Annotated in this window: 57 protein-coding genes and 1 pseudogene (1 of these 58 running past the window's edge); 37 read left to right on the forward strand and 21 right to left on the reverse strand. The window is 55.6% G+C overall.

Translation table 11 applies throughout. The features are described from left to right. The 4 genes from ACXAC3_RS18890 to ACXAC3_RS18905 all read left to right on the forward strand — a co-directional run. On the forward strand, window positions 1-860 hold an 860-nt coding region (locus tag ACXAC3_RS18890; protein ID WP_475163700.1), incomplete at its 5' end, for an ATP-binding cassette domain-containing protein. Then, on the forward strand, window positions 860-1732 hold the full coding sequence (locus ACXAC3_RS18895) for an NAD(P)-dependent oxidoreductase (protein WP_475163702.1): 873 nt from the start codon (window positions 860-862) through the stop codon (window positions 1730-1732). The genes ACXAC3_RS18890 and ACXAC3_RS18895, both read left to right, overlap by 1 nt. Beyond that, window positions 1729-2436 (forward strand): ThuA domain-containing protein, encoded by a 708-nt coding sequence (locus ACXAC3_RS18900; RefSeq protein ID WP_475163704.1) that lies wholly within the window; start codon window positions 1729-1731, stop codon window positions 2434-2436. Before ACXAC3_RS18895 ends, ACXAC3_RS18900 begins: the two co-directional genes overlap by 4 nt. 34 nt (window positions 2437-2470) lie before the next feature. Next, a complete protein-coding gene (locus tag ACXAC3_RS18905) occupies window positions 2471-2791 on the forward strand; it encodes a RidA family protein (RefSeq protein WP_475163965.1) in 321 nt (106 codons plus the stop codon). Window positions 2792-2797: 6 nt separating this feature from the next. Here ACXAC3_RS18905 and ACXAC3_RS18910 read toward each other — a convergent pair whose 3' ends face one another. Both ACXAC3_RS18910 and ACXAC3_RS18915 read right to left on the reverse strand, forming a co-directional pair. Continuing rightward, a complete protein-coding gene (locus ACXAC3_RS18910) occupies window positions 2798-4090 on the reverse strand; it encodes a hydantoinase/carbamoylase family amidase (RefSeq protein ID WP_475163706.1) in 1293 nt (430 codons plus the stop codon). Continuing rightward, the gene (locus ACXAC3_RS18915) at window positions 4008-4673 is read right to left on the reverse strand and encodes a DUF1028 domain-containing protein (protein ID WP_475163709.1); all 666 of its coding nucleotides are present in this window, start codon (window positions 4671-4673) and stop codon (window positions 4008-4010) included. The genes ACXAC3_RS18910 and ACXAC3_RS18915 overlap by 83 nt, the downstream gene beginning before the upstream one ends. A 101-nt stretch (window positions 4674-4774) precedes the next feature. On the opposite strand from ACXAC3_RS18915, the gene ACXAC3_RS18920 reads away from it, so the two are divergent. The 5 genes from ACXAC3_RS18920 to ACXAC3_RS18940 are packed head-to-tail and all read left to right on the forward strand — an operon-like array spanning window position 4775 to window position 10911. Further along, window positions 4775-6355, forward strand: coding sequence for an ABC transporter substrate-binding protein (locus ACXAC3_RS18920; protein ID WP_475163711.1), 1581 nt, complete (start codon window positions 4775-4777; stop codon window positions 6353-6355). Window positions 6356-6412: 57 nt separating this feature from the next. Further along, window positions 6413-7360 (forward strand): ABC transporter permease, encoded by a 948-nt coding sequence (locus ACXAC3_RS18925; protein ID WP_475163713.1) that lies wholly within the window; start codon window positions 6413-6415, stop codon window positions 7358-7360. Next, window positions 7357-9222, forward strand: a complete 1866-nt coding sequence (locus ACXAC3_RS18930) for a dipeptide/oligopeptide/nickel ABC transporter permease/ATP-binding protein (RefSeq protein ID WP_475163716.1) — start codon at window positions 7357-7359, stop codon at window positions 9220-9222. Before ACXAC3_RS18925 ends, ACXAC3_RS18930 begins: the two co-directional genes overlap by 4 nt. Next, window positions 9219-10178 (forward strand): ABC transporter ATP-binding protein, encoded by a 960-nt coding sequence (locus tag ACXAC3_RS18935; RefSeq protein ID WP_475163966.1) that lies wholly within the window; start codon window positions 9219-9221, stop codon window positions 10176-10178. Before ACXAC3_RS18930 ends, ACXAC3_RS18935 begins: the two co-directional genes overlap by 4 nt. Next, entirely contained in the window at window positions 10162-10911 is a 750-nt protein-coding gene (locus ACXAC3_RS18940; RefSeq protein WP_475163968.1) for a FadR/GntR family transcriptional regulator, read from the forward strand. The genes ACXAC3_RS18935 and ACXAC3_RS18940 overlap by 17 nt, the downstream gene beginning before the upstream one ends. A gap of 221 nt (window positions 10912-11132) precedes the next feature. Here the strand turns inward: ACXAC3_RS18940 and ACXAC3_RS18945 are convergent, their stop codons facing one another. The 3 genes from ACXAC3_RS18945 to ACXAC3_RS18955 form a co-directional block, all read right to left on the reverse strand. Then, a complete protein-coding gene (locus tag ACXAC3_RS18945) occupies window positions 11133-12086 on the reverse strand; it encodes an autoinducer binding domain-containing protein (RefSeq protein ID WP_475163720.1) in 954 nt (317 codons plus the stop codon). A 207-nt stretch (window positions 12087-12293) separates the two neighbouring features. Further along, window positions 12294-13562, reverse strand: coding sequence for a helix-turn-helix domain-containing protein (locus ACXAC3_RS18950; protein ID WP_475163722.1), 1269 nt, complete (start codon window positions 13560-13562; stop codon window positions 12294-12296). 369 nt (window positions 13563-13931) lie between these two features. Beyond that, window positions 13932-14390 (reverse strand): hypothetical protein, encoded by a 459-nt coding sequence (locus tag ACXAC3_RS18955; RefSeq protein ID WP_475163727.1) that lies wholly within the window; start codon window positions 14388-14390, stop codon window positions 13932-13934. Window positions 14391-14809: 419 nt separating this feature from the next. On the opposite strand from ACXAC3_RS18955, the gene ACXAC3_RS18960 reads away from it, so the two are divergent. The 21 genes from ACXAC3_RS18960 (at window position 14810) to ACXAC3_RS19060 (ending at window position 32626) form a co-directional block, all read left to right on the forward strand. Continuing rightward, on the forward strand, window positions 14810-15166 hold the full coding sequence (locus ACXAC3_RS18960) for a hypothetical protein (RefSeq protein ID WP_475163730.1): 357 nt from the start codon (window positions 14810-14812) through the stop codon (window positions 15164-15166). A gap of 48 nt (window positions 15167-15214) precedes the next feature. Continuing rightward, entirely contained in the window at window positions 15215-15628 is a 414-nt protein-coding gene (locus ACXAC3_RS18965; RefSeq protein WP_475163735.1) for a thermonuclease family protein, read from the forward strand. A gap of 465 nt (window positions 15629-16093) precedes the next feature. Next, the gene (locus ACXAC3_RS18970; protein WP_475163738.1) at window positions 16094-16765 is read left to right on the forward strand and encodes a lytic transglycosylase domain-containing protein; all 672 of its coding nucleotides are present in this window, start codon (window positions 16094-16096) and stop codon (window positions 16763-16765) included. After that, window positions 16762-17043: a hypothetical protein gene (locus tag ACXAC3_RS18975; protein WP_475163741.1), complete on the forward strand. Its 282-nt coding sequence runs from the start codon at window positions 16762-16764 to the stop codon at window positions 17041-17043. The genes ACXAC3_RS18970 and ACXAC3_RS18975 overlap by 4 nt, the downstream gene beginning before the upstream one ends. Before the next feature lie 3 nt (window positions 17044-17046). After that, window positions 17047-17325, forward strand: a complete 279-nt coding sequence (locus ACXAC3_RS18980) for a VirB3 family type IV secretion system protein (RefSeq protein WP_475163743.1) — start codon at window positions 17047-17049, stop codon at window positions 17323-17325. 16 nt (window positions 17326-17341) lie between these two features. After that, entirely contained in the window at window positions 17342-19684 is a 2343-nt protein-coding gene (locus tag ACXAC3_RS18985; RefSeq protein ID WP_475163744.1) for a VirB4 family type IV secretion/conjugal transfer ATPase, read from the forward strand. Then, window positions 19681-19818, forward strand: coding sequence for a hypothetical protein (locus ACXAC3_RS18990; protein WP_475163747.1), 138 nt, complete (start codon window positions 19681-19683; stop codon window positions 19816-19818). Before ACXAC3_RS18985 ends, ACXAC3_RS18990 begins: the two co-directional genes overlap by 4 nt. Next, window positions 19818-20564, forward strand: a complete 747-nt coding sequence (locus tag ACXAC3_RS18995; protein ID WP_475163750.1) for a type IV secretion system protein — start codon at window positions 19818-19820, stop codon at window positions 20562-20564. The genes ACXAC3_RS18990 and ACXAC3_RS18995 overlap by 1 nt, the downstream gene beginning before the upstream one ends. Then, window positions 20561-21061: a hypothetical protein gene (locus ACXAC3_RS19000; RefSeq protein ID WP_475163754.1), complete on the forward strand. Its 501-nt coding sequence runs from the start codon at window positions 20561-20563 to the stop codon at window positions 21059-21061. The genes ACXAC3_RS18995 and ACXAC3_RS19000 overlap by 4 nt, the downstream gene beginning before the upstream one ends. Beyond that, the gene (locus ACXAC3_RS19005) at window positions 21058-22113 is read left to right on the forward strand and encodes a TrbL/VirB6 family protein (protein ID WP_475163755.1); all 1056 of its coding nucleotides are present in this window, start codon (window positions 21058-21060) and stop codon (window positions 22111-22113) included. Before ACXAC3_RS19000 ends, ACXAC3_RS19005 begins: the two co-directional genes overlap by 4 nt. Before the next feature lie 17 nt (window positions 22114-22130). Further along, window positions 22131-22775 carry a VirB8 family type IV secretion system protein gene (locus ACXAC3_RS19010; protein WP_475163757.1) on the forward strand — a complete coding sequence of 215 codons (645 nt, stop codon included), beginning with the start codon at window positions 22131-22133 and terminating at the stop codon, window positions 22773-22775. Beyond that, a complete protein-coding gene (locus ACXAC3_RS19015; RefSeq protein ID WP_475163758.1) occupies window positions 22775-23590 on the forward strand; it encodes a TrbG/VirB9 family P-type conjugative transfer protein in 816 nt (271 codons plus the stop codon). The genes ACXAC3_RS19010 and ACXAC3_RS19015 overlap by 1 nt, the downstream gene beginning before the upstream one ends. Next, window positions 23590-24273, forward strand: coding sequence for a hypothetical protein (locus ACXAC3_RS19020; protein WP_475163761.1), 684 nt, complete (start codon window positions 23590-23592; stop codon window positions 24271-24273). Before ACXAC3_RS19015 ends, ACXAC3_RS19020 begins: the two co-directional genes overlap by 1 nt. Window positions 24274-24284: 11 nt before the next feature. Next, window positions 24285-25118, forward strand: a complete 834-nt coding sequence (locus ACXAC3_RS19025; protein WP_475163765.1) for a TraB/TrbI/VirB10 family type IV secretion system protein — start codon at window positions 24285-24287, stop codon at window positions 25116-25118. Continuing rightward, window positions 25118-26131 carry an ATPase, T2SS/T4P/T4SS family gene (locus ACXAC3_RS19030; RefSeq protein ID WP_475163769.1) on the forward strand — a complete coding sequence of 338 codons (1014 nt, stop codon included), beginning with the start codon at window positions 25118-25120 and terminating at the stop codon, window positions 26129-26131. Before ACXAC3_RS19025 ends, ACXAC3_RS19030 begins: the two co-directional genes overlap by 1 nt. Window positions 26132-26143: 12 nt before the next feature. Continuing rightward, complete coding sequence (locus ACXAC3_RS19035; RefSeq protein WP_475163772.1) at window positions 26144-26485, forward strand: hypothetical protein; 342 nt, start codon at window positions 26144-26146, stop codon at window positions 26483-26485. Then, window positions 26479-28035: a type IV secretory system conjugative DNA transfer family protein gene (locus ACXAC3_RS19040; protein ID WP_475163773.1), complete on the forward strand. Its 1557-nt coding sequence runs from the start codon at window positions 26479-26481 to the stop codon at window positions 28033-28035. Before ACXAC3_RS19035 ends, ACXAC3_RS19040 begins: the two co-directional genes overlap by 7 nt. 80 nt (window positions 28036-28115) lie before the next feature. After that, a complete protein-coding gene (locus tag ACXAC3_RS19045; protein ID WP_475163775.1) occupies window positions 28116-28316 on the forward strand; it encodes a YqaE/Pmp3 family membrane protein in 201 nt (66 codons plus the stop codon). Window positions 28317-28743: 427 nt separating this feature from the next. Next, window positions 28744-30375, forward strand: coding sequence for a sigma-54-dependent Fis family transcriptional regulator (locus ACXAC3_RS19050; protein ID WP_475163777.1), 1632 nt, complete (start codon window positions 28744-28746; stop codon window positions 30373-30375). 148 nt (window positions 30376-30523) lie between these two features. Then, window positions 30524-32323: an NAD(P)-binding domain-containing protein gene (locus ACXAC3_RS19055; protein ID WP_475163779.1), complete on the forward strand. Its 1800-nt coding sequence runs from the start codon at window positions 30524-30526 to the stop codon at window positions 32321-32323. A 3-nt stretch (window positions 32324-32326) separates the two neighbouring features. After that, window positions 32327-32626, forward strand: a complete 300-nt coding sequence (locus tag ACXAC3_RS19060) for a hypothetical protein (RefSeq protein ID WP_475163782.1) — start codon at window positions 32327-32329, stop codon at window positions 32624-32626. Window positions 32627-32685: 59 nt separating this feature from the next. On the opposite strand, the gene ACXAC3_RS19065 is transcribed toward ACXAC3_RS19060, so the two are convergent. Continuing rightward, the gene (locus ACXAC3_RS19065; RefSeq protein ID WP_475163784.1) at window positions 32686-33180 is read right to left on the reverse strand and encodes a hypothetical protein; all 495 of its coding nucleotides are present in this window, start codon (window positions 33178-33180) and stop codon (window positions 32686-32688) included. A gap of 254 nt (window positions 33181-33434) precedes the next feature. On the opposite strand from ACXAC3_RS19065, the pseudogene ACXAC3_RS19070 reads away from it, so the two are divergent. Further along, a pseudogene (locus ACXAC3_RS19070) lies at window positions 33435-34065 on the forward strand (tyrosine-type recombinase/integrase). Window positions 34066-34265: 200 nt separating this feature from the next. Next, window positions 34266-35654 carry an adenylate/guanylate cyclase domain-containing protein gene (locus ACXAC3_RS19075; RefSeq protein ID WP_475163786.1) on the forward strand — a complete coding sequence of 463 codons (1389 nt, stop codon included), beginning with the start codon at window positions 34266-34268 and terminating at the stop codon, window positions 35652-35654. Between the two features lie 199 nt (window positions 35655-35853). Here the strand turns inward: ACXAC3_RS19075 and ACXAC3_RS19080 are convergent, their stop codons facing one another. The 3 genes from ACXAC3_RS19080 to ACXAC3_RS19090 form a co-directional block, all read right to left on the reverse strand. Next, window positions 35854-36261 (reverse strand): universal stress protein, encoded by a 408-nt coding sequence (locus tag ACXAC3_RS19080; RefSeq protein ID WP_475163788.1) that lies wholly within the window; start codon window positions 36259-36261, stop codon window positions 35854-35856. A gap of 60 nt (window positions 36262-36321) precedes the next feature. Further along, window positions 36322-36771, reverse strand: a complete 450-nt coding sequence (locus ACXAC3_RS19085; protein ID WP_475163790.1) for a phasin family protein — start codon at window positions 36769-36771, stop codon at window positions 36322-36324. 133 nt (window positions 36772-36904) lie between these two features. Next, a complete protein-coding gene (locus ACXAC3_RS19090; protein WP_475163791.1) occupies window positions 36905-37168 on the reverse strand; it encodes a hypothetical protein in 264 nt (87 codons plus the stop codon). Window positions 37169-37637: 469 nt separating this feature from the next. Between ACXAC3_RS19090 and ACXAC3_RS19095 the strand changes: the two genes are divergently transcribed. Next, window positions 37638-38858, forward strand: a complete 1221-nt coding sequence (locus tag ACXAC3_RS19095; protein WP_475163793.1) for an APC family permease — start codon at window positions 37638-37640, stop codon at window positions 38856-38858. A 48-nt stretch (window positions 38859-38906) separates the two neighbouring features. Next, entirely contained in the window at window positions 38907-40523 is a 1617-nt protein-coding gene (locus tag ACXAC3_RS19100; RefSeq protein WP_475163795.1) for an MFS transporter, read from the forward strand. Between the two features lie 9 nt (window positions 40524-40532). On the opposite strand, the gene ACXAC3_RS19105 is transcribed toward ACXAC3_RS19100, so the two are convergent. The 9 genes from ACXAC3_RS19105 to ACXAC3_RS19145 all read right to left on the reverse strand — a co-directional run bounded on the left by ACXAC3_RS19105 (window position 40533) and on the right by ACXAC3_RS19145 (window position 50524). Continuing rightward, a complete protein-coding gene (locus ACXAC3_RS19105; protein ID WP_475163796.1) occupies window positions 40533-42107 on the reverse strand; it encodes a trypsin-like peptidase domain-containing protein in 1575 nt (524 codons plus the stop codon). 151 nt (window positions 42108-42258) lie between these two features. After that, complete coding sequence (locus ACXAC3_RS19110; RefSeq protein WP_475163797.1) at window positions 42259-42762, reverse strand: Hsp20/alpha crystallin family protein; 504 nt, start codon at window positions 42760-42762, stop codon at window positions 42259-42261. 194 nt (window positions 42763-42956) lie between these two features. Next, the gene (locus ACXAC3_RS19115) at window positions 42957-44075 is read right to left on the reverse strand and encodes an ABC transporter permease (protein ID WP_475163800.1); all 1119 of its coding nucleotides are present in this window, start codon (window positions 44073-44075) and stop codon (window positions 42957-42959) included. Next, entirely contained in the window at window positions 44076-46772 is a 2697-nt protein-coding gene (gene rbbA / locus ACXAC3_RS19120) for a ribosome-associated ATPase/putative transporter RbbA (protein ID WP_475163801.1), read from the reverse strand. It abuts the gene before it with no gap. Beyond that, a complete protein-coding gene (locus ACXAC3_RS19125) occupies window positions 46769-47764 on the reverse strand; it encodes an HlyD family secretion protein (RefSeq protein ID WP_475163802.1) in 996 nt (331 codons plus the stop codon). The genes rbbA and ACXAC3_RS19125 overlap by 4 nt, the downstream gene beginning before the upstream one ends. 347 nt (window positions 47765-48111) lie before the next feature. Then, the gene (locus ACXAC3_RS19130; RefSeq protein ID WP_475163804.1) at window positions 48112-48489 is read right to left on the reverse strand and encodes a SnoaL-like domain-containing protein; all 378 of its coding nucleotides are present in this window, start codon (window positions 48487-48489) and stop codon (window positions 48112-48114) included. 28 nt (window positions 48490-48517) lie between these two features. After that, entirely contained in the window at window positions 48518-48658 is a 141-nt protein-coding gene (locus ACXAC3_RS19135; protein ID WP_475163805.1) for a hypothetical protein, read from the reverse strand. Between the two features lie 288 nt (window positions 48659-48946). Then, window positions 48947-49732: a formate/nitrite transporter family protein gene (locus ACXAC3_RS19140; RefSeq protein ID WP_475163808.1), complete on the reverse strand. Its 786-nt coding sequence runs from the start codon at window positions 49730-49732 to the stop codon at window positions 48947-48949. Between the two features lie 345 nt (window positions 49733-50077). After that, window positions 50078-50524: a universal stress protein gene (locus ACXAC3_RS19145; RefSeq protein ID WP_475163809.1), complete on the reverse strand. Its 447-nt coding sequence runs from the start codon at window positions 50522-50524 to the stop codon at window positions 50078-50080. A 271-nt stretch (window positions 50525-50795) separates the two neighbouring features. Here ACXAC3_RS19145 and ACXAC3_RS19150 point away from each other — a divergent pair, with 271 nt between their 5' ends. After that, complete coding sequence (locus tag ACXAC3_RS19150) at window positions 50796-51281, forward strand: hypothetical protein (protein WP_475163812.1); 486 nt, start codon at window positions 50796-50798, stop codon at window positions 51279-51281. Between the two features lie 134 nt (window positions 51282-51415). Further along, window positions 51416-51940, forward strand: coding sequence for a flavodoxin domain-containing protein (locus tag ACXAC3_RS19155; protein WP_475163814.1), 525 nt, complete (start codon window positions 51416-51418; stop codon window positions 51938-51940). A 115-nt stretch (window positions 51941-52055) separates the two neighbouring features. On the opposite strand, the gene ACXAC3_RS19160 is transcribed toward ACXAC3_RS19155, so the two are convergent. Further along, window positions 52056-52361, reverse strand: coding sequence for an ArsR/SmtB family transcription factor (locus ACXAC3_RS19160; RefSeq protein WP_306372990.1), 306 nt, complete (start codon window positions 52359-52361; stop codon window positions 52056-52058). Window positions 52362-53114: 753 nt separating this feature from the next. On the opposite strand from ACXAC3_RS19160, the gene ACXAC3_RS19165 reads away from it, so the two are divergent. After that, entirely contained in the window at window positions 53115-54356 is a 1242-nt protein-coding gene (locus ACXAC3_RS19165; RefSeq protein ID WP_475163816.1) for a cytochrome P450, read from the forward strand. A 159-nt stretch (window positions 54357-54515) separates the two neighbouring features. On the opposite strand, the gene ACXAC3_RS19170 is transcribed toward ACXAC3_RS19165, so the two are convergent. Next, on the reverse strand, window positions 54516-55553 hold the full coding sequence (locus tag ACXAC3_RS19170; RefSeq protein WP_475163819.1) for a hypothetical protein: 1038 nt from the start codon (window positions 55551-55553) through the stop codon (window positions 54516-54518). Between the two features lie 87 nt (window positions 55554-55640). Next, window positions 55641-57020, reverse strand: the 3' portion of a protein-coding gene (locus tag ACXAC3_RS19175; RefSeq protein ID WP_475163821.1) for a relaxase/mobilization nuclease domain-containing protein. 450 nt of this gene lie beyond the right edge of the window; only the last 1380 of its 1830 coding nucleotides appear in the window; its start codon lies off the right edge, out of view; the stop codon is at window positions 55641-55643.

The raw sequence follows: 57020 nt of genomic DNA on the forward strand, positions 1-57020 counted from the left end.
AGCATACCGGCACCGCGATCACAGCCGAAACGGATGAAGACTCTGTCACCCAGATGATGATCGGGCGCAAGTTGGACCTGTCCCGCAACGTCTCGCATCACGAATTGGGGGAGGTGGCCTTGGAGGTGCGCAACCTGAGTTGTGGCGATCTGTACCAAAACGTCAGCTTCAAGATCAGACGCGGTGAAGTGGTCGGGTTCTATGGGCTGGTCGGCGCGGGGCGTACCGAGATCGCCGAAACCCTGTTTGGGTTGCGCGATCCATCTGCCGGACACATCCTGCTTGATGGGCAAGAGATACGCATCCACTCACCCTCAGAAGCGATTGAGCGGGGTATCTCGCTGGTGCCGGAAGACCGCAAAGGTCAGGGGCTGGTCTTGGGCATGAACTGCAGGGACAACATGACCCTGCCTCAGGTTGATGATCTCAAGGCTGGTCCGTTTGTGGCCGAAGGGGCCGAGGTTTCTATCTTTGATCAATACCGCGACCGGCTGGAAATCCGAACGCCCGGTTGGCGGCAACTTGTCGGAAACTTGTCCGGTGGCAACCAGCAAAAGATCGTCATCGGCAAATGGCTGTCCATGCACCCGAACGTGCTGATTGTTGATGAACCGACACGCGGGATCGATGTCGGTAGCAAAGCCGAGATTCACAACCTGATCCGGGATCTTGCCGCGCAGGGATATGCGGTGATCGTCATCAGTTCGGAGATGCCTGAAGTGTTGCACGTCGCGGACCGGATCTACGCTATGTTTCAAGGGCAGATCACACAGGAATTCACGTCTGAAGATGTGACCGAGGATAACCTTGTTCGCGCAATCTCGGGCCTGTCCGACAACGGCTCGACGCAGGTCGCGTGATGCGGGTTGGTTTTGCTGGATTGGGTCGCATGGGGCGTCGGATGGCGGCCAACTGCGCCCGGGCAGGGCATGAGGTCACGGTCTGGAACCGCAGCACCGGTCCTGCGCAGGATTTTGCGCAGAGTGTTGGTGGCGGAATTGCCAACACTCCTGCAGAATTGTCCCGTGTTACTGAAGTTTCGGTGTCGATGCTCGCAGATGATGCAGCCGCACGGGCAGTTTACTTCGGAGATGCAGGTCTGATCTCGGCGCCGGGCGCGCAAACGTTGATTGAGATGGGCACGATGAGCCCCGCATTGGTCGCGGAGATTGCGGAGGCCGCCGAGACAGCCGGAAAACGCTTTGTCGATGCACCGGTTTCCGGGGCAACCAACGCCGCCGAAGATGCCACGCTTCTGATTATGGCAGGCGCCGATGCTTCGCTTGCTCCGACGCTGTCACCCCTTTTTGACACGATGGGGCGCAAGACCATCTGGTTGGGGCAGGCCGGTGCCGGTGCGGCCATGAAGCTTGCGGTGAATTTGCTGATCCACGGGCTGAACCAGACGGTCTCTGAGGCGCTCTGCCTTGCCGAGAGCGCTGGCATAGCCACTGATCTCGCATTTGATGTGATCGAAAACTCTGCGGCTGCGGCGCCGATGTTAAAGTTCCGCCGCCCTATTTATTTGAACGAAGCAAGCCAGGCTGTGACGTTCACAGTTGCGCTGGCACGCAAGGATGTCGCGCTCGCTCTGGATTTGGCGCAGGATGTCGGTGTGCCGATGCCGCAGGCTGAGACCACTTTTCAGGTGCTGAAAAACGCCGAAGCACAGGGCTTTGATGCCCGCGACATGGCGTCCATCTTCAACTACATGCGAGGACAATCGGGATGAAAGCCGCACTTTTTGTTGGGGGCTGGAAAGGCCATGCCCCCACGCAATTCAGCGATTGGTACGAGGCGCTCCTGAAGGAAAACGGGTTTGAAGTGGCTGTTTACGACACGTTGGAGCCCCTGGAAGATCCGGATGAACTGGCCGATCTGGATCTGATCACACCGATCTGGTCATCCGCCAGATCGGGCCATAAAGACAAATACGGGAATATGACAAAATCGCAGGAAGACGGGTTATTGAAGCTGATCGGGGACGGGTGCGGGTTGGCGGGCTGGCACGGCCATATGGGCGACGCGTTCCGCGATCGGCCCACCTATCACTTTCTGATCGGAGGTCAGTTTGTTGCGCATCCGCCGGGTTGGCCTGATAACCTTCAACCTCGCGAGGATTACATCGATTATGATGTGACCATCTGCAAACCCGATGACCCAATCGTTAAAGGGATCAGAAGCTTTCGTCTGACAACCGAGCAGTATTACATGCTGGTTGATCCCTCTAATGACGTACTAGCGACCACAACCTTTTCCGGGGATCATCTGTGGTGGATCGAGGGGACAGTCATCCCGGTGGTTTGGAAGCGCCGATGGGATAAGGGTCGCGTTTTCTATTGCTCAATCGGGCATGAGTTGGACGATTTGAAACAGCCTCAGGTCGCTGAGATCATTCGCCGTGGTGCAATTTGGGCCGCTGACGGAAAACCATAGCGCCGCAATATTTTTTTGTGAATTCAAGAAGCAGCTGTTCGTCCTGATCCAACGGTTAACCGTACCCGATACGATATATCTCGCAGGTCAGGTTGGCACCGAAGGTGCGCCGGTCGCGCGGCAGACGCAGGATTGCCTCGACAAAGTCGATGCGCTGCTTGCCGAGGTTGGCAGCGACAAGACACGCATACTTCAAACGACCATCTGGTTGGCCGATATGAAGGATTTCGCCGAAATGAATGCTGTCTGGGACGCGTGGGTGCCAGAGGGGCACGCACGGGCCCGTGCTTGCGGCGAGGCTAAGCTGGCAACCCCCGAGTATCTGGTGGAGTCTATAGTGGTCGCAGCGCGCTAACTGTAGTTAGTGAACAGACCTGAGAAACTCGGCAAGAACGTCGATTGCGACACCCAGATCTTCTGAGGGTGCAAACTCCTCGGGCCTGTGGCTCACACCATCACGACAGCGGACGAACAGCATCGCGACCGGGCACAGATCGGCCATTGCCGAAGCATCGTGCGTTGCGCCTGAGGGCAATGACAACCCTTTGACTCCCTTGGATCTGACTGCATTTGTCAAGACACATGACAATCTGGCATCGCAGGGCTGGGCTTCCTGGGAATATGTTACCGAGCACTCGATGGCCAAACCCATACTCACAGCTATGGATTGAGCGAATTGATGCAAGTCCTGACCTGCTTGCAGGCGGTTTCCGTCCAGCGGAGAGCGAATTTCGACCGTCAGCCGTACAATCCGCGGTATCGCATTGACGACATTTGGTTCCACCGTGAGTGAACCGACAGTGGCGCGCAGATCAGCCGTTTCGCGCCCCATTCTGTTCACCTCTGAAACGATCTCTGCTGCGCCGACAAGGGCATCCTTCCGTCCCTGCATTGGCAGGGTACCCGCGTGTCCGGTTTCTCCGGTCAGGATGATCTGATGCCGTTCGATGCCGCAAATAGCTGTGACGACACCAACAGCCTCATCTTCGCGTTCCAGAACCGGGCCCTGTTCAATGTGCGTTTCGAGAAATCCAATGATGTCTTCTGGATCTCGGGCGAGTGCTTTGATCTTCTCGGGGTTCAATTCAAACGAACGCATTGCCTGCATCAGTGTCGTGCCTTGCAGGTCGCGCATTTCCAGAGTTGACGGGTCAAAGGTTCCGGACAGCGCGCGTGATCCGATGAGGGCGGTCGGAAACCGCACCCCTTCTTCATCTGCAAAGGCAAGAACCTCTACGCCAAATGACAGTTCGGTGCATTCGCTTTGAAGTTTTTGTAGGGCGAGGATTGGCAGGACAACGCCCATGATCCCATCATATGCGCCACCTTCACGAACTGAATCCTGATGAGATCCCAGCAACAATGTCTTGCAGCCAGGTGGCCCGTCTTGCCGTCCCACCAGTGTTCCCGCGTCGTCGAGGCGTACAGTCAAACCGGTCTTGAACATTTCGGCCTTCAGTAACTCGAGAGCCGCATCATGCTCGGCGGTAAAAGGCAGGCGGGTCACCCCGGGGCCAGGTTCCGAACAAGCCGCAAGTTCGTTCAGCAAAGCTTCGGCGCGTGCACCCCAATCAATCAAGGATGCGCTCCCGGTCGTTGGGGGTTGGTACTTGTTCTGTCCATCTGGAATACGCGCCTGTTGTTGCTTTCCCATACAAGTCTTCAAGCGCTGCAATCGGGTTGGAAGGGTCATAGTCAATCCGCAATGACAGAGGCGGTTTGTCGGGGTGCAGTACCAATAACGCCGCGGATAAAAGTCCCCGGCTGTCGCCGCCCATTTGAGTGGCCGCCCTCAAGGACGCGAGAAGCTTGTCGCTGAGTCCCCCCTCGGTTTCAGCAAACCGATCGACCATCGCGTCTAAAACATTAGTGCTGGCCAGTAAGTTTCCGGCGACCACTCCATGGTGAAAAGCAAGGCTGCCTTTCTCTGGCTCGTTGGAAGCCCCGGTGAATTCACCAGTCTGCCCAAACAGATCGAGTGCAGTTAATTGACGATAAGCTCTGCCGTTATCCGCAGCGGAGATGTGTTCCACAGCATCCGCGGCACAGGCCCCGTTGTGCATTGCTGTCAGGACGTCTTCGCCCCAGATTGTTGACGGCGCGGCACCCTGGCTGGCTGACATTCCAGCTGAAACGTGGCCGCGCAGAACCCAGCCGCCAACACATAACGAGCCGGTCGCAGCTGCGCCACCAATGGCGCCAGACACAGGATCACGTGCAAGAATTGAAAAAGTCATATCGCTCCCGTATTCACATCCTTCGCTATTTATCATGAAAAATTGACCGGTGCAATTTATCATGATAAATAAGCTGTGCCATGCCAACTGGGAGAATGATAATGTTGTTCAAGACCTGGACCCGACGGGGTCTGATGGCCGCTGCCGCAAGTACGGCGTTGGTTGTCGGCGCTGTCACGTCCCCCGCAATTGCGCAAACGCCACCAAATGTTTTGATCGTCGGTCAGATTGCAGAGCCGAAATCGCTCGATCCGGCGGCCGTGACCGCGGTGAATGATTTCCGAATTCTGGTGAACGTTTACGAAGGACTGACCCGGTACAAATCCGGCACGCTGGAAGTAGAGCCTGCGCTGGCGACCGGGTGGGATATCAGCGAAGACGGCACGCAGTATACATTCACGCTGCGCGAGGGGGTGACATTCCAGGACGGAACGCCGTTCAACGCCGAGGCTGTGAAATTCAATTTCGACCGGATGCTGGATGAGAACCATCCGTATCATGACACTGGTCCATTCCCGCTTAGCTTTTTCTTTGGAGCGGTGGAATCGACCGAGGTCGTAGATGACATGACGGTGAAGTTCACACTGAACGCGCCTTATGCGCCCTTCCTGTCGAACCTCGCTTATCCGACCGGACTGATCGTATCGCCTGCTGCGGTTGAGGCGAACGGCAAAGAGTTTGGCCGCAACCCCGTCGGCACCGGTCCGTTCAAGTTCGGTGAATGGCGTTCGAACGAGGCAGTTGTTGTAGAGCGTAACAACGGTTACTGGGGCGAGCCTGCGGGAACCGAGGCTGTCGTCTTCCGCCCGATCACCGATGCCAATACCCGCGTAGCCGAGATGCTGGCAGGGGGCATCGACCTGATGGTCGAAGTTCCGCCCACTTCATTGGGCCAATTCGAAGGTGACGCGTTTTCGGTGGCTGAACAGGCCGGACCACATGTCTGGTTCCTGATCCTGAACGCCAAGGAAGGTCCATTCGCCGACAAACGCGTGCGTCAGGCTGCAAACTACGCGATCAACAAGGAAGCGATCGTCAATGACGTGCTGGAAGGTACAGCCACGGTTGCGGCTGGTCCAACTCCTCCGGCATTTGCCTGGGCATACAACGAAGAACTGGACCCCTACGCTTATGATCCCGAAAAGGCCAAGGCTCTGATCGCCGAGGCCGGCGCGGATGGAGCGGAATTGACTTTCTATGTCACCGAAGGTGGTTCGGGCATGTTGGATCCGGTGCCGATGGGAACCGCCATTCAGGCTGATCTGGAAGCGGTGGGCTTCGACGTCAACATCGAGACCTATGAATGGAATACATTCCTGGGAGAGGTGAATCCCGGCTTGGAAGGCAAAGCGGATATGGCCGAAATGGCATGGATGACCAACGATCCAGATACGCTACCATATCTGGCGCTGCGCTCGGAAGCCTGGCCTGACAAGGGGGGGTTCAACTCGGGCTATTACGCCAACGAAAAGGTTGACGAATTGCTGGAGGCTGCGCGTACCGCCACCGATCAGGATGAGCGTGCCAGACTGTACCGCGAAATGCAGGCCATTGTGCAGGACGATGCCCCATGGGTCTTTGTTGCCAACTGGAAGCAGAATGCCGTTACCAATGACCGGGTTGAGAACTTTGGTCTGGAGCCGTCATTCCTGTTGCACCTGCAAGGTGTTGTGAAGAACTAAACCTTAAAGTCAGGGGCCGGAATTTTCCGGCCCTCTGCGTCTGCAAATGAGGGCAGAATGGGCGGTTACATCGTCAAGCGTCTGGTATCGGCTGTCCCTGTCCTGTTGGGGATCACGATCATTGTTTTCTTGATCATGTCCCTGATTCCCGGCGATCCGGCCACGGCGATCCTTGGCTCCTATGCGACGCCAGAGAACGTAGAAAAACTGAATCGCGACCTTGGCTTGGACAAGCCTGTAATCACCCGGTACTTCATCTGGATCACCAACATGCTGACTGGTGATTTCGGTCGTTCCTATTCGCTGAACCGGCCTGTCATCGACGAAGTGCTGGAACGGTTCAATGCGACGCTGATACTGGCGGGCACGGCCTTTGTTTTGTGTTCGGTGCTGGGCATTCTCGCTGGGGTGGTCTCGGCTGCTCGCCAATACGGCGTCGCTGACAAGATCATTACATTTGTTGTTTTGATCGGCATTTCGGTGCCTTCATTTTTCCTCGGCATGATGATGATCCTGCTGTTTGCGGTGAATCTGCGCTGGCTGCCGGTGTCGGGCATGTATGCCATCTATGGCGGCGGTGATCTGCCTGACCTGCTGCGTCACCTGATTATGCCTGCGCTGGCGCTGGCCGCCGTAGCAACTGGCGTTATTGCGCGCCTCTCGCGCTCGGCCATGTTGGAGGTTTTGCGTCAGGACTTCATACGAACGGCTCGCGCGAAGGGAGTTCCTGAGCGTCGCGTCATCATGGGCCACGCATTGCGCGCGGCCATGGTGTCGATCATCCCGGTACTGGGCATTCAGGCAGGGTTCGTTCTGTCTGGTGCCGTTTACATCGAAATCGTCTTTCAGTGGCCCGGAGTTGGTCGAATGCTGGTCGATGCGATCCTCAAGCGCGACCTTCTGCTGGTACAGGGCGGCGTGGTGTTCGTGGCCGCCTGTTATGTGCTGTTTAACATCGCGGTCGATGTTGCGCAGAGCTTGCTTGACCCAAGGATCAAGACATGACGGCTTTTCTCAAGTTGTTGTTTCGCAACCGGTTGGCGGCGTTGGGCGCGGTTGTCCTGAGCGTGATCCTGATCCTGGTGTTGCTGACGCCGGTCCTGCCGCTACAAAACCCGGATATCACGGCCACGGCGGATCGATTTCAAAAGCCGTTCACTGAAGGCCATCTGCTTGGTACCGACCATTTGGGACGGGATTTGCTCAGCCGCCTTTTACATGGCACGCGCCTAAGCCTCGCGGTTGGTATAGCCGCAGCCCTGATTGCGGCCACGATCGGTTCGGCCATTGGCATTGTCGCAGGATATTTTGGCGGTCGTGCCGACAACATCATCATGCGGGGCGTCGATATGTTGATGGCCTTTCCGTATATATTGCTCGCGTTGGCAATTGTTGCTGCCTTGGGCCCGGGCCTGATGAATGCGCTGATTGCGGTTGCGGCCGTGAACGTTCCGTTCTTTGCCAGAAACATTCGCGGGGTCACGGTCGGGCTGGCTGGGCGTGAATTCATTGATGCTGCGCGGCTTGCAGGAATGGGGCACATTCGTATCATCCTGACCGAACTTCTGCCTAACGTGCTACCGGTCATAATCATTGCCATGTCGACGACTGTCGGCTGGATGATCCTGGAAACCGCCGGTCTCAGCTTTCTCGGCCTTGGCAGCCAGCCGCCGCAAGCCGACCTGGGATCAATGCTGGGCGAGGCGCGGTCTGCCCTTATTTCACACCCGCATACCTCGGTCGTTCCGGGGATAATGATCTTTCTGATTGTTATGTCGATAAACCTGCTCGGCGACGGAGTGCGCGATGCACTCGACCCGCGGCTGCGGTCTGGGGCACTGTCCCGTCCACGTGCCATGACGTTGGTTGAGCGCAAGGGGGAAGTCCCGGCACCAACCGACGATCTACTCGCAATTCAGGATTTGCAGACCCAGTTTCACGTTGGCGACCGCGTGTATCGAGCCGTCGGTGGTGTCTCTTTATCCGTCAAAGCGGGGGAATGCCTGGGTGTCATCGGGGAGAGTGGATCGGGAAAATCGGTCACGGCTCTAAGCGTGATGGGGCTGGTGGCGTCCCCACCCGGCGTGATTACCGGCGGCGCGGTGCGGTTTCAGGGCGAGGATCTGATTGGCGCTTCTTATGAGAGCCTGCGTCAGAAGCGCGGTGATCGCGTCGCATATATTTTTCAGGATCCACTATCTACTTTGCATCCACTCTATCGCGTTGGGCGACAACTGTCCGAAGCGATCCAGTCGCATCACGATATCCCAAAGGCCGAAGCGCGGGCTCGGGCCGTACAGCTTCTCAGGGATGTGCGCATACCGAACGCCGCGGCGCGGGTGGACAATTACCCGCACGAATTATCGGGCGGAATGCGACAGCGCGTTGGCATTGCGATGGCTCTGGCAAATGAACCCGACGTGATTATTGCAGATGAACCGACGACCGCCCTTGACGTCACCGTTCAGGCTCAAATCCTCTCTCTCCTTGACGATTTGCGGCACGAGCGTGGGTTGGCGATCATCTTTATCACGCATGACTTTGGCGTAGTCGCGCAGCTCTGCGATCGAATTGCTGTCATGTATGCCGGAAAGATCGTTGAGGAGGGTCCGACGCCATCTGTATTGGAAGCGCCAGCCCACCCTTATACCAAGCGTCTGATCGCCTGCGTTCCGGAATTAGGTGGTGGACAGCGCGCATTGGCAGCTATCCCCGGATTGCCCCCACTTGTCGACAACCTTCCGCCGGGCTGCGCCTTTGCCCCGCGTTGCGAAAAGGCGCAAGACATGTGCCGAACGGGCGAAGTGATGTTGAAAGGTGATACCTCTCGCGCGGTTCGTTGCCACTACCCCGAGGAGGCGATCTGATGCCTGCGCTCAAGGTGGACAAGCTTGCAAAGACCTTTGCGTTGAAAAAACCGCTTTTTGGCGCAGCGCTGCCAGGGGTGCGCGCGGTGCGGCCGATGTCGTTTCAGGTCCAAAGCGGAGAAACACTGGGCATCGTCGGAGAGTCCGGCTGCGGCAAATCCACATTGGCGCGAATGCTGGTCGGTTTGTTGGACGCCAGCGAAGGGACCATCGAAATCGAAGGCAAGGCGCTTGATACCGCCGACCCGGCCAAGTTCGGCAGGCTGATACAATATGTGTTTCAAGACCCGAACAGCAGCCTCAACCCGCGAAAAACCATCCGTCAGGTGATGGAAGCGCCGCTCAAGCGGCTTCACGGGATGCCGAGGGCCGAGCGCGATATACGGATTTCGCAGATTTTCGCCTCGGTCAACTTGCGCGAAGAATTCCTTGACCGTTACCCGCATGAGTTTTCGGGCGGGCAGGCGCAGAGGATCGGAATTGCGCGGGCATTGGCCGCCAATCCCCGGATCATCGTGCTGGATGAACCGGTTTCGGCGCTGGATGTTTCGGTGCAGGCGCAGGTTTTGAATCTGCTGGCTGACCTCAAAACAGAGTTTGGTCTGACCTACCTTTTCATAACACATGACCTTGCTGTGGTTGAGGCGGTCAGTGACCGGATCATGGTGCTGTATTTTGGTTCGGTGGTCGAGATCGGAGATGCCAGGCGCATCTTTGCAAATCCTCGTCATCCCTATACAAAACTGCTGGCTGAAAGCGCGCCAGTTGTTGGCCGTCCGCTCACCGCACCCGAGCAAAAGGGAACTGAGCTTCCGGACCCGCTAAATCCACCTCCGGGCTGCGCCTTTGCGGGACGGTGTCCGAATGCGACCGATCTGTGCCGGACGCAGGAGCCAGAACTTGAACCTGTGGGAGAAGACCAACTTGCCGCCTGCCACCATCCGATCCAAGACTGAACCCAGGCTCAGCAGACCGGTCCAGGTCGCTGAGGCGATCAAAGACTGGGTGGTAGAGCAGGGGCTGCAAGCCGGTGATCGATTGCCCGGCGAGGCGGATCTGATCGAACGTTTCGGAATGGCCAAAGGCACGATCCGCGAAGCGATGCGGGTGCTGGAGGCGCAGGGCCTGATCAAGACCCGCACCGGACCGGGCGGTGGCAGCTTTGTGCACGAAGTCAGCCAACAGCGTGCCAAGGCATTGTTGGGGAATTATTTCTACTTCAAGGATCTCACGATCGGCGACATTTACCAGTTGCGTTTGACCTTGGAGCCAGAGCTTGCAGCAACGCTTGCAGGAAATTTGTCTGAGGACGTCTTGCGCCAGCTTGAAGACAACATCGCGGAGTATCGCGAACCTGCAACCAGCGCTGATGAGGAACGTGAACAACATGTTGCGTCACTTCGATTTCACGCCATTTTGGCAGAACAAGCGCAAAATCCACTGCTTGGTTTCATCATTGATTTCATGGTCAATCTTTTGGCGGACCTGACGGTTTATCGCCGACTTTACTCGCCGCCAAATACCGAACTTTGGAAGCAGGGCCGTGATCATCAGCAGCGGCTTGTCGCAGCGTTGCGGGACGGCGAATCAGAGCTGGCGCGGTCCATTATGGCCGGCCATATGGAGATTGCCTGGACCCTAATGCGCCAGCAGGAAGCCGAAGTGCAGCGCCGGTTTCTGTCGGAATAACGTGACCAGTTTCAACCACTGAAACGAATGCACCAACTGCTTGACCGCTTGTCCAGCGGCGCAACACTAATCACAAGCCCGATCATTATGCTTGTTATCATTGCACATGAGAGTGACACTTTAACTTTGCGGGTACACGGTAGGGCGTCGTAATAGCAATTATGTGAAGTCTGCAAATCCGCACTTTCTAATACTGCGAAGAAGGGCGCCGCCGGCCTGGTTTACAGATATCTGATCCATAGGGCTTGATCGTCTGAATCTCCGAACACTTCGCTAATTTCAGCCTTGTTGAGGCCAAATTCCACCAACAGATTTTCGACCTGAACTGATTGGAAGCTTTCGAGACTTCGTACAAGTCGGCCTTCTTCAAATGCGATTAGTTCGTGTGTTCTGCCGGACCAACGGACGATCCCGCCGCAGAGCGTCCGATGTTCGATATCGACCAGTTCTGCCACCGGGTCTGCAAAAAAATCGCTCCATTTGAGAAATCCGGTACTGACAGCCCGCGCAACCGCTTGTTCGATCGTCCGGCTCTTCAGCTTGGTGGTGATCGAAGATATCTGCGCATCCACCGTTCGGGAGTGGCTGCCCGTCTGCCTGGCAATGACAGACGGCACCAAACCCGACGCAAGCATCTTCAGGACATCCAACTCATCACCGGACAGGGAGTCCGATGGAAAGTTGAAGACGGTTTCGATGACGTCTAGCGCGAGCAGGTGCAGTATCTGGGCTTCGTGGCGCAGGGCAGGGAGCATTGTCGCGATCAATGCCTCCCATTCGGCACGAGGTACATTGGATGTGACGGTAAACACGCCACGCTCACCAAAAGGATTGATGACCGGAATAGTCAGGCCGTTGCGGCCAACGCCAAACCGTCTGGCGGCCTCAAAGAGCGCTGCATAGTCCGCTTGGTTGTCGAATGCTGCCCAATCAATCGGAGCGATCATAGTGGCGCCGAACCGAATGAGGGGATCGGAAAGGATCAGGTCGTTTTCGACATAGTGTCGGGTCCATTCAGCCGAAAACGTGGTGCAGCCGTGAACGATGTTCTGCGACTTGTCGATATGGGCATAAGAGGCGTTCTCAAATCCAAACCTGTGGCAAATCTCCTGAAGACGTGCCTCCCCGGTTTGCCGAAAATCCAACTCAGACCTGCCAATATCCGCAATTTTCATAGACTGTCTTTCTGTTCCGCGTCGCCGTCGAGGCCGCATAGCAACCTAAAGCTGAGCAAGCTACTCGGGAATTCCCGTAGCCAATCACAGATTTGAATACAGTTCTGTTCAGAAGACGGAAACAGAGCGGAAACCTGCCGATAAGGCACGTGATTTTGAAAAGCTGGCAGCGCAAACCTCATAGGGTTGTGAAACATCCTTTCCGCCCTAACGAAGCCCATGGTCTTCCTCCCGCGCTCTTCGCGCCAGCAGCCCCATGAAGCTGGAAATCAGGTTCAACTCTCCGCGTTCATCTGCCTGAACCATGCCCCGCAGATATCCTCCCGGATTGACGACCAGCGGCAGTTTCGGATCACTCAGCCTTGCGTCTGTGATCACTCCAGCCAGGATCGCACCCATGAGCGTCAGTCGATTGATCGCCTCATGCCAGGCGGAGATGTTTGTATTGATCTCTGACAGCCGGGACCAAACACCGGCCTCGATCGCGTAGAGTGTCGGGGTGGGGTTCTGATCGCCGCCACCAGCAATATCGATATGCATGCGCAGCTCGGGTGAAGCCAGCTCATAGAGAATACGGTTATTCACCCGCGGTAGCTTTTGGGTCTTGTGCGCTGCCGCATCCGTCGGATGATTGCTTTCTAAGCAATGCGCAGGGCCGTCAGGCCCGAAGCCAGAACAATCTGGTTCCGAGGCTTCAGCCGAGGGCATTGAACTCTCGCCATCAGCGTTACAGGACAGAATTGTTTCTTCAATTTGGTCTTGTATATGGGACCCGAAACAAGCTTCGGGCGCACCCGAAATTTCACCGGGTTTTGCGACATGATCTTCGATACGTTTCCAAAGGTTACGAGCGGCCTGAACATGGCATTTGAGCTGATCCAGGGACATGTATTTCAGCTTGTCAGAACGCGGCCAGGACCGAAACTCATCCATCATGATATCAGCGCCTTTAGGAGGGCAGGGGAGTGAAACGAGAACCGCCAGCCCGTGTTTCACATATCGGTAAAGGCGCGACCGATCCCCGCGCAGCGCGTCATGTTGCTTCTTGTCTGCCTTGTTTTGTGCTTCCGCGTCGAGCATCTCGGGTATGAGGTTCAGGGCGGGTGTTAGGAAGAGGCCAAGCCCCTTACGTTTGCATCGTGCGCCATTGGCCCCAAGCCTGCGTTCAATGAGACCGATGGCTTCCAGGGTGCGTTCGTGATTGTGGATCGTCCGATCTGTCACGCCACGCCTGGCAATCAGCGTTTCCTGACGGGCATAGCAAAAAGGTTCCTGGGACGGATCACGAAACGCGTTTGGAGAGATCATATCGATGATGAGCTCAAAGGTGCGAATACACTGCGCCGATGCACCTCTGAACTGTGCGTAGCAGACGCAGAGTTGCCGAAACCGGTCCCGATTCCAGCCATCTGGCAGGCCGTTGTGGAAGCGCTTCGGGTCTTGAAGTCGGGCGGTCGAGATCTGTCGGAAACTCATGGCTTCGACCTCACTGGGCGTGATTCCGGTAGACCTGCACAGTGTCGCGCGTTGGCAAATTGAATAGAGTGGATTTCCTTCATGATCTGTTTCTCGTTTGCGAAGCAAAGCGGGGCGAACCTCAGCAATTAGACAAAGAAAAATCGTTCGCACAGATGCGTTTATCCTTGTCAGGTTTTTGGGAGTTTCCTATAAATCAGGTGATCAAACGTGACTTAAGAAGATCCCCGCTGAGGCCCCGCCTTGCGGGGGTTTTTTTGTTATTGGGGTCGGGTATTTCCTCTGGGCCAGACTGCCTTGTGGGCAAATGCAGTCGACAATTTCTGCAGCTCAGCCAGGATCATCGCATCCTGATGATGAGCCCGCCCTTCAGTATTTGACCAACTCGTAATCGCTGATCCCAAATGTGTCGGTCCATTCCACCCCGACGCCACGAAAGTAGCTGGGAGGCTCGCAACGATTGCCAAGTGGCAGCCAGGCTGGGATTGGAGCAGGCGCGCGATCGGACCATTGAAAGCTCGCGTTGTCGTCATAGGTGCCGACAACAAGATCCAGCGATCGCTCGCAATCTCCCTCCCGTGAGCGACGGCGATAGCTGTAGTGTCGCACGTCCCAAACCCTGATGGATCTGACAACTTCGAAATCAGAAGAAGAGGGACCGACGCTGACCGGCGTGGCCTGCGATGTATCAGAGAATAGTTCGAAGAAATCATGAGCCGCCTCAGCTGAAGTCGCAGCCTCCAGCAGCAGTGGCTCGGAGGATATATGTGTTGGCAGTTCCGGATCGGGATTGGCACTGGTGCGCTTGATGGCGTCCAATCTTTCCATTGGGCTGAGACCTGACGCGCTTAGTGCTGCATTCATTGGACAGCGCCAGAGTTGAAGCGGCGGCTCGACTGGGTAGGGGGTGATACGTCGAATGAACTCCGCCTTGGCTGCGACGCAATCAGTCGAACTTGGCCAACCTCCGGCGAGGCAAAGGAATATGGCACAGTCAATTGGATAGGCACTGGCCTGCGTGGCCGGCAGTGCAGCGAGTGCAACTGCAAGGGCCTTTGCGCGAGTTCTATTTCCGGATTTTGAGTGTTTCAAGATGGTCTCTCCTGCTTGCGAATCGCTTAAGCAATATCCGGCCAATATACTCCTGACAATCTAATATAGTATATTGGCGGGTTTTCTTATATTGACGTAGATTGTGTTTTAGTCCACAACTTTTGGATGTAGAAGGCGGCTCATAGGGGGTCGTCATGGCGGACAATAAGAGACAATACACTGTGGTAACCATTGAGATGGTTCGGGGCCTGAAAGAAGATCAGGTTCCCTTTACATGCCGCTACGAATTTATCGGACTCGCTTCCCTTGGACGACCAAAGTACCACTGCATTTACAGCTCTCCGAACTATGTCGGGGCATTGTGCAAGTCGAAGATCTCTCGTGCAGGCGCAGAGCCCAGAGAGTTCGATCTTTGGCCGGGGCTTTTTAAGCATCACCAGGAATTCGGGGATGGGCGCATTCTTTGCGTCAAATCGGACTACACGATCGAGTCCATTAGCCCTGAGGGTCTCAAAGCAGCTCAGGCTCTGGACGCGAAATCCAAGACCTGATCGGTCTCACGCAAACGCGCTGTTGAACCATGAACTGGGGCAGGGCGCATGAAAACGCTCCTGTTTCTCAGTGCCACACTCGCGTCTTTGTTCTTTGTTGCGGTCTGGATTGAACCATCACAACAAACAAAGACCCTGAGCGCATCCGAGGTGATTGCCGTTGATGGAGACACCATCGACCACGGTGATGACCGCTACCGCCTCATCGGTTTCGACACACCTGAGACCTTCCGCGCACAATGTGAGGCCGAGAGAGCATTGGGTCTGAAAGCCAAAGACCGCCTGACGGAGATCATTCAGACCAGTGGGCAGATAGAATTGGTTATCCAACCAGACCTGGACGTGCATGACCGTTTCCTCGCGGTCGGACGTTCAGGTGGTCAGGAGATAGGGAAAACTCTGATGTCCGAAGGTCTCGCGCGACCCTATTCGGGCGGCAAACGCGGGTCCTGGTGCGGCTAGACGAAAGGACTGAGCGACGATTTGCAGAAAATGGAGCGAAATAACTGAGCAATGAGCGGTCCTGTCGATTGCGCCAACAACCGACAGGACAAGAAACGCCCCAAATCCATCCGGGCATTCCTCCAACATCAAAAGAGAACTGTACTATGGTAAAAACAGTAGTCCTAGATGCCGATCCTAGATCGGACAGCACCGAAGCAGAGTCAATGGGTGCAACCCTGGACAACCTGTCTGCACCTCCGACCGCTTAGCGCAGACTGGCGCTTGAGGCGAACGGGGCATCCCGACATTTCAGCCAAACTTTCAGGCTGAGAGGCCCAAGCTGCACAACGGCTTGGTGCGGAGCTTGTGAAGGGCGTTGCGCTGTGTCGAAGCCCTGAAATCCTCCGTCTCCGCAGCGTCCGACCTTATGCCTCGTAATGACTATTATGTAAACTTTGCTGACCTATTTGCGGGAGCGAACTCGTGAGCAGCTTTTCCAAAATCTTCACTGAAAACGGACGCCAGCTCAACGCCATTTGGTCTTTGTTGGCGCTCGTCGGAACCGACGTCACCGCACAGGTCATCGAATACGAGCCCGATGGCAGCGTGTTTCTGAATGGTGCGCGGGCAGAAATCGTTGACGGCATCGTTCGTCCGATCCGGATGCGTGAATACTTGCTTGACGAACAGCCAGAAGCACCAAAACCCAAGCCACAGGAAAAGATCGAGATTGCGGGCAAGGCACCGCGGCCTCGCAAAGCCTCGGGTGGATGGTCGCAGGACCGGATCGTCAAAGAAATTCACGCAGCGGCGGATCGGCATGACATTCCGGCCGAGTTGTTCATGGCTCTGGTCTGGCAGGAAAGCCGGTATCGGGCAGACGCCCTATCACCCAAAGGTGCCTATGGCTTTGCACAGCTCATGCCGGGAACGGCAAAAGACCTGGGCGTGAACCCAAGGAACCCTGCAGAAAATCTCGACGGTGGTGCCCGCTATTTGGCGGCGCAGTACCGCGCGTTCGGAAACTGGAAGCTGGCGCTTGCCGCCTACAACGCCGGGCCTCACCGCGTCGTCGAATATGGCGGCGTCCCCCCCTTCACCGAAACCCGCAACTACGTGCGGATCATCCGAAGCAAAGTGAGCACTTCCTCATGAACAGAACCCACTTCATCCAACAGACCGCGTTCTTCGCGCTGGCTCTGATTGTCGTTAGTGCTGCACCGGCCTCCGCTGGCTGGCTGCAAGATGCCATTGGCGATTTCATCAACGAAACACTGGCCGACTCTAAGGTTGTTGGCGTGAGCCTTGCCGCTGTCGGCTTCATCTGGGGCTGTCTGGCCTATGTGTTCGGCTGGGGTTCTCTGAAGGGACCAGTGGTCGCAATTGTTGTCGGTGCCGTTATCGGCCTCGCTGATACGTTCATCGGAGCCTGATTGATGCCGCGCCGAAACACGGTCTTTCGCGGCCTGAACCGCCCCGCGGAATGGGGCGGCCTGCCCGTAATCTATCTGCTGGTGATCCTTGGGATGACCATGCTTTCGTTCTTCATGTTCGGGATAGCGCCAGCAGTCATTGCGGGTTTTGTTTTCTACACCGGGCTTCGCCTCTTTTACGAATGGGAACCGGCTTTCTTCCGCGTCCTGTCCGTAACCCTTTCCAAAACTCCGCGCACCAAAAACCGTCAGCACCACGGGGGAGATTACTATAGTGCCTAAGCCTGCAGCCCGAGGCATGTGGACCCTTGCCCGCTCGTTGATCGAGCCGAGCTGGCGCAAGGATGAAATGAGCCTCTTTCAGATGTTGCCGTATGGCTATGTCGTCGACGATGAGGTCTTTTCCACGCGCAACGGTGGTCTGATCGCCGCTGCAGAAATTACCGGTATCAACGCAAACACGCTGGACGAAAACGAGTTCGAGTTCCTTGCCGAACGGTTTGAGCGCGTGTTGCGGACAACACCCAATGAGGTCGCATTCTACGTTCATCGAGTGACCGTTCCCGCTGAGACGGGGCATGTCATCACGGACACAACCGGCTTTGCTGGTGCTGTGGCAGAAGCCATGCGGACAGCCTCACTCGATGCTGAACTGAAAGAGCGCAAAATCATCATCAGCGCCATTCTCCAAAGGCGGCAGGATGAACGCGCAAAACAGATCTTCGGCATGTCGTCAGGAACGATCGACGAGGAACGCCGCGAATTGATGGAACAGCTCGACGGTGTGTTCACAACACTGGCGGGCACGTTGGGTGAGGCTCGTGTGCGCCGGCTGAAGCTCAGCGAGGGGCGTTGGCTCGGCTATTATGGAATGCTGTTGAATGGTCGGTATCAGCCGATCATTCACACCAATATTGCAGAACCCATCGCCTTCAATATGCCGCAAGAGGATGTGCTGTTTCAGGGCAAGACCGGCAAACTGGTAACGGGCAACGGTTATGAACGCTCCATTCGTGTCTATTCCCTGAAGAATTACCCAATGGCTTCGTTCCCCGGTATTTTCGATGGGCTGGATCTGCCGGTTGATGTCGTCATTTCGCAATCGTTCCTGCCGATCAGCCGCGCCCAGGCACAGGAAATGGAACGCCGCAAGTCCGGACAAATGCGCTCGGCAGGCGACAAGGCTAAGTCTCTTGAAGAGGACTTGTCCATCCTGGCGGACGGCATTGCCTCCGGCACCATGTCTCTCGGCAAGCACCACCTGTCGATCTGCGTGTTCGGGACAGAGGAAGATCTGAAAACAGCCGAAAAACACATCATCGGTGAAATTCAGATTGCGGGTGGCACAGTGAAGCGCGAAGCGATCTCGGCGCGGGCGGTGTATTTCGCGCAGCACCCCGGCAATTTCGCGTTCCGCCCCCGCGAAGAACTGATCACAGATCAGAACTTTGCCGACATGGTTGCGTTCCACATGCGGCCAAATGGGTTGGACGATGAAAAGCTGCCCTGGCCGGGGCCATTGGCGACTTTCCCGACCACGCATGGCGACAGCTACGATGTTTCGCTGCACCTGCCCAAGACCAATTCAGACGCTGAAAACCTGCCTTCCGGACATACCATCGTTCTGGGACCAAACGGATCGGGTAAGACCGTGATTGCAATGCTGCTGGCGACGATGGCAGTAGCGCAGGGCGCGCGTATCATTGCGTTTGACAAGGACCGGGCGATGGAAGCCCCCATGCGGGCGCTCGGCGCACAGTACACCCGCGTCCGTGTGGGCGAACCCACTGGAATGAACCCGTTTCAGACGGAGAGGGATGAGGCGGGGCAAAGCTGGCTGGCGAATTGGGTCACGGCTCTGATGAGCTACGACGAAAAACTGACCGCTGAACAGAAAGACGAGATAGCACAGGCTTGTCAGGCCAACGCGACCCTGCCCCCGCAGCTTCAAAACTTCAATTCACTGGTGGATCGGTTCAGAGCCTTTGATGACGGCAAGAACCTCTTCAAGCGTGCAAGTGAATGGGCAGGTGACGGGCGGTTGTCGTGGATGTTCGGTGAAGGTGGCACAGATCCTTTTGGCTCCGACGATCGGCATCTTGTGTTCGACATTTCCGAGGTTCTGGATGACGAGTTGGTCCGGTTGGCGTGGATCAGCTACGTCATGCGCCAGATCGAGCGCCGGTGTGCTGCACGCGAACCTACAGTCTTTGTCATTGATGAAGCATGGGTGATTGCTGGCAACCCCTACGGCGCTGACATCCTCAAGAACGCTTACACCACGTATCGGAAGCTGAACGTCATGGTGATGATGATGACCCAGATCCCCGATCACATCCTGTCGTCAGCGGCCAGTAAATCGATCCTGGAAAACACCAGCACGCAGCTCTTGTTCCCGTCCCGATCCGGCAATGAAGCAGACTACCGGGCAATCGGTTTGAACGATGCAGAGCTGGGTGCATTGCGGGCGCATTTTGGCGACCGCGTGATGCTTATGAAAAAGGGTGATGAGAGTGTCTGGCTCGATGTCGATGTCGGCGCACTCGGCCCCTTGCTTCGTGTTCTGAGCGGATCAGACGGCAAGTCGTTCCCTGATGCCGACTGGCGACAAAACCCCAACTTCTGGAAGGAAATCACATGAGATCCCGCTTTGTAATTGCCCTTGTTGTTTTGGCCGCCGTTGCAGCCTGCACCAACACCTATTCGGGCTATCGCAGCAAATGCGCCTGTGACTTTGAGCGCATGACCCCGCCTGAAAACTTGGAGCTTGTCTGATGGACGTCCTGAAAACCCTTCGCACCACTGTAGCCGTCACCGTTCTGGCCGCCCTGCCCGTCATGACGGCTGCACAGGGTGTTCCGACCATCGACGCCACAGCCATTACACAGGACGCCGCCAACTCGGCCAAAGAAATCGCTGAAATGGTCCGCCAGTATGAACAGCTGTTGCAGCAATACGAAAAGCTCGAGCAACAGCGTGCCATGCTGGAAAACTCCTTCAAGGCCATTTCCGGCCTGACGGACTTGGACGAGTTCAATAGCCGCAGTTTTTTGAAGCTGGCGACTGCCGCTGACACGCTCGGCTATGCGCTGGATGCAACCGAAGACACGATTGGCGATCTTCCCGGCGTGGCCGGGCTGGCGATGGAACGCAGGTCAATCAGTCTGGGGCTGAACAACGGCGTTCTGAAAGAGTTCAGCACGTCAGACGTTCCGGCCCGGCGCATTCTCTCAGAGCGCGGTGGCGCGGGCTTGATGGCATCGGCCCTTGGCGAACAGGGCTATGACATGGCGGGCAAGCTCTCAGAGGATGCCGAAAAACTGCGCGGTGAAATCGGTCAACAAGAAGATCTGAAGGATGCCATCGACTTCAACACGGCGGTTTTGATGAAACTCCTTCAAGTTGAAATAGAAATCTTGCGCGCAACCTCGGCTAATGCTCTGGCATCGGGCACCGACCTGGCTGCAACCGCTGCCGATCTTTCGACGCTCAGCAACTATGTACGAGGGACATCACAATGAAACTTCGCTCAACTCTCATCCTGACCATTGCAGCCGCCGCCGTTATGTCGGGGGCTGCATCGGCACAGTTGAAGCTGCGCCCATCACCCAAGGTCGATATGCCGTTCGGTGAATATCGCAAGTGCCTTGGGTACTCGGGCGCGCGTGAGTACGGTCGTCAATTCGTCAAAGACGATCAGGCACGCATGGCCGAAGCGGGCCAATCCGCAGACAAACAGCCTCTTGTGACCAACTGGTCGGTGGTGATCCTGAATGAACAGGTCATCGCTGCGCACGAGGTCACCATCGAGCAATGCAAACTGCGCAAATCTGGCAAGACCTTCAGCACCGAATGTCCGCTGGGCGGTTTGAGCCGAGAGGACGCGGCAAAGGAGGTCGGAGCTGACCAAGACGAGTTTTGGACCCAACCGTCCGACAACCTTGCCGCGCTGAAGAAAGAGCAACGGACCCGTCTGGAAGCTCTGCGCCCTGCAATTGAAGAGGCTTGTGGGCCGTGATCCAGGACTTCGTCAGCTCGATTGAGGATGCGCTTAGTAACTTCTCGCAGCAAGCATACAACAGCCTGGCGGCGGATCTCGCAGCCGGTCTCTGGGCAATAGCCGCGCTGATCTTCGTGGCGATGCTGATCAACGGCGTGCTTCAAATCCGGGAAATCGGGTTTGGCGGCTATGTCGGCTGGATCATTCGGGCGACGATCATCATTGGCATGGCTTCAAGCTGGTCATTCTTTCAACCCATTTATCAGGGCATTTCGAGCCTCCCAGACAACGTTGCGGGAGAATTGACCGGCACAACAAATGTCTGGGAAGCACTTGATGACATTGCGCTTCAGTGTTTCTTGATGGGACAGCAGGCCATTGAAAACGCGACCTGGGGCTTGAGCATCACCGGGGCAATTCTCTGGGTTGTTGGGGCTGTTATCGTTGCTTTTGGCACTGGCATGGCGCTGATTGCAAAAGGCGGTCTGGCGGTCCTGCTGGGTCTAGCGCCTGTGTTCATCGCAACGCTGCTCAGCTCGGCAACAGCTAATATCTTCGCAGCCTGGGCGAAAACGACGGTTGGCCTGATCATGGTCATCGTCGTTCTGACAGGCATCGTTTCTCTCATTCAGGCCCTTTTCAGCTCCGAACTGACCGCTGTTGAGGATGTGAACAATATGGAGGCCAGTGGCCGGTTTTTGGCGATTTGCATTGTGTCAATCGTGATGCTCACGCAGATCCCGTCGCTCGCGGGTGGAATGTCGGGTGCTATCGTGTCGGCGTCTTCGGGCCTGGCCGTTGCAATGGGTGCCGCCGCTACAGCCAGAAACGCAATGGGCACGGCCAGAGACGGTACGCGTGGCGCTATCGCTGGTGGGAAAACTGCCGCCGCAATGGCCTCCGCAGCCCGCGACGGGACCGGGGTTCGTGATAGCGCCTCGCGCGCGATGCAGGCACGCCGAGACATTGCGCACAGAGCCCGCAATCAGGATGGGGCAGCGCGGCAAAGCTACGCCGCTGACCGTTACCGGCAGAGCATTCGACAAGCCCGTGCCGACAGAACTTCATAAACCGAGGTATTGAGCAAATGTCACACGTGACAGATCACGAAAAAGAACTCTTTCTGGGCGCACGCCGCGATGCCTTCAAATGGCAAGTGTTCGGTATGGCCGGAATGGCAATGGGCGTGGCCTCCATCATTGGTTGGGCGCTGCTCCTTCCCCTGAAGGAAATCCGCGCGGTGCCATTCTCCATTGATCCCGACACAAAGCTGCCGGTGCTGCTGACTGAAAAGGTCGAAGAACTGGAACCATCCGAGGCGATGGCCTTCCGCGAGGTGGCAAACTATGTGCAGGACCGGGAAACCTATGATGTCCAGGACAACAACGAGCGCCTGAAATCGGTGCTGCGACGTTCTGATGAGCTGGCCGAAACGTCCTACCGCGAACTGTGGGACGGCTCGAACGACAACCATCCGGACGAAATCTATACGCCCAAGACAAAGGTGCAGACAGAAATTCTGGGCGTGTCGCCGGTCAACGATGAGACGGTGCAGGTCGAGATCCGCAAGTCCCTGATCGTGCCAAACCAAGCAACGGCCTCAGCCCGCTACGTGGTCACAGTGACTTACGGGTTTGAGGAGAAAATCGTGACGTCGATGGATGAGCTTCTGGAAAATCCATTCGGCTTCGTTGTCAACAACTACCGCGTAGACGCCATGGGGAACATCTGATGCAGCGTAGGTTCAAAACACTTACAACCGCCGCTGCAGTCTTGGCACTCGCTACGCCCCTGCTTGCGGAAATCACACCTCAACCAGACGGCAAGAACGCGGACCACCGCATCACGCATTTCCATTACGTCGAGAACCAGGTGTACCGCATCCCTGTGGGTGAACGCCTGATCACCTATGTTCATTTTCCGCAGGGCGAAACCGTCCGCAGCATTGGTGCGGGCGACACTGAAAGTTTTCAGATCACCCGCCTGCAGGAAGGTCGCGTTATTGCGTTCAAGCCGGAAATCCTGAACTCGGATTCAAACCTGACCGTCCTGACAAATCGCGGGACATACAACTTCTATCTGGTTCCGGCTGAGAGCGCCGCCGAACGCAAACGTGTTCCATTCCGGGTCACGTTCTACAACAAAAACAACAGCGGCGGGACTACAACGCGCCGTGGCACGGTGGCACGCAGCGAGCCGAAACCAACAGGCCGGTTCGTCAACCAAAACTACTCGCGGTCGGGCAAAGCGGAGTTTGCGCCCACCGCCGTTTGGGATGATGGCGTACACACCTATATGCAGATCCCACAGGATGCGGAGCTGCCGGGTATCTTCCGTGTCCTGCCTGATGGACGTGAGCTGATGGTGAACACCACAGTCAAAGAGCGCGGCATTATCCAGGTGCAGGGCCTTTCAGATCTTTGGACACTGCGCATCGAGGACACTTCAATCTGTGTTCGCGACGATGGCGACGCGTTTCAGCAAGCGAGTGCAACGGGCAGGCCCGTCACTTCACAGACAGTTAAACATACGGGGACAGGCAAGTGATGAACCGTGAGCAGACAATTGCGGCACGGGTGGCGGCTGAACAGCCGCCCCTGCGTTCCCGGAAAAGGCTTGAACCCAAGAAGCTCATGGGCGTTGCCCTCGCGGGTGCCGTGTTCGTTGGTTTCGCGTGGTTTGTGCTGGGCGATGACGCCAAGAACAGCCGCGCAGGTGTCCGCGTCGATGCCCTGCAGCACAGCGGTGGCGAACGCTATGGCCTGCTTACGGCACGGGGGCCGGACGTAGACGAACCCGAACCAGACGCGTTGCCGGAGGAAATCGCCGTCGCAACGCCCGCCTCAGCTCCACAGCCGGTTGAATTCATCGGGTTTGATAAAGCCATGAAAACTATCGAACAGCTCAACGATCGTATTGCGGGGCTGCAAGGTGAACTGACAGACGTAAAAGTGGCGATATCCGAAAAGGATGGTGAAATCGCTTCGCTCACTCTGGCCAATGAACGCCTTCAGGTCAGGTACGACGAGCGCGAGAAAAAGTTTCAGACAGAGCTTGCCCAGGCCGTTGCTGATGCTGAGGCACGGGCACTTGCCAGCATGAGCCACTTGCAGACTACGGGTCTGACCGATGATGAGCGGCGCAGGCTTGAAGAACTCAAGCGGATGCGCGAACGCCAAAACCAGTCAGACGGCATCGTGTTTGATGAAAACCCATACGGCAGAAACTAGTGGAGCTGACGATGAACAGAACAGCACTTACCCTCGTCCTGGTCACGTTGGCCTCAAGCGCGATTGCGCAGGATGGCACCGGCCAAAACTACGAGCCGATTAACAGCGGATCGCAGCCGGTGATTTTCCAGCCCTTCCCCCCTGCCCCGCAGCCGGTTCACGTCCAGCCAGACGACACCCGCTTGCCTGAAGAACAGCGCGGCTATCAGGAAAACCCGAATACGACATGGCAAAACAATCTGGTCGAAGAATACCCGCCCATCGTCGGGGCTTCGATCATTGACGATCCGTCGCGCACTCTGACGCAAGGCACGGTGTTGTCGGCGGTATTCGGCGGTGCTGTCAGCTCGGAATTGCCGGGTAGCGTGGTGGCAACGATCACGCGTGGCGTCTACTCGATGGACGGTACGCGTTTGCTGCTCCCGCGTGGATCGAAGCTCTATGGCGAGTATCGGGCGGATACGACGCTGGCGCAAACGCGCATCATGATTGTTTGGAGCCGTGTCATCACGCCTGATGGCCTTTCCGCTCAGATCGGATCGGCTGGCACGGACGGTCAGGGCCGCACAGGTGCGACCGGCAGGGTGAACACACACTTTGGTAAGCGGTTCGGCACCGCCGCGTTGTTGTCCATCATCGGAATTGCCCCTGTGGCGCTGGTCTCTGACAGCGATAGCAACAACTCAGTTCGGACTGATCTGGCAACACAAGTGGGGTCTAACCTGCAGAACGCCACGGCAGCGGCGCTTGATGAATACCTGCGCATTACGCCGACAATCTTTGTCGATCAGGGCAGTCGCATCAACGCAATCCTGCAGCGCGACGTCGTGTTCGACAGCTTCTAATGAGCGGGCGAAACGGCAATGGTCTTCTGGAATATTATACAGGCAAGATCGAACATCTGTTGCACGATGAAAGCCTGAGTGAGATTTCTGTGAACCCTGACGGATCTGTCTGGGTCGAAGAAATGGGCACAACCCGCATGATCAGGACAGACATCACTCTGAACAGGGACGACGTAGAGAATATCGGGAGGTGTGTGGCTGGGTTCAGCGATGTGACATTCGGAGAAAAGAAGCCGATTGCGACGGCCAACGTGCCGACACAACAGGGCAAAGCGCGGGTGCAGGTTGTCATCCCGCCAGCAACTACCGGCGTGGGGTCCGTGGCGATCCGTCTGCTCCGCGTAAAAACCGTTGACCTGGGCGCATTCAGCTTTGCCAGCAAAGAGGCCGCACTAGCCGAAAGCAACGATCACAGCGCGCTTGAGAATGCACGGCGGGCTCTCGTAGCGGGCACGATGCGCTTTGACGAGCTGGCCAACCTTTCGATGCAGAGCAAATGGAACGTGATTATTGCGGGCGGCACATCGTCGGGCAAAACCACTGTTCTCAATGCCATGCTAAAGCGCGTCGATCCGGGCGAGCGGATCGTGACGATTGAAGAAGTGGCCGAGCTGGACATTGAGCAACCCAACTCTGTCGATCTGCTTGCTGACCGATCAGAAGAAGATGGCCCTCGATCACCAACAAAGCTGCTGGAATCCGCCTTGCGGCTCCGCCCGGATCGGCTCATCTGCGGTGAAATCCGGGGCGACGACGCGAATATGTTCCTGGAACTGGTGAATACCGGTCACGACGGATCTGTCTGCACCATGCACGCCAACTCGCCCGTAGATGCCATTGGACGCATAAGCAAAATGGTGCGGCGTGGATCTCCGACCGTCCAAAAGTCAGAGGTGGTCGATGACATCCGGGCCACCATTCACATGATCGTTCACATGAAGAAAATCGGGGACGAGCGAAAGGTCAACGGCGTGATCTTCCCGCCCCTGATGACCGCTGAACAACTTATCTGAAGGACTTACGACATGGCTGAATTTCAGGATCTTCCCAAAAGCAAGAAGGTCGCGATAGCCGGTACAATGGGCTTTATCGCTACCTCGGCTTGCGCGGTGTTGGTGGTCGGTCTGGCTCTCGAATACATCAACACCAGAGGCTTTCGCGGACTGGACATCTGGGCAATCCCAAAGAAGTTCATGGCACAGCCTGCAGAGACGCAGCAGATCATGGGTCTGGTGGCGGTGGTCGCGGTGGGTGTTTTGACCTTTGCATTCGTGGCAGCTGCGCTGCGTGGCCCCTCGACAAATACGGTGATGCGAGTTTTGCAAAGGCCCCTCAGCTCGTCCAGGAGGGCTATGCTTCGATGCTGAAGCTCAAAGACCAACTGGATAGTGAAATCGTTTTTGCCAAGTTCGGTTCACCAAAAGAGAAGAACGCCATCTACTATAAGCCCGGTCCGAGTGTTCAGAAGCCACATGCGATGTTCATTGCGCCGTCTGGCTCGGGTAAGACCAGTGGCTTTGTGATCCCCAATATTCTGCGGTTCAACGGCTCCTGCGTTGTTCTGGACATCAAGGGCGAGATCTTCCAGACAACCGGCGCACGGCGGGCGGCAATGGGTGATGAGGTCTTTGTGTTCGACCCCGAAAACCCGGAAAAAAGCCATAGCTATAACCCGCTGAGGCGCGCAGCTCGGGCAGACAATCTGGATCGACGCTGGGAAGAAGTGATTCAGGTCGCAACGCAGATGTTCGACACGCCCAGCTCATCCGCTCAGGGCTTTTTGGGCGGCGTTGAAGGCATGTTCTGCGCAATGGCGATGTTGGCAATCAAGCGGAACCGTCCGTACATTTCCGAGATCCTGCGCCTGGTCAAAACGACCAAGCAAAAGGATTATGAAAAGATGGCCGAAGAAGTAGGCTATGCCCGGGCAGCAGATGAGTTCCTGAATCTAGCAGCCGAAGAATCCAAAATCCTCCGGTCAACAATTTCGGTTATGAACAACTCCGGCCTTCAGCTCTGGCGCAACCCGTCTGTGGCAAGAGCCACGCAGGGCAATGACATCAACTTTGAAGATCTGCGTCGGCGCCCCACCTCGATCTACTTTTCTGTGCCGGGGAAAAAGGTCAAAGAGTTCCGGACACTCATTCGCCTGTTCTTCCTCGATCTGGTGAACACAATCGAAACCGTTGAGCCGGGCCCAGATGAGCCATTCAAGGTTTTGATGCTGCTCGATGAGTTTCAGCGCCTGGGTCATCTTGAGCGCGTCGTTGAAGCGTATGACACCATGCGATCATTCGGTGGCCGGATCATCGTGATTTCTCAAACGCTGTCCCGCCTGCAGGACATCTATGGGCATGAAGGCGTGCGGGCGATGCTGGCAAACGCTGGAACCCAGATGTTTGCGGCCTCTGAGGATTCAGAGGTGCGCGAACACGTGTCCAGGTCCATCGGTGACAAAACCGTCATGAGCAAGTCGAAGTCTCGGGCGCTTGGTAAAATGGAAATGGGCAGCATATCGGAACGCGAGGAAGGCATTCGCCTGCTTCGGCCCGAACACGTTGGCCGATTGCCTGAAAATGAGGTTGTACTGATCCGCGAAGGCAAGATGCCGGTGATAGCGAACAAGATCCGATACTTCGAAGATCCGTATTTCATGCAGTTTTTGGGCGGCGATAGTCCGAAGATCAAAGGCACACACCTCGATCTTGCCGCAGAGCAAGCCAGGGACACAGCAAAGGCGTTGGCTGAAGTGAAACCGGCCCCTGCCCCGGAGAGAGAAATTTCTGAAAAAGACCAGGAACTTCAGGCGGCATTTGATGCACAGCGCACGGTCGCAAAGCGGAAAAGCCGGTCAGCGAAAGATATGGCGATGGAGAAAATGAGAGCCAAACGGCCTGAAAGTAGCGCCTCCGCTTGACGGGCGTGCTGTTTCGGTAAATCTGCGCTTAACCATGTTCGTGAGAACATAGCGGTCTAACTATCAGAAGGTTATTTCAGATGAGATTGATACTCGCGATTTTGCTCCCGTTTGTGGTGTTTTTCACGATCAGGCGCCCATTTCAGGGCTTTTTCTGCCTGCTTTTGCAGCTAACGCTCATTGGCTGGATTCCGGCCGCAATATGGGCTGTGTACTCGCTTAGCCAGTACAACACGGACAAGAAGATCAAGGCTGCAGCGAATAGGTTGGGCGATCAATGATCTGAGTTGCCGAAAACCCGGAATGGTTTGAAGAAATAGAAAACCGCAAGATCAGCCCTGCCGTCGGCTAAATCAAATAGGGCCACCCCGAGGCGGGGGTCTACTCCGGTAGGGTGCAGGATCATACGTTCGTGCAAGCAGCCGTTCGCGGATCACGCGGCGAAGGTGCCGAGAGAGCCCGAAAGGGCCCAATGCTGCGCGTTCAACGAAGGTCAGCTTGACGAGGCAAAGCGCCAAACGTTTGCCCGACGAAATTTGAACATAGGCGCGAAGCCATCCTCATGCTAATTTTAGAGAGGATTTGTAGGGCGGGAAGCTGTTGGATCGCCAGCACACAAAAGAGATTGACCGTGTCTTAAGCGGGTTCGATACAGGGAGAGACCGGCTTGTCGCGGACAGCTGGCAGCGCTGTGTTGAAACCTATGGTATGGATCCCTCACGGCAGGAACCCGCGCATATCCTGCCTGACACCAAATTCCGTGAACATCTGGAGCAATCCGAACGTCTGATCGCAACAGCGCGCTCGGGGCTGCAATCGTTGTTTGCGCAGGTTGCAGGGCAGAACTACGTCCTACTGCTTGCGGATGCAGATGGCGTCTGCGTCGATTTCTTTGGCGACCGGAACTTTGAGGACGAACTCAGAACTGCCGGTCTTCATCTGGGATTCAAGTGGACGGAAGAGTTGGCAGGAACGAACGGGGTAGGGTCGTGCATCGTTACAGGTCAGCCGGTGACGATCCATCAGGGGGATCATTTTTCGATCACGCATACGCCGCTGTCTTGTACGGCAGCGCCTATTTTCGATACCAAAGGTGGTCTTGCGGCTGTTCTGGATGTTTCATTGTTGCGTGGACCTTCGCCTAAGGCGTCGCAGAATCTGGCCATGACATTGGTGACGAATTCCGCCCGTCGCGTCGAGATGGCAAACCTGATGGCATCGACTAGGCGCGATTGGGTCCTGCGCTTTTCAGCCAGCCCCGAGTTTCTTGAGGTCGATCCCGAAGCAGCGGTTGCCGTGGACGGCAGCGGCAAGATCATCGGTATGACCTCGGGGGCCCGACGCGCACTGGACCCGGACGGTTCGGGCCACCTGATCGGGTCGCAATTGCAGGACTGGCTTGAAATCAGTGTTGATGACATGCCGGAGTTCATGCGCGGCAGACCGTCCGAAGACCGCGTTCTGCACCTCAAGGACGGGCGCGCGCTCTATGGTCATGCCGTTGCGCCACAGACGTCGCAGATGACGGCGGCCCTGCGCACGCGAGAACAGGTTCTGCCCGGAGCACTTGGCAGTTTTGCGGGGCCGGATGCGGACCTTCAGCAGCTTTTGAACAATGCTGCGCGTCTTGCACCGACCAGCCTGCCGCTTTTGCTGACCGGTGAAAGCGGCACGGGCAAGACCAAACTGGCGCGTGCGATCCACATGGCCGATCCTGCGAGACAGGATTTCCACACAGTGATCTGCTGCGATACCGAGACATTCGATTTCTGCCAAACCATCGACCCCGGCACGCTGTTCCTGCGCGGTGTTGAAGACCTGAGCGAGCCTGCACAGGCCTCTCTTTTAGCAGTGCTTGAGCGGCGGGCTGATCTGAGGATCATTGCCTCATGTCGGCAGCCCCCGGCGGGATTGCAGGGCGGTCTGCGTGAAGATTTGCTGCACCGGATTGCGGGGGCCACATTTTCTCTGCCGCCTTTGCGCCACCGGGCGGATCTGGATTGGCTGATTGATCGCCTGCTTCGACGGTTTGCAAGCCATGATATTCACCTGTCGACAGTCGCGCGCGCCGATCTGAAATCACGACTATGGAGCGGCAATATTCGTGAACTGGAACATCTGCTGCACAGCGCGGTCGCCCTGTGTCAGGACAACATCATCGACTTGACGGATTTGCCAGCCCCGGCGCTCGCCCCTGCGCAAAAGCTGGACTCAGATGATTTGGAAGCACTGCTGCGTGCTTGCGATTGGAACATGTCTCAAGTGGCGCGACGCCTTGGCGTGAACCGGTCGACAATCCTGCGCCGTGTGCGAAAGGCCGGGCTTATTCCACCTGCATAAACGCACATGCCTTCGTGTTACGCCCTTGTTGCGCGCGCAACAAGTCTTGGTGTTTTTGGCCTAGGTCAAGCGTTGAGCCGCCAAATCGACTTGCCCGAAGGGCCGCGGATTTGCCAGCCTTTTGCACCGTGGAGATAGGGAGGATGAAATGCTCGACACAACACTCTCGGATCAGGTGCAGGGGTTCCTGGATGACTTCGGTGCGGCTTTGTCCCAAGGCGATATTGATGCCGCCTGCGATATGTTTCAGGACGATTGCTATTGGCGCGATCTGGTCAGCTTTACCTGGAATATCAAAACGGTCGAAGGCAAGGCGCAGGTGGCAGATATGCTCGCGCATCAGTTGGCCACAACCAAGCCGAGCGGTTGGAAAATAGCCGAAGGTGAAGTGCCCACTGAAGACGGCGGAATAACCACCGCATGGATCGAGTTCGAAACCGAAGTGGCACGCGGCTATGGGTTAATCCGCCTCAAGGATGGCAAAATATGGACCTTGCTGACGACGATGGTCGAGCTGAAAGGTCATGAAGAGCCCAAAGGGTTCAACCGCCCACTTGGGGCCAAGCATGGTGCGGGCAAACACAGGACCACATGGGCGGAAGAACGGGCCCAGGAAGAGGCTGAACTGGGCTACAAAACACAGCCCTACTGCGTCATCATCGGCGGTGGTCAGGGTGGGATCGCCATGGGTGCGCGGCTGCGACAGCTCGGCGTCCCGACGATCATCGTTGAACGGAATGACCTGCCTGGCGACAGTTGGCGTAATCGCTACAAATCCCTCTGCCTGCATGATCCGGTCTGGTATGACCATCTGCCTTATATCAAGTTCCCGGAAAACTGGCCCGTGTTCTCGCCCAAGGACAAGATCGGCGACTGGCTTGAGATGTACACCAAAGTGATGGAGCTGAATTATTGGACGCGCACGACGGCCAAATCCGCCACCTTCGATGAAGACAAGGGCGAATGGACCATCACGGTGGACCGGGATGGCGAAGAGGTGGTGTTGCGGCCCAAGCAGCTGATCATGGCGACGGGTATGTCCGGCAAGAAACGCATGCCTGATTTTCCGGGTATGGATGTTTTCAAGGGTGAGCAGGCACATTCCTCGGAACACGACGGGCCGGCCAGATGGGCAGGCAAGAAAGTTGTCGTGGTGGGGTCCAACAACTCGGCCCACGACATCTGCGCCGCGCTTTGGGAAAACGATGCCGATGTGACAATGGTGCAGCGGTCCTCGACGCATATTGTCCGCTCGGACACCCTCATGGAAATCGGACTGGGCGATCTCTATTCTGAACGTGCGGTGCGGTCTGGCATGACAACCGAAAAGGCCGATCTGATCTTTGCATCGCTGCCCTATCGCATTCTGCATGAATTCCAGATTCCGGCCTATGCCGCGATGAAAGAGCAGGACAAAGAGTTCTATGATGGTCTGGAAAAGGCCGGGTTCTGGCTGGATTGGGGCGACGACGACAGCGGGCTGTTCATGAAATACCTGCGTCGCGGATCGGGCTATTACATCGATATCGGTGCCAGCCAGTTGATCATTGATGGCGAGATCAAGCTGAAACGCGGTCAGGTCACTGCGCTTGATGAAACCGGAGTTATCCTTGATGACGGCACGCATCTGGATGCCGATCTGGTGGTCTATGCGACCGGGTATAACTCGATGAACGGCTGGGTCGCAGACCTGATGGGTCAGGATATGGCAGATCGGCTTGGGAAATGCTGGGGTCTGGGCTCTGACACAACCAAGGACCCGGGACCCTGGGAAGGCGAGCAACGCAATATGTGGAAGCCGACACAGGTTCCAAACCTTTGGATGCATGGTGGAAACCTGCATCAGTCCCGGCATTATTCACAGTTCCTGTCGCTGCAAATAAAGGCCCGGTTGGAGGGTATCCCGACGCCTGTCTACGGCCTTCAAGATGTGCATCACCTCAGTTAAAGCATGCGCTACAACCAAGAAGTGGACTTTCAATTTATTCGATTGAAAGTCTGCTTTGGGCCGCTCGTGAAGGTGGCCCAGCAGAGTGGAACGCCGGATGCTGCAGCGCCTCCTATGACCGCGAAGAGCCCGAAGTGTGAATTTGGATTTTTTGCTGCGCTCGCTCGCAGCACGAAAATCGCCGCGACCGCATCATTTTTCAACGCCGCTGTGCGGCGTAAAGAGTGGCCATTCATTCGGGATGCAACGAGATTGTATGCGGCAATCTACAGGCTGCGGAAAAACCTGCCTATCAATTCATAAACCTAATACCCGAACTAAGGCTGAGAGCCGACCTACATCGCGAGGTATTTTGATGCTCCTTACCTTACTTGAAGTTGGCGCATAAGGACCTCAAGCATCTTTTGTGCCTCAGATGCATCAAGCCGACCGTGCTGCAACAAAAACTCTGCGACATCTCTATCTGTGTACCGCCCTGTAAGTACGTCATCGCGCAAGATTAGCTTTTGGCGCGCAAATTCGGCGGCGTTATCGTGGCAAATAATGCATTTTTCTTTGAATAGGCGGCCAGATTGTTGGATAAACTCGAACTGCTGTATGAGCACATTGACTTCTTCGTCTGACAACTTGCCGTGTCCTGCCTTCAGATAGTCAATGACGGGGCGACCAGAAGCTTTTCCGACAATGCCACTTTCAGACACAATCAATTTTTCGGAGACAAAATCTCCTGCATGCGGCAGGTGACAAGACGCACAGTTTTCTTCGTAGATCAGATGTGGATTCGACTGCTGGGCAGTCGAGGAAATTGCCCAAACTCCAAGACCGATTGCTATGCCAATTTGGACAAACCGGTTCATGTTCCAAGCGTCCGAGTAATGCGATGACAATCCATTGTCAGAATAGGCGAATTTGAAGTGTCGATCCTTGACAAGTGTCAACTTGTAAGCAGGCTGGCGCTTTCTCGGTAGGTTTGGGCTCGGAGCGGCCCAATGCGTCTGCGGCGTTTCTCAACGAACAGGCAATCGGACAACGGCCGTTCAAATCACAAGTAAATTGAGGCGTCAGCGCTGTGCTGATGTCTGGGCCTGGCGGGAGGATTGGAGGGCGCACTATGCCAAGAGTCCAACTTCCCGCTGTCACCTCGAAACGAAGAGCCTGGAACAAGGGCCGGATCATTGGCCAGAAACGACCGCTGTTGCCGAAACAGGTCTGGGCGATCCGCGCGCCTCGAGCTGGCGGGCAACCTGCGCGATCTTGCGCTGTTCAACGTGGCAATTGATAGCAAGCTTCGCGGATGCGATCTGGTGAAACTGGCCGTCACCGACCTAGTGAGGGATGATCGCGTTCGCGAACGCGTGTCCGTGATCCAGAGCAAAACCAAGCGGCCTGTTCAGTTTGAACTCTCTGAAAACACGCGGGATACCATTGCCGCGTGGATCAAATCGCCGGAAATGATGGGCTGCCGTTTCATGTTTCCGAGCCGGTTTCATGACCGCCTGCATATCTCGACCCGCCAGTATGGCCGACTTGTGCGGGATTGGGTGGCCGCGATTGGGCTGGAAACGAGCGGATACGGCACCCATTCGCTGCGCCGGACCAAGGCGGCAGAAATTTACCGGAAAACGGGAAATCTCAGAGCGGTTCAATTGCTGCTTGGACACACAAAGGTCGACAGCACTGTCCGATACCTTGGCGTCGAACTTGAAGACGCCCTGAGTATCGCCGAACAAATCGACATCTGAACTATGTTGGCGGGCGGCACATGCCGTTCGCCAATCCTGATCGGACCTATGGTCGCGGCGCAGCAGTGTTACGGATTGAGCCCAAACTACTCAGATATCGCACTGCGGCGAATGTCCTGTTCTCAAACCGCAGCCAGATGTACTCCGCTTCTAGTCCGTGACGACGACCGCTATGCTGTTCGATATCGGAGGGAAGCGGTGTGACGCATCTTCAGAAACCCGTAACGGCTGATCGTGCAGTTGTAGAGCGCGCGCAAGGACAGCTGACGCGTCGCAACGAAGACAGATTTGCCGAGGCAGAGCAACAGGGTCTTTTGCTGGCCGCGAAGGTTCGAACCACAGCACTTTGTATTGTTTTGATCTGGGTTGCGATAGACACACAAAACCGCGGTGCCAGCTTTCTCTATGATATTTCTCAGGTTGCAGTATTCGCGGTGCTTGGAATCTTGCAGTACTTTTCAGCCAAGCATAGCGCGAATGCCAGTGTAATGAACTATGTCTTCGTTGCCATCGACTGTGCTTTGCTGGCTTTTATCTCCAGCACTCCAAACCCTTTCGTTGAATACAATTTACCACCTGCGATCCTGATGAATGGAAGCCAGTTCACCTATTTCTATCTCTTCCTGATGCAGGCAGCATTCAGCTTTCGCCCAAGCCTGGTTCTCTGGTGCGGCTTTTGCATCGTTACAGCGCGCACAGGAATGCTGGTTTGGTTTGTGAGCCAACCTGGCGCCTATACCAACCTTGATCTTAGTGAACGCACTGTGGAGGACTTTTTGATGGCGCGCTCTGATCCGAATTTCATCTTTCTGGGATTTTGGGCTCAAGAGATCATCGTTTGCTTGCTTGTTACTGCTGGCCTTGCCGCCTTGGTGCGTCGCTCTCGGTGGCTTGTAGAAAGTCGAATTCGTACGGAGCGGTCACGCTCCAATCTTGCACGCTACTTTTCGCCAAACGTTGTGGACCGTCTCAGTAGTGCCGAGGACAGCTTTGGCGAGGCGCGTGAACAAGACGTCGCTGTCATGTTTGTTGACATCATCGGGTTTACCACCATGTGCGAGAACGACGCACCTGGCGATGTCGTTGATTTCTTGCGCGGGTATCATGACAGGTTGGGCAAGGCAGTTTTCGAGAACGGAGGCACACTGGACAAATATCTGGGCGACGGGCTGATGGCGACCTTCGGGACACCAGAGCCCAGTGAGAACGACGCCAGAAATGCACTTCAATGCGCCTTTGACATGCTTGAGGCATTGAGCATCTGGAACCGTGACAGGAGTGCCGAAGGGCTTCCTCCGGTACGCATTGGGATTGGCATCCACTTCGGTCCCGTTATCTCAGGTGACATCGGAAACCGACGCCGTCTTGAATACAGTGTCATCGGCGATACCGTGAACGTCGCAAGCAGGCTTGAGCAGCTGTCCCGGAAACTAAAAGCCTCTTTGGTGGTTAGCGATTTGTTGATCGAGGCAATAAATCCGACGGACAAGATCGGGCACTCTTTAATCAAAAGATTGGTTCCTGCCGGAGTGCAAGATTTGAGAGGAAGACGCGGAAAGATCGGCGTTTGGACCTACACACCGAAATAGTAAGTGTTTGCGCATGGCTTTGCCATTCCCCTGAATTCAACTTTCGCAATCCATTCAGTCGGACCCGCTCATTGAGCCTATCAGCGCCTTCCATTTCCATATGGTCATGCAGCGTGTGATGATCGTAAAATAACTCCGGTCTGGAAAGTCGACTCATCCACGACGCTTAATCGACGTGCGGCACTTACCACAAACCGACTCAGCGGATAACGTGGACAGAACAATTGGCGTGGTGAACGACCCGGTTCGCAGTTGACCCAATAAAAATGTTCTCGATTCCTGGCTTGTGTGAGGCCAGCACTATGCAATCAATGTCATATTCATCTGCAAAATCAACGATCGCTCGGCCAGCGCTCCCCGAGATAAGCCGCGGTGTCGCGCCCGGTAACTCCGCAGCATTCCTATGTAAGCCTTCCTGAAGTTCTTTTCGCGTATTTGCCAGAACTTCCTCGGGTATCTGAGATGCCACATATGCAGGGATCGGTTCCTGTACATGAAGCACTGTGAATTCCGCATCGGCATTCGCCAACAAACGAGCAGCTTCAAATGAGGCCTGTGTATCGTGATCTTTGTCCAGTGCGACTGGTACCAGAATGTTTTTATACATGTTAGCTACCCTCCATTGCTCCAGCTTCGATCATTCAGGCCTCCGCGGTGATACGGCACTCTAAACCGGTTCGGATTTCGAAGACTTACCCGCTTTCTTTGCTGTGCTTGCAACATCATCTATTGTCTTTTCCACAGCTTCGGCTTCGGTTTCCGCTGCATATGCTGCACATCGGGCAACTGTTTCGAACCATTCCTGAGCGTCAGCCACAAGGCGTTCGGCTGAATGCTTCTGCCACTCTGCTATGGATTGCAGTGCTATCGCCGGATCAGTCGGGTCTGCAGCAGACACCGAGCGCGCAGCTTCTAGCGCGGTTCGAACAGCCTCGTGACGCCTCTCAAACCAATGTTGAGCAAAGGCCTCTGCCTCTTTAAGTGATTTTTCCTGCGTGTCCCAGAATTGCTCAAGCTGAGCGCCTAAAAACGGATTGGCCGTGGTAGTCGGCTGCATCTGCTTGAAAACATCGACAAGTGGGTTGGAGTAACTTGATTTTGGCTTCTCTTCAGGCATTGGAGATTCCTCCTCATCTTCCAAATGCCGAATGTTACCAAATCTCGCAGTAAACAACCTTAATGTAGATCAACCTGTGTCACCAAACGTAGGCAGTGGTGCTCTTCAATCTAATGGCGGCATTTGTACCAACCTACTCGATTTGAATAGACTCCAGATAATAAATCACATTTGCCAACGGCACACCTGCGATCATCGGCTGGCCGTCAGGCATGGTCAGCGCAACTTTTTGATCCGAATCCAAAGCTGGTCCAAAAATGGGCATTTCTCCGCCATGCGCGAGCAATGGTGCGCGACCATCAATTTGACGCGCCACCACCTCAATCGGAAAAATACCGTCGTTTTGGGCTGCGAGCCTCGTCAGATCAGGTGTCCTTATTGCCAGCATCTCCGCCATTGGACCATCTCCAGTGGCCTCGAAACCATGGCATTGCCAACAATAGGTTCTGTAGAGATCGTGCCCGTTTTTAAGGTCAATATCCTGCGCCAGTGCAGCACTTGCAGCAAATATTGACAAAAGAAGTGCGCGACAAACTAGCATCTGTTCCTACTCCAAAGTCAGCATTTCGAGTTGAAAATACGCGATATCGAATGAACGCTACATTGATCTCGCTCATATTCAGCCTTTGAGTACCATCTGGAAAAACCATCACGAAGGGACGGTCGCTTCAGTCGGTTCCGCTTTGTTTAACGGTCTTAGCGGCTAATGATATAGATCAATGCCAAATGAGGCATTACATAGCAAAGTATGAATGTTTCAGCAGAAGTTCGGCATGAGTGGTGACGAGCCCCTGATATATGATCGGGGTGCTTGTTTGCGGCGCAGCTTCAGTACCCAGGCAATTGTCCATCAAGGAGTGAGGTCAATGCATACAGTTGATCCACCGACACCTAAACTCCGGCGCGCGCTAACCACCCCGTTGCTTGCATTATATGGGCTTGGTGTCACCGTCGGCGCGGGAATTTACGTGCTTGTCGGCGCCACCGCCGATATCGCGGGCCCTTATGCTGCGTTTTCGTTTCTTGTTGCAGCGCTCGTCGTGTCGCTGACGGCTTTGTCGTACGCCGAACTCGCGACACGCTATCCCGTAAGCGCGGGAGAGGCGGCATATGTCGAAGCGGGATTTCAAAGGGGCTGGATGGCGGTTCTAATCGGTCTTGCCGTTGCTGCGTCTGGGATAATTTCAGCTTCTGCCGTTGCGATTGGGGCGGCCTCATACCTTCACACCCTGACGGGACTTGGCACCGCATTGCTTACGATCGGCGTAGTGTCGGTCATGGGGCTGATTGCACTCTGGGGCATTACACAATCGGTATATGTAGCAGCAGTGATCACGATCATCGAAATCGCGGGGCTTCTGTTTGTGATTGGTTGGGGTATGTCAGCGCAGGAACCGCAAGGCTATGCGATCAGTGAGATGGTGCCAGGGCTCGATCTCAACACTTGGCGTGGTATTTTTGCGGCATCACTGCTGGCATTTTTTGCCTTTGTTGGCTTTGAGGACATGGCAAACGTTGCCGAAGAGGTAAAAGACCCTATCCGCACAATTCCAAAGGCTATCCTTTTGACGCTCGTTCTGGCGACGGGTCTGTATCTGGCGACCTCAATGACGGTTCTGCTTGTTGTTCCTATCGATACCTTGTCAGCTTCGGCAGCCCCGCTTACCCTGGTTTTTTCGAACGCACCCGAAGTGATCAAACAAGGGTTCGCCGCAGTCGCGGTTGTTGCGACAGTCAACGGCGTCCTGATCCAAATGATCATGGCGTCGCGAGTGATCTATGGCCTTGCCGACCGGGACCATCTGCCGAAAATACTGGCGACTGTCCCGCAGGTAACCCAAACACCGGTCGTCGCAACACTGTTGGTTGTTGCGATAATCCTTCTGCTGACGCAAACTCTGCCAATCGGCATACTGGCGGAACGCACATCCCAGATCGTTTTGGGAGTGTTTGTTTTGGTCAACATCTCGCTGATATTGCTGAAGTCCCGGCCTGGGTCAACTCGGGAACATTTCCGCGTACCTCTTGTTGTACCAATCCTTGGGGTGCTGACCAGCGCCCTGCTTTTTGGTGCCGGATTTCTCTGAGAGGAAAACCGACAGCACAGGGTCACCAGAACGGGGTCCGACTGACGCATGAACACTGACCGATCAACATTTGGAAGGCGGATTTCAGGCTGGTGGCACCGGACTTTCGTTGATCTGGCCGCGCAATTGCAATGGTCTTACCTGCCACCATTGATGGTTTACTTTGCGGCCGGGGTTTCGGGACTAACATCTGTCGTTGGTGCATTTTTTCTTAAGGACTATCTGAATCTATCCGCCGCTTTTGTTGCGGGATTGGCATTCTGGGCTGGGTTGCCGTGGATTCTGAAAATGCCGCTGGGTCATCTGGCTGATCTGTTCTGGCGCTGGAAATCCCTGCTGATTGTCGTTGGCGCATCCCTTATCACGGCGTCATTGCTCATCATGTACAGGCTTGTGGCTGCGCCTGACCAAATGGCCGGCATTATGCCACTAGAGGATTGGTACGTCGTTGCCTTGATGTTGGCTCCTTCAGGTTATGCCATTCAGGATGTCGTTGCTGACGCCATGACAGTCGAAGCGGTGCCGCAATCGGACCGAGACGGACGCGCGTTTACGCCGGAAGAAGTTCGTGCCCGGCACACCACAATGCAGACCCTCGGCAGGATTGCGATCATATCCGGGTTTGCAGGGGTCGCCGCGGTTAACATCTGGATTTTTTCGGGGGCGGAAGATCTGGAGCAAGCCGATCGTTTGGTTCTCTACGGTCAGGTCTATCTCATTGCCCTGGCTATCCCACTGTTGTCTGTCAGTGGAGTGGTTCTTCACGCTCTGATACAGCGTCGCCTCGTTCGTCGAGGGCACCTTCCGCACAGACCAGATCAAACCACCAAAGTCAGGTGGCCGATACTGCTGGGCGGACTTGCGTTTGTTGTTCTCAGCTTAGTGTTGGGAACCGCAAATTTTGCCTTCGCGCAAGAGACCGTTTTTGCGGTGTCGCTCACGGTCATTCTCTACCTTATGTCGCGGTTGCTAAGAGAGCTGAAGCCGAAGCAAGCCAAAGTTCTGATCGGGACGGCGTCAATCATTTTCGTTTTCCGCGCAGTACCCTTGCCGGGGCCGGGCCTGACCTGGTTCGAAATCGACGAGCTCGGGTTTGACGAACAGTTTCTGGCCATTCTTGCGCTTCTGACCTCACTACTTGCTCTGCTTGGCCTGATTATCCTCAGGCCGTTTATTGCAAGTCGTTCGATTGCGCAGGTCGTAGTGTTACTCACGATTGCCGCAGGAGTGCTGGCCCTGCCAAACCTTTCCTTGTACTACGGGGTGCATGAATGGACGGCCGCGCGCACTGGTGGGGTCGTTGATGCGAGGTTTATCGCCATACTCGATACAGCAGTCGAGTCACCGTTGGGTCAGATCGCGATGGTCCCAATGTTGGCTTGGATCGCGCGTAACGCCCCAACACATCTGAAGGCTACCTTTTTTGCAGTCATGGCGTCGTTCACCAACATGGCAATGTCAGCAAGCAGCCTTGGTACAAAATACCTGAACCAGATCTTCACCGTTACCCGCGCGGTTACCGATCCCAGAACGGGTACAGTCGCCTCCGTCGCTGATTATAGCCACTTGGGGAGCTTGCTGATTACCGTGGGCTTGATCTCCGTCATCGTTCCACTGGCTGTGATTTTTCTTGTGCAAAATTCACCTTATCAGACGCGCGATTGAATATGCGGATCAACCGCTTTCATCGAGAAGTGTCTTGAGGTGCGACACCGGAACGCCAATATTCGAGCCGCCAAATTCCGGTAAGATCGCGGCATTGATGGCAACTACCTCGCCGTTTCGGTTCAGGGCAGGTCCGCCGCTTCCGCCGGTTGTGGTTTCCGCATCATAAACGACCGCACCAGGGCTGGTCTGAGCGACGATCCCCCGGCTGGCCAGAGGCCGGATCTTGTTCTGCTCTGAAAGGTGTTTTGCAATCGTCCAGAAATCGACGGTGCCATCGCTCTCAAGCGTTTTCAGAAAGTCCGGCCCGGCCTGCACAATCAAAGCCTTGAGGCCAGTCGGAAATCCAAGCAGGAAAACTTCTTCACCTGCGCGCGGCGGGTCAGGTGCCAGCGAAAGCCCAAGTCCTTGAACACGGTTCGCATCAACGGAAAGAAGCGCCAGATCGGCCGTTTCGGTTGTCTTATGCAACACCGCCTGCATCGGACCCGTCTGTTCCGGCAAATAGACCAGCAGGCTAAGCATCTCGGCCTCAAGCCCTGCGGCCTTCAGGGCCTGCGCCCGATCCCCAGTAGTCCAGGGCAAGGCGACATGACGGTTGGTCACCAACAGAGAGGTACCATGCAGCAGAAACCCGGTTCCGGTGAACTGAAACTCTGCCGGCGCGCCTGTTGCATCCGGTTCAATCCATGGTTTCCCGAATGGAGTTTTTAATTTCTCCCCGTCCGGGCCAAGCACATGCCGCAGCAATTTACCGCTTTCGGTTTGTCGCAATCCGTAGGCCCCTTGGATAAAGGCAATGGATCGCGTCGAGGCCGTGACTACCCGCCTGGACGCACCTGCACGGTCTTCCAATGTCCCAAGGCGCTGCTCGGTGGAAATTACCTGGTTGTCAAACGCCTCTCTGAGCGCGACCAGATCATCCGCCGTCAATGCATCTTCTCGTGTCTGCGCGAGCATCACGGCGACCGCCTCGATCTTGAGAGATTCCTTTTTAAGGCTGTCCGCCAGCTTCCGGTCGTTTTGAAAAAGCAAATAGCCAAAGGCAAAGATTAGAAGAAGTACACCAATAACGGTAACCCTGAACAAAACCGTGGTTTGTGAGGCCAGCCGACGCCCGCCTTCGCGCAGCGCACCGGACATTTTTCTGGCGAAGGGTCGTCGGCTGGAGCGCGTATACACATAAGCGTCACTTATTATGTCTTCGACCGTGTGATGTGCAGGGAATGAGTGGTCACACACCCTGTAGCGCGACATGGGGCCCTCTTCACCGAATTCAATCATGTCGCCATGCCCAAGAATTGTTGAAGCGGTTTTTTGACCGTTGACCCAGATTTCCCGGCCGGGCAACGCGTTTAGCGTGTAACCGCCTTGCGACCACTGAATGGTCGCCACGTCTTCGTCATGCGGGGGCAAATCCTCTTTCCGCCTGAACTTCAGGATACGATCGGGACCCACCGAAGCAGCCAAAGCGTTGCCGACAAGCCAGGTAACGGTTCCGCGGGACGGCCCCGTCATGCTCTCCAGAAATGCACGGACTTCGCCCGTTTCACTTTCCACATCGCTTTTGTCATGCGTCCGCATCGTCCATCTCAGTTCTCTAGCGCTATTGGCACATTATCATGCGCAGCAGTGAAACCGCTATGGCGGGCAATAATGCATGCATTCAGAAGAACGCCGAGCTTCCGCATTGGCTGCCCGGATCACGATGATTTTGCGTATTCCGCCAATGCGCCTATTTCGATGAGACCTTAATCTTCCGGCTGGGATCCTGAGGTTCGGTTTTCGGCATCGTGACGTGCAGGACACCTTTGTCGAACGCAGCGGAAATCTCCTCGATATCGACTGCATCAGGCAGCGTCATTGTCCGAGTAAAACTGCCATAGCTTCTCTCACTAACGCGCAGATCGCCCGCGTCATCATGCGTGACCTTCTTCTGGCCTCGTAGGGTCAATCTGCGGTCCTTGATTTCGACTTCGACATCGTCTTCTTCGAGGCCCGGCAATTCAGCGGTGAGAATTATCGCCGCATCCGTCTCGTGGATGTCAATCGCCGGCGAAATCGCACCCGTCATGTCCAACGACGGGAAGCCCGTGCGTTGCGCAGCTGTTTCCAGCGGCAGGAATGGCGCTGCGCCCCCGAAAAAGCGCGACATCATGGATTCCATTTCACGTCGAAAATTATCAGACAGCGGATGTGTTCCAGCAAACAGTTGCGGGTTTTTTTTGTCTTCAAGCATTTTCTGATCCTCCTCCTTTGATGCGATTGGGGGAGGCGGAATTATGGCAAAAAACGCGTCTAATTACCTTGATCTTGCGCAACCAAGCGTCCTTGGTATCGCGTCAAGAGACATCCCGGCCGTATCGGCATTCTGAATGAAACAAGGCGTATTACCGGTCATACGTCCAGGTCAAGGGGCAATCTGATCTGACTCTATTGCGCCACGGAGCGTCTGAAAAGCATCAGGCTTGACGCCAGAAGGATTGCGCCCAGTATCGCCATCCATAAGAACTCTGGCCAGACCGTTTCAAACCCCGCGCCCTTGAAGATGATGGATTGGCTGGCGGACATATAGTGGCGGGAAGGAAGGATCGATGTTCCGAACTGAAGCCAGTCGGGCTGACCCTCGATCGGTGTCTCTCCTCCTGACAGCATCAGCATTGGAAGGACTGTCAGCATTACCACAAGCGCGAACTGCGCCATTGAGCGCGCAATCGTTGCAAGAAATACCCCAAGTGCGGTTGCTGTGAAAAGAAACAGCGCGGTGCCAAAAAGAAACAACACCTTCGACCCCGCGATGTTGATCCCCAAGAAACCTTGCATAACAAAGGTCAGTGATAAGGCGGCCGCGACAAGAACCACCGCTGCGTTTGCCCAAATCTTGGCCATCGCAATGTCAAACGGGGTAAGCGGCATCGCAAGCAGGTGTTCTATTGTGCCATGTTCACGCTCGCGGATCATCGCGGCACCGGTGAGGATCGTGGTCAGCCACATGATCTGGCCGATGAGCGCCACGATGCCGGCAAAACGAACAGTATCACGGTTGGGATTGAACGCACTGCGCATGATGATATCGACAGGCAATGTCTCTATCAGGTCCGCACCGATGGCAAAGCGACGGATCTCGGCGCTGAGGATATTGATGATATAGTTTGCACCAATCCCGGCCTGTTCCATCGCCGTCGCATCAATCAGAACCTGAATTTCCGGCGTGCGCCCGGCGCGAACATCTTTCTCGAACCCTGGTGGTACCGCGACCACAAACAGGAAATGCCCAGCATCCATCTTTTCGGCTCCGGTACCCGGTGCGATCTGGACAACGGGTTGAAACTCAGGAGGGAAGAACGCCGTAGCAAGAGACCGTGAAAGGGGCGAGCCATCCTCATCGGCAAATGCAATGGAGGCATTGTTGACCGAGTTCGAAACCCCTGTCGCCTCCATCACGGGTGCCAGCGTGAATGACCAGACCAGCAGCGCCATCATCACCCAGTCACGTCGAAGGCTCATCATTTCTTTCAAGCCAAGCCAGAAGATGCAGGACAACCGTTGCATTCACTTCTCCTGCGCTCGAAGCAAAAGGGCCGCGATCAGCGTCAGCACCGGCCCGAAACAGGCCAGGGCGAGAAGATCGGGGGCAAGCGCATCCCAGCCCAGCCCTTTGGTGAAGGCACCGACATTCAGGTGCAGGAAATAGGATGACGGCCAGAGCGATCCGATTGTCTGCGCACCGCCTTCAAGCGTTGAAACCGGCTGCAGCAGGCCCGAGAACTGAATGGTCGGTACGACCGAGGCGATGGCGGTGGCGAAGGTAGCGGCCACCTGGCTTGAGGTCATGGTCGCAATGAGCAGCCCATAAGATGTGGTCGCCCAGACATACAGCAACGCGCCAATCGCCAGGGGAACCGGGTTGCCTTTGAGCGGTACATCAAAAACAAGGACCGTCATTCCGGCCAAGAGCAGGAAATTGGCGAACGCGATTGCAATATAGGGGATTTGTTTGCCAATCAGAAACTCAAGGCGCGTCGTTGGCGTCGCATAGAAATTGGTGATTGTTCCCAACTCTTTCTCACGCGCGACGCTGACCGCCATCAGAACTGCCGGCAACATTATCAACAGGATTGCGGGCATGGCCGGGGCCATTGCGGCAATACTCTCAAAACTCTGATTGTATCTGAAGCGCGGCTCGATACGGGCGATCTCGGCCGGATGCACACCGTTTTTGCGTGCCATTGCTTCCAAAAAGGTATTGTGGAGCCCTGCCACATAGCCCTCCACTGTCTCGCCTTTGAACGGGATTGCGCCGTCCACAATTGCAAGCACGTCCGTTGCTTCACCAGAGCGGATCTTGCGCCCAAAATCAGGTGGGAGTTCGACAACCAGCGAGGAATCTCCTCGGGCCAGCCGTTCATGGCCCTCATCGATACTCGTCAGTGGCTTCGTTGGGTTGAAGTAGCGCGATCCGGAAATCTCGGCAATGTAGGCGCGGCTTTCGGGCCCCTGTGACAAATCCAGTACCGCGAAATCCAGTTCTTCGATGTCCAGAGTAATCCCATAGCAAAAGACCAGCATCAGGATCACCGAGCCCAGGAACGCAAACGCCAAACGCACGCGGTCGCGCAAAATCTCGATGGTTTCACGCCTCGTATATGCCAGTGCGCGCCTGATACCCCCGCCAGCGCTGACATCAGGGGCATGAACCGAAGCCTCAGGCGCTGTCACCAGTGCCGGAGGGTCAGCCGCTCTCAGTACAGTAACAAATGCTTCCTCCAGACTGTCTGCCTGTGCCGCGGCGATCAACTCATCCGGTGTTCCCTCAGCCAGAACCCGGCCCGCATGCATGAATGACACCCGATCACAGCGCTCTGCTTCGGCCATGAAGTGGGTCGAGACGAAAATCGTTACATCCTCATCTCTCGAAAGCTCAATCAGCAGCGACCAAAACGAGTCGCGCGCCTCAGGGTCCACCCCCGAGGTTGGCTCATCCAGGATCAGCACGCGAGGTCGGTGGATCACAGCGACCGCCAGGGAGAGCCGTTGCTTGATGCCAAGTGGCAGCGCCGTGGCCAGCATGTCCATATGTGCAATCAGGCCAAAGCGCTTTGCCAATTCATTGATACGCCTCTCTCGGTCCGTGATCGCAAAGATGCGGGCGTGAAGCTCAAGGTTCTGTCGAACGGTCAACTCGCCATAAAGAGAAAATGCCTGGCTCATATAGCCAACCTCGCGACGCATCCTCAGGTCGCGCGCGTCAACCGGCCTTCCGAATAATAGCGCCTCACCCTCACTTGCGGGCAATAGACCTGTCAGCATTTTCATGGTTGTCGACTTGCCGCAGCCGTTCGATCCGAGGAAACCGAAGATCTCACTACGGTTGATTGAGAATTCGACGTCATTGACCGCGGTGAAATCGCCAAAGCGCCGCGTCAATCCACGTGCCGTGATCACCGGGTCGGCCTCACGCTGATGTATGGGCGCTTTCTTTGGTGCGATCAGGGGATCTCCGTGCGCCTGCAGCCGCCAGTAGGATGTTTCAAGATCACGGGCTTCCCCCTTCAACTCTGCCGGAGCACCATGGAAAAGCACGCGCCCGGCATCCATTGCGACGATAAAGTCGAATTCTTCGGCTTCTTCCATATAGGCTGTTGAAACCAGTATGGAGAGGTCGGGTGTAGCCTCTCGGACCGCGTCGATCAGTGCCCAGAATTGACGCCGCGACAGTGGGTCGATACCGGTGGTCGGCTCATCCAGAACCAAAAGCTTAGGGTCATGGATCAGTGCGCAACACAACCCGAGCTTCTGTTTCATACCGCCCGAGAGTTTTCCCATCAGCCGATCAGAGAAAGGCGCAAGCCCGGTTGCTGACAACAATGCTGCAATCCGGAAGTCACGCTTCTGCTGCCCCTGTCCGAAGAGACGCGAAAAGAACTCAAGGTTCTCGCGCACAGACAATTCTGCATAGAGATTACGGCCCAACCCCTGCGGCATAAATGCGATCGCAGGGCAGATATGGTGACGATGGGCGCGGTCGTCGATCGATCCACCGAGAACCTTGATCACACCGGATTGAAGCTTCTTCGCGCCGGTGATCAAACCCAAAAGCGTTGATTTGCCAACCCCGTCAGGCCCGATCAGCCCAATAAGCTGCCCAACCGGCAGATCAAGCGACAGGTTATCGAGTGCAATGCGCTGGCGATACTTATGCGTGACACCACTGACGCAGAAATCAGATTTGCCCGCCTGGGAATTCATTCGAACAATTCGGGTGGAATCCGCCTTTCCAGATATTCCGGCCATACACTGTCAGAAGAAAGCCTTATCACAGCGATACCGCGAAGGCCGGTTTTCACATGTTCGATCCGTTCTGCGATCAGATCCTCAGGAATGCGAACCCGAACGCGAAAGACCAACTGTTCACGCTCGCTTAATGTCTCGACCTGCTTCGGAGTGAACTGGGCTTCGGGGGACACAAAAGTGACGGTTGCAGGAATGGCAAAATCCGGCAAGGCATCGAGCACTATGCGCGCCTCAGCCCCGATGGGCAGCAACCCCGCTTCGCGTGCGGGCAGGTACACGTCCAAATAAACGTTTTCTAAACTGAGAAGCGTGAGGATCGGCTCACCCGCGCCAACAACTTCACCGGGCTCAGCCAGTCTGTAAAGAACGCGCCCTGGCATGGGAGCAACAAGCGAAGCATCCTCGATCTGAGCAGTGATCCGGCGCACTTCGGCTTCGGCAGCCGCGATCTGGCTGTCCGAGGTTGCAACCCGGGCCTTGGCGGCACCCAGAACGGCGTCGGCAACCTGAAATGCGGTTTCGCGATCTTCAAAGACTGTCATCGAAATGTTTTGACCGGCCAACAGTGCCTTTGCCCGTTCCAGTTCCTGCGCCGCGCGACGCTGTTGGCTTTCTCGTTGAACAACAACAGCCTCGGCTTCGGCCTTGGCTTGACGCGCCAATGCTACCTCGGCTTTGGCGCGATCAAGCGCTGCAGACAGTTCATCGGTGTCCATCTCGACCAGATGCTCACCCGCAGCAACCAAGTTTCCTTCTGCCGCCAATACCTGTGCAACCCGCCCGGCGAAAGTGGGGGCAATTTCCACTTGTTCGGCCTCTATCCGTCCATTGCCTTGTACAAAACCATCGGGCAATTCACTGCTGTCTTCAGAAACGAAAACGTACATCGCCGCGCCTGCGAGAAGGAGCGTTACGACGATCAGCATTGTGTGCACGTACTTATTCATGATCTGGCGTACCGCAGTTAGAGCTACCAGGTGACGTTAACTCAACCCCCGCAAAATGCTTTGCTTTGGATCAAACTGAGCGCTTTAGAGTGTTGTTCAGGCCGTATTCGGGTGGAAAACCGGTGTAGAAGTCTGGTTGTTGACCCATATCAATGGCTCGAGGCGGATATCACGGCGTGACGTTCAATTTTGGTTGCGCCGAACTGGCAGTAATGTTGTGCAAGCGCAAGTATCCTGTGGGCTGAACAAGTGCCCGATTGTCCATCTATCGTGTCAAAGCACCCACAAGTCATACTTCCAGCGCTTGGAAAAAACCAACTCTGCGTCAGTGTTGCCGATCGCTGTTATTACTTCGGCATCATGAAGAACTCTTCCAGTACAATTTTCCCATCTGCTACTGAATAAACTGCGATCTCCCTCAGAGTCATATGTCGGCCCGTATCTTTCTGCGTTACGTCAACCTTAAATCGTACACCGAAACGGTTTGGGGGATGAACATAAGGGCCATCCACGTCGAATTTGATGATTTCATAGGCTGCCAGCCAATCCTCTCTTTTTCCTTTGATAGCTTCCCGGCCTTTGGTGATGCGAAACTGTCGAACCGGAGGCACAACCGCCTCTATCGATTGAGCGTTCTCGGCATACATTTCATCAACACTTACAAGGCCCCTGCGATCACGCATTGCCTGAACAAATGTTCGTCCAATCTCGACTAATTCTTCCATGATAGCCCCCATTTTGGCATCAACTGTATCACATCTTACCTTTTCCAATCTTGACGAGGATCAATGAATTAAGATGTTGGCGAAGAATCCAGTTCGGGAAAGAGAGGGCAACTAGTGCAATGGCAAAGAACGGCCCAATTCCCGGTACCGTCATCAGCCAGTGCGCCATCTCCTTGCCTCGTGGTCGGTGAGTTACCTCCGCATCCAACTCTCATATCTGACTGATCAACCGGCCCGCATCCCAATCAGCGGACTTAGGCAAGCCTGTGCCGCTTCCCCTCGTGTTGCACCATCATGCGACAACCGATATCGACCACGAAGACAACCATGATCCCGGCATCTAGACTATCAAGTGCAGGACAAGCTTGATCTGGGCTGCACAATTAGACAACGCCTTCAAAACCAACTGAAACCGATCGTTTTGCTCTGGCAGGCGCTGTGATCGAAGAAGTGGGTCTTAACGTTTAGTAGCGCCAAGAAAAGCAAACCAGTAGGCCAAGGCGACTCCTCCCGCCCCGCCGACAATGTTGCCCAGAGTAACCCACAATAGATTGGTCGCCGCCGAGAAAACCGGCACAGTTGCCCCCGCTGCCCAACCCTGCGGGAAGAAAAACATGTTCGCAATCGAATGCTCGAGCCCCAGCAACACAAAAGCAGTGACGGGCCACAAAACGGCCAGAACTTTGCCGGCAACGCTGCGGGCGGCAAAGGACAGCCATACAGCAAGGCATACCAACCCGTTGCACAATGCGCCACGCGCGAAGGCCTCCATCGGTTCCAACCCCGCTTTGGCATCGGCTATCACCACGGCGGTATTGCCCATCGGCCCCTCGAGCAGGCCGGTCAGAGAGAAGGCCAATGCGAGTCCGAGGGCGCCCGCGAAGTTTCCGGCGTAGACGATGCCCCAGCTTCGAAACAGCAGTCGCAGCGGTATCTTGCGGTCGACCGCTGCGATCACCATCAAAACATTACCGGTGAATAACTCTGCACCACCTGCGATCACCAGGATAAGGCCCAAGGAAAACACCGCGCCACCCAGAACGCGGATCGGCCCCGAAGCGCTGTCTGCCCCAGTAACCGCCATCGTATAGGCAGCTGCGCCAAATCCTATGAATGCTCCGGCCAGCATCGCAAGAACGAACATGGGTGCCACTGGCAACTTTGCCTTTGCGACCCCTGCAGTCTCGACTAACGTTGCGATTTCAGCGGGTTTATGAGCATCAAAAGGGGTCGGTGCGTTCATGTGGTGCTCCAGAGTTAGCACGATCTACGTAGCAGAAAATTTACGGCCTACCCTCTGAACTTGAGCCATTGCGCATATAAAAGGGGAGATCATCTGTTCCCTCATGGTTCGGGTAGTTCCGCCTGACACAGTTTGGTTTCCGGTCATCGCCACAGGCAACCATGAACTCTATTTCAGCCCCCGTTTTCGTGCCACTGTTATGAAGCAGTGGATGCCTGTCTCTATTTACACAATCGGGAATTCAGCGCCGCGGAGTGGCCATCGAATCTTCGTTCTGTCACGGAGCTTCAATGCAAAGCTTTATGATCGTCCTCGGTTTGTGCCGGTTGGGGCCAAGTTTAAAAACTAGGCAACGGTTAAAACCGCGCAAGTGGCATTCCGACTGATGCCTTGAGAGGTGCTCCCTTGAATCAGGCTACCAATGCTTCCCAATCCGCGGCGGCCCGTCACAATCAGGTCAGCTTTGCATTGCTCGGCGCATGCGATGATCTCGTCGACCGGATCACCGCGTTGGGTATGCGTTTGCGAAACCGTCTGATTGTATTCTTTGGCAATCTCTTTACCCGCGGAAATGATCTTGTCTGCTGCCTGCTGAACTTCTTCGTCTGAAGGCATTGTCGTGACGGCGTGATAGCCAGCAACCGCGCCCATTGCGAAAGCCACGGTTTGCGGCTGAGGTGTATGGACAAGGTGAATTTGGGAGCCATATTTGCTTGAGATATCACAGGCAACGCGTAGTGCTGATTCTGACGCCTCCGATCCATCCAAGCCAACCACGATTTTATTGAACATGTCGCACTCCCTCCTTTGTGAGGGGTCAGTATGGGCGAACTTGCGGCAACTAGCATTGACTCAAATCAACACTTTTCGCTGCAAATTCGAGCGTATTCGTCCGTCCATTTCCAGAAGATTCACGGTAACTGAACCAACTTTGATAATCGTTGGAGTTGCAAACGGGTCAACCCAAAGGGGCAACAGAGCATATCTATTGCGAAAAACCTCCCGCAGACGCTGCTTTTTTCAAAGGGTGTCAATTTATGCCCAATGATAAAGATCAAGGGAAATGGCGAGAAAAATTGCTACTATGGACGTGCGTTTCAGTCCGTTTGGCGAGATCGGTGGATTGCCTACGACACGAAATTCAATCTTATTCCTGAGGAAAACAACGATGCCTTCCTCTCCGCCTTGGGTTCGCCCAGTTGCAATAGCCGCAGCACTCTTTGGTCTCTTTACCATTTTCTCAGGAGGAACGGCTCTGTTTGGGGGTGCTGCTGCCAAAGCTGCAGTCGGAGATGCAGTTCCATTCGTGCTTTGGTTCAATTTTCTGGCTGGATTTGTCTATTTGGTTGGCGCATTCGCAATCTACAAGTCCACAATCTGGGCACAACGCATTGCCTGGTTGATTGGCTTATCTACACTATTGGTGTTTGCTGTTCTAATTTTAGTGGCTGTTAGTGGCACGCCATTTGAATGGCGAACCGTCGGTGCAATGACCATGCGCACTGGATTTTGGCTTGCCATAGCTTTTGTGCTTTCCAGGACAGTATGAGCCAGTCATTTCGACGTCGCGCCTTTACCCAGATTGCTTAGAGAGACCGGCATTTTTGATTGAAATCAAAGGCCGTGGCGAAGAGTTTCGGCATAGTAAGTTCGCTGTTTAGACCGGTTTGCGGGAGCGTCATTATGACAGTACTTATTGCCTACGGAACTATTGAAGGTCAGACCGCCAAGATTTCGCGCTTCATCAACAAAGTCACATTAGGCGCAGGATACGAAACTAGGCTGATCGATATCGACCAACTGGCAGGTCCAGTGTCTTTGGAAGATGTAGACCACGTTATCCTTGCGGCTCCCGTCCATGAACGCCGGCACCCCAAGCCGTTCGAGGAGTTTTTAGAAAGGCACCATGACGCATTATCCAAGCGAAAATCACTTTTGCTTTCCGTCAGTTTAAAAGCAGCTTTTCAGAAAGGTCAGGAGGACGCGCGGGACTATCTCACCGAAATGCTGATGCGAACGAATTTCGAACCAGACGCGACCGCCTTGGTCGCTGGTGCCGTACGGCCTGATAGTTACGGGTATTTTGAAAGAGAGATCGTCCAACACGTTGTCATGCTAGGCCAGAAGATTGATCCACGAGATGGATTGAGAGAATTCACTGATTGGGATGCGTTGAAAACAACCGTAACAGCATTCCAGGACGATTAGGTCTGCCGTCACCTCGGAGAGCATCGAACCAATGACAGAGTTCGGCCGGCCTTTGCAGAGTGGGATTTCTCCATCACGCCAAAACGCGGTGCATTTGCTGCCCCGTGTCCGTTTCTCACAACTCGCTCACATCGTTGCAAAACAGCTCATACAATACTGCCACAACCGCTGATACTCTCTGATCGGCAATCCTGTAATAGATGCTCTTTCCGTCACGCCTGGCGTCAATCAAACCGGAAAGGCGCAGCCGGGATAGCTGTTGCGAGGCGGCGGCCTGCCGCATGGAGAACGTCTGTTGGATTTCGCCGACGGACTTTTCACCACTGAGCAGCAGGCACAATATCTGCAAACGGCCGTCATGCGCCATGGCCTTCAGAAACTCGGTTGCTTCAAGAGCATTCTGGCTGAGATCCGATTTCAAGCGGTGCCCCAAATAGAAGGATATATCTTGATATAATTATCACTGGCACCTGTCTCTCTGCCACAAATAAGCGGCGAAGAGGAAATTGCGGGTAGTGCGGTCAAATGATGCTATGCACGCAATGGGATTGGAGTGGCTGCGGCAGACAGTATTCACAGCACGAAGCTATACTGCGTTCGCGCCACCAACGATACACGCGCCGTTCTACAGGTCATACCCATCATCCTCGCGGGTATGCGACACCTGCTCTCGCAAATGAACAGTCTCCTGCACAACTTCAGCAATCCGGCTCGACGCTGCCTGTTGCAACTCCCCGACAACGGCCTCAGCACGTCGATAGCTAACCGGCATCGGGCTGCGACGAAAGTATGGTTTCGGTTCCGGCAAAATCCACGCCCGTAAATGACCGTTTTGGCGACATGCGCTGCGCCGCGACAACAAAATGCTGCGTCAGCGAATGAATGCCGCGTCAGCGAAACATGGAATTCGAATGACGGCAAAGTCCGCATCGCCGACAGCAGCTGACAACGATCGAACGACCGCCTTGCTGGACGGATAAACTACTACGGTGAAGGCCATGCATTGATGGGAACCGGTTAGCGAGCAGCCTGGGTCGGGAGGGAGTGTAGGTCGTTGGGCCAGATTGATGGCCGCGCCGCTTCGTCAGTGTGCCCTTTCCCTCATCTCAATCAGCAGCTCTGCGTAGTGACCTGGATGGTTGGCGTTCGCTCAGCCGGGGCGATACAGTCTGACATGGCGAACAAAAATACACGAGATCTTCCGGCAATTGATATTGCGGCGAAGTCCTTCATCGAGAACCCGGCCGAAGACCTTGCGAGGTTACGCGAGAGCGGCCCCCTGGCGCGCGCGCGTCTTCCACTCTTTGGCGAGTTGCTGTTGACCACAGACGACCGCACGGCGCGCAGCCTGCTGAAAGACCCCCGTTTCAGCCGAGATCCGGCTGCGGCAGGCGGCAAACCTATCCAGACGTATTTCTGGTGGATGCCGCGGTTCATGCGCCCGCTCATGGAGTCGATGCTGGCAAAAGACGGCGACGAGCACAAACGACTGCGCTCACTCGTCGACCGCGCCTTCTCTCGCCACTCGATCGAAGACATGCGCCCCGACATCGAGGCCATGGCCAATGGCTTGCTCGACGCCTTGCCCACGGATCGTCCCGTGGACATCGTCAAAACCTATGCCGCCCCTCTGCCGCTCATGGCGATTTGCGCCCTACTTGGTGTGCCAGAACATGATCGGCCGAAGGTGTCGCGGTGGATTTCTCCGATCTCACGCCCGCGCGGGGTTCTTACCATTCCATTTGCGATGCCGGGGCTCTATCGGACGATGACCTACTTTCGCGGCATGTTCGATCAGGTTCGTTCCGATCCGGAAAGCGTTGCGCCTGGGTTGATCCGTGAACTGACTTTGGTGGAGGAAGAAGGTGACCGGCTGACCGAGAACGAGCTCTTGTCGATGGTTTTCACACTCTTCACCGCCGGGCACGTCACAACGGTCCACCTGATCTCGGACGCGCTCGCGGGACTTCTTGGCCGCGCGGAGCCGGCGATGTCCATCACCTCTGATCCCACACACCTCTCGCTCGCCGTAGAGGAGTTCATGCGGTACTACACGCCCGTGCTCATGACCAAGGCCCACTTCGCAAAGGAAGACCTCGACTTTCACGGGGTACCCATCAAGCGCGGCGACAAGCTGTCAGCGCTGCTAATAGGTGCCAATCACGATCCGGCCCGGTTTGAGAACCCCGAGCAAATGAAGCTCGATCGCCGTCCGAACGCCCATCTGGGGTTCGGCCATGGCATCCATGTCTGTCTCGGGATGCAGCTTGCCAGGATCGAGGCGCATGTGGCACTGGAGCGTCTGTTTGAACGGTTTTCCAATGCACGTCTCGCCGGTCCACCTAAGACACTACACTTCAGCCGCCAGATCGGAGTTCGCGGGATCGACCGGCTGGAGTTAATCTTACGACCATAGCCCGATCTAGCGTTCGCCCGATAGGCCCGCATCCCTGACTTCGGGTCGGCCTGAATGTATTCAGGCGGTCGAAATGGCGCGTCGCTCGTCAGTATGAGTTTTTCGCGGAAACTCTGAAAGTGGGCGCGCGCCGTAGCTAAAGGCGGCAATCAGCCCTGTCTACAAGCTGTGAACCTCATCCTTATGGATTTGGACGGCCTGTTCGCGGGTATGGGCAATCTCTTGCAACACGGCGGCAATCTTGCTGGATGAAACTTGGTGCAGCTCACCGACAACGGCCTCGGCGCGCTCGTAGCTGTCCAGAACGCCTTGGCTATTGAAGTGGGCGGCAGCGGTGGAAATGTCCGCGTCTCGCCAAGTCGCCGTGGTGCCGACTGAAACGCTGTCATGATTGTTGTAGCGGGCCAGGAAGGTGTTTCCATCGAGTCCGAAGCTGTTGGCGGTCGCCACAATGTCATCACGCACAGCCAGCCATTTTTCGGCCTCTGTCGGGTCCAGGTTGTCCAACTCGGCCGCATTCATGGACGTGGTGTAACTGTCATCAGCAACAGTGTACGCCTGCAGGTCGGTGTCGTATGGGCGCAGTTCAGCGACCTCGCCCTTCAGCTCTCCGATCTGGACGTCCATAGAGGCGCGCAAATGCGGATCTTCGACCTCTCGTGCAAGAGCCTCCATGTTCTCGATGGACTTCCAGATGTCCCTGGTCTGTTGTTCGTAGGTCTCGAAACCGACCTGCCCCAAGGCCGATTGCATATACTGAACATAGCGATCACCGGGCGACTGGTAGTCGTCGGACTCCTGAAATTCTTTGTCGCCCGACAGATCCGCAAGGGACGAATAGTAGGGGTGATACAGGTCGTATTCCTGAGCATCACTCATGTGTTGAGACACCAATGCCTGCATATCGTTCAGATCTACCGGCTCCCCTGACCGCTCCGCAGCCTCCAATTCGGTTTTCAGTTCTTCGACCAGATCTTGTTGCGCCGTATGTTCGTCAACACGGCGGTTGGCCTGGTCCTCGATATCAGCCAGTCGGCCACCGATGGCGGCATTGTCATACCCCATACGCCGATGCTCTTTCGTGATGATGTCGATCTGCTCAGAAACGCGATCTTCACGCGGGGCGGATTGATCAAATCTGGAATAGGGTGCGAAGTGTTCGACTTCGTTCAAAAGATAGTCTGTACGAGAAACCATAGTTTGTCCTTTGTGAGTTGATGGAAAACTCTGTGAAGGATCTGTCTGCGGCGTTGGCGCGCTCGTCAGGCAGACCGGGTGAAGTCCTTATAAGCTGTGTCCGTCATCGTCACCGCGCCCTTGCACGAGCGGGTGCGTTGCATGGGCGTGAACCTCCGAGAGTTCTTCGGAGATTGCGATGATCCTGGAAGACGCAAGCTGGTGCAGCTCATCAACAACGGCCTCGGCGCGGTCAATGCTGTCGGACAATCCTTGCGCCTGGAAATGGGCTGCTGTGGTCGAGATATCGTCGTTGCGCCACCCCATTGTTGTGCCCAAAGTGACGTTGTGATGATCGCCAAAGCGCGCAACAAAAGCCTCGCCATCGAGGCCGTAGCTGCTGGCTGTGTCGGTGACTTCCTTGCGGATCGCGGCCCACTTGTCGGCCGCTGGATAGTCCAGGACATCCATTTCGGCGATGTCCATCATCGTTGAATAACGCCGGTCTTCGATGATGAAGGCTTGAAGGTCCGGATCATTGGTGCGCAGATCCGCAACCTCGCCCTTCAACTCGCCAATCTGAACATCCATTGCGACACGCAGATGAGGGTCGTCAACCTCACGGGCAAGCCCTTCCATCTTGTAGATGGAATGCAGCAATTCTTTGGTCTGGGCCTGGAAGTCCTCATAGGCCCCCTCGCCCAAGGTGTCCTGCATATAGACCTCGTAGCGGCGCGCTGCCTGGGCATAATCAGCGGACGCCTGGAACGCCTTGTCATCGACAATGTCAGCAAGGGCCGACAGATACGGGTGGCTCTGTTCGTTGTCCCGAACGTCGCTGATATGGGCAACGACCTGAGCCTTCAGCTCGGGTGCTATTGTGTCCTCGGACCCACCTGTTTCGATGTGCCGCCGCAGGTTGCTCATGACCTCGGGCGACACGTAAGACGCGTACCCCGGCGCGCCGTAATCATCAAAATGATGGGCTTGATCCAATAGGTGTTCCAGTCGCGAAACCACTGGCTCCTCTCCGTCTACGAGTTGGATGGCAAACTCTTCAATCCGGTCTTTGACGGCGTTGGCGCGCTCATCAAACAGATCCGACATTCTTGCGATGGAGAGAGTCATCACATCACCGGCCATGTCGCGGGCCGTAACTTCGACTTCCGGAGTGGTTTCAACAAGTGACAGTCCGGCCTGAACTTTCCACGTATCGGTCTCGACTTCCTGCCGCAATCCGCGCTCAAGGCGGGTCGTGGCGGTCAGCTCAATGCCGTATCCTTCGGCAACCTCAACCTGGATGGCGCGCTGAACATCTATGTTCATGTCGCTGCTCATGCCCATAGCGAGCCACTGCCCATGCTCGACACCTCGGTTGTTCACAACGATGTGGACATGGGGGTTATCGGTGTCGTTGTGGAACACGGTCAGATAGTCCCAGCTATCGCCAAAATCACCGCTGCCAAACAGGCGGTCTGCGAACTCCAA

The organism is Ruegeria sp. ABV4_181 (genome assembly GCF_056158465.1).

Excerpts from the sequence above, each read along its gene's own strand:
- ACXAC3_RS19020 (WP_475163761.1), top strand. The coding sequence starts at position 23,590 with ATGAACCGTGAGCAGACAATTGCGGCACGGGTGGCGGCTGAACAGCCG.
- ACXAC3_RS18900 (WP_475163704.1), top strand. The coding sequence starts at position 1,729 with ATGAAAGCCGCACTTTTTGTTGGGGGCTGGAAAGGCCATGCCCCCACG.
- ACXAC3_RS18930 (WP_475163716.1), top strand. The coding sequence starts at position 7,357 with ATGACGGCTTTTCTCAAGTTGTTGTTTCGCAACCGGTTGGCGGCGTTG.
- ACXAC3_RS19050 (WP_475163777.1), top strand. The coding sequence starts at position 28,744 with ATGGATCCCTCACGGCAGGAACCCGCGCATATCCTGCCTGACACCAAA.
- ACXAC3_RS19080 (WP_475163788.1), bottom strand. The coding sequence starts at position 36,261 with ATGTATAAAAACATTCTGGTACCAGTCGCACTGGACAAAGATCACGAT.
- ACXAC3_RS18975 (WP_475163741.1), top strand. The coding sequence starts at position 16,762 with ATGAACAGAACCCACTTCATCCAACAGACCGCGTTCTTCGCGCTGGCT.
- ACXAC3_RS19040 (WP_475163773.1), top strand. The coding sequence starts at position 26,479 with ATGCTGAAGCTCAAAGACCAACTGGATAGTGAAATCGTTTTTGCCAAG.
- ACXAC3_RS19140 (WP_475163808.1), bottom strand. The coding sequence starts at position 49,732 with ATGAACGCACCGACCCCTTTTGATGCTCATAAACCCGCTGAAATCGCA.
- ACXAC3_RS18895 (WP_475163702.1), top strand. The coding sequence starts at position 860 with ATGCGGGTTGGTTTTGCTGGATTGGGTCGCATGGGGCGTCGGATGGCG.
- ACXAC3_RS18925 (WP_475163713.1), top strand. The coding sequence starts at position 6,413 with ATGGGCGGTTACATCGTCAAGCGTCTGGTATCGGCTGTCCCTGTCCTG.
- ACXAC3_RS19150 (WP_475163812.1), top strand. The coding sequence starts at position 50,796 with ATGGCGAGAAAAATTGCTACTATGGACGTGCGTTTCAGTCCGTTTGGC.
- rbbA (WP_475163801.1), bottom strand. The coding sequence starts at position 46,772 with ATGAATTCCCAGGCGGGCAAATCTGATTTCTGCGTCAGTGGTGTCACG.
- ACXAC3_RS18945 (WP_475163720.1), bottom strand. The coding sequence starts at position 12,086 with ATGAAAATTGCGGATATTGGCAGGTCTGAGTTGGATTTTCGGCAAACC.
- ACXAC3_RS18915 (WP_475163709.1), bottom strand. The coding sequence starts at position 4,673 with ATGACTTTTTCAATTCTTGCACGTGATCCTGTGTCTGGCGCCATTGGT.
- ACXAC3_RS19130 (WP_475163804.1), bottom strand. The coding sequence starts at position 48,489 with ATGGAAGAATTAGTCGAGATTGGACGAACATTTGTTCAGGCAATGCGT.
- ACXAC3_RS19090 (WP_475163791.1), bottom strand. The coding sequence starts at position 37,168 with ATGGCGGAGATGCTGGCAATAAGGACACCTGATCTGACGAGGCTCGCA.
- ACXAC3_RS19110 (WP_475163797.1), bottom strand. The coding sequence starts at position 42,762 with ATGCTTGAAGACAAAAAAAACCCGCAACTGTTTGCTGGAACACATCCG.
- ACXAC3_RS19145 (WP_475163809.1), bottom strand. The coding sequence starts at position 50,524 with ATGTTCAATAAAATCGTGGTTGGCTTGGATGGATCGGAGGCGTCAGAA.
- ACXAC3_RS19095 (WP_475163793.1), top strand. The coding sequence starts at position 37,638 with ATGCATACAGTTGATCCACCGACACCTAAACTCCGGCGCGCGCTAACC.
- ACXAC3_RS18965 (WP_475163735.1), top strand. The coding sequence starts at position 15,215 with ATGAAAACGCTCCTGTTTCTCAGTGCCACACTCGCGTCTTTGTTCTTT.
- ACXAC3_RS19135 (WP_475163805.1), bottom strand. The coding sequence starts at position 48,658 with ATGGCGCACTGGCTGATGACGGTACCGGGAATTGGGCCGTTCTTTGCC.
- ACXAC3_RS19010 (WP_475163757.1), top strand. The coding sequence starts at position 22,131 with ATGTCACACGTGACAGATCACGAAAAAGAACTCTTTCTGGGCGCACGC.
- ACXAC3_RS19165 (WP_475163816.1), top strand. The coding sequence starts at position 53,115 with ATGGCGAACAAAAATACACGAGATCTTCCGGCAATTGATATTGCGGCG.
- ACXAC3_RS18950 (WP_475163722.1), bottom strand. The coding sequence starts at position 13,562 with ATGAGTTTCCGACAGATCTCGACCGCCCGACTTCAAGACCCGAAGCGC.
- ACXAC3_RS19000 (WP_475163754.1), top strand. The coding sequence starts at position 20,561 with ATGAAACTTCGCTCAACTCTCATCCTGACCATTGCAGCCGCCGCCGTT.
- ACXAC3_RS18995 (WP_475163750.1), top strand. The coding sequence starts at position 19,818 with ATGGACGTCCTGAAAACCCTTCGCACCACTGTAGCCGTCACCGTTCTG.
- ACXAC3_RS19115 (WP_475163800.1), bottom strand. The coding sequence starts at position 44,075 with ATGCAACGGTTGTCCTGCATCTTCTGGCTTGGCTTGAAAGAAATGATG.
- ACXAC3_RS18985 (WP_475163744.1), top strand. The coding sequence starts at position 17,342 with ATGTGGACCCTTGCCCGCTCGTTGATCGAGCCGAGCTGGCGCAAGGAT.
- ACXAC3_RS19030 (WP_475163769.1), top strand. The coding sequence starts at position 25,118 with ATGAGCGGGCGAAACGGCAATGGTCTTCTGGAATATTATACAGGCAAG.
- ACXAC3_RS19125 (WP_475163802.1), bottom strand. The coding sequence starts at position 47,764 with ATGAATAAGTACGTGCACACAATGCTGATCGTCGTAACGCTCCTTCTC.
- ACXAC3_RS18955 (WP_475163727.1), bottom strand. The coding sequence starts at position 14,390 with ATGGAAAGATTGGACGCCATCAAGCGCACCAGTGCCAATCCCGATCCG.
- ACXAC3_RS19105 (WP_475163796.1), bottom strand. The coding sequence starts at position 42,107 with ATGCGGACGCATGACAAAAGCGATGTGGAAAGTGAAACGGGCGAAGTC.
- ACXAC3_RS19025 (WP_475163765.1), top strand. The coding sequence starts at position 24,285 with ATGAACAGAACAGCACTTACCCTCGTCCTGGTCACGTTGGCCTCAAGC.
- ACXAC3_RS19060 (WP_475163782.1), top strand. The coding sequence starts at position 32,327 with ATGCGCTACAACCAAGAAGTGGACTTTCAATTTATTCGATTGAAAGTC.
- ACXAC3_RS19065 (WP_475163784.1), bottom strand. The coding sequence starts at position 33,180 with ATGAACCGGTTTGTCCAAATTGGCATAGCAATCGGTCTTGGAGTTTGG.
- ACXAC3_RS19085 (WP_475163790.1), bottom strand. The coding sequence starts at position 36,771 with ATGCCTGAAGAGAAGCCAAAATCAAGTTACTCCAACCCACTTGTCGAT.
- ACXAC3_RS18990 (WP_475163747.1), top strand. The coding sequence starts at position 19,681 with ATGAGATCCCGCTTTGTAATTGCCCTTGTTGTTTTGGCCGCCGTTGCA.
- ACXAC3_RS18910 (WP_475163706.1), bottom strand. The coding sequence starts at position 4,090 with ATGGGAAAGCAACAACAGGCGCGTATTCCAGATGGACAGAACAAGTAC.
- ACXAC3_RS19035 (WP_475163772.1), top strand. The coding sequence starts at position 26,144 with ATGGCTGAATTTCAGGATCTTCCCAAAAGCAAGAAGGTCGCGATAGCC.
- ACXAC3_RS19155 (WP_475163814.1), top strand. The coding sequence starts at position 51,416 with ATGACAGTACTTATTGCCTACGGAACTATTGAAGGTCAGACCGCCAAG.
- ACXAC3_RS19015 (WP_475163758.1), top strand. The coding sequence starts at position 22,775 with ATGCAGCGTAGGTTCAAAACACTTACAACCGCCGCTGCAGTCTTGGCA.
- ACXAC3_RS19055 (WP_475163779.1), top strand. The coding sequence starts at position 30,524 with ATGCTCGACACAACACTCTCGGATCAGGTGCAGGGGTTCCTGGATGAC.
- ACXAC3_RS19170 (WP_475163819.1), bottom strand. The coding sequence starts at position 55,553 with ATGGTTTCTCGTACAGACTATCTTTTGAACGAAGTCGAACACTTCGCA.
- ACXAC3_RS18960 (WP_475163730.1), top strand. The coding sequence starts at position 14,810 with ATGGCGGACAATAAGAGACAATACACTGTGGTAACCATTGAGATGGTT.
- ACXAC3_RS19045 (WP_475163775.1), top strand. The coding sequence starts at position 28,116 with ATGAGATTGATACTCGCGATTTTGCTCCCGTTTGTGGTGTTTTTCACG.
- ACXAC3_RS18980 (WP_475163743.1), top strand. The coding sequence starts at position 17,047 with ATGCCGCGCCGAAACACGGTCTTTCGCGGCCTGAACCGCCCCGCGGAA.
- ACXAC3_RS19100 (WP_475163795.1), top strand. The coding sequence starts at position 38,907 with ATGAACACTGACCGATCAACATTTGGAAGGCGGATTTCAGGCTGGTGG.
- ACXAC3_RS18920 (WP_475163711.1), top strand. The coding sequence starts at position 4,775 with ATGTTGTTCAAGACCTGGACCCGACGGGGTCTGATGGCCGCTGCCGCA.